Annotated in this window: 53 protein-coding genes, 1 tRNA gene and 1 pseudogene (2 of these 55 cut by a window edge); 21 read left to right on the plus strand and 34 right to left on the minus strand. The window is 71.2% G+C overall.

The genetic code is table 11. The annotated features are described in order from the left end of the window. Window positions 1-435, plus strand: partial view of a DUF1684 domain-containing protein gene (locus HSO01S_RS10755; RefSeq protein ID WP_066041219.1) — the 3' portion only. The gene continues 234 nt to the left of window position 1, outside the view; 435 of the gene's 669 nt are visible here — the last part of the coding sequence; its start codon lies off the left edge, out of view; it ends in the stop codon at window positions 433-435. A gap of 115 nt (window positions 436-550) precedes the next feature. Then, complete coding sequence (locus HSO01S_RS10760; protein WP_084361556.1) at window positions 551-2,233, plus strand: DEAD/DEAH box helicase; 1,683 nt, start codon at window positions 551-553, stop codon at window positions 2,231-2,233. A gap of 183 nt (window positions 2,234-2,416) precedes the next feature. Here HSO01S_RS10760 and HSO01S_RS10765 read toward each other — a convergent pair whose 3' ends face one another. Further along, window positions 2,417-3,025, minus strand: coding sequence for a YdeI/OmpD-associated family protein (locus HSO01S_RS10765; RefSeq protein ID WP_066041221.1), 609 nt, complete (start codon window positions 3,023-3,025; stop codon window positions 2,417-2,419). A gap of 8 nt (window positions 3,026-3,033) precedes the next feature. After that, window positions 3,034-3,573, minus strand: coding sequence for an NUDIX hydrolase family protein (locus HSO01S_RS10770; protein WP_066041223.1), 540 nt, complete (start codon window positions 3,571-3,573; stop codon window positions 3,034-3,036). An 80-nt stretch (window positions 3,574-3,653) separates the two neighbouring features. On the opposite strand from HSO01S_RS10770, the gene HSO01S_RS10775 reads away from it, so the two are divergent. Further along, complete coding sequence (locus tag HSO01S_RS10775; protein WP_066041225.1) at window positions 3,654-8,558, plus strand: ATP-dependent helicase; 4,905 nt, start codon at window positions 3,654-3,656, stop codon at window positions 8,556-8,558. Window positions 8,559-8,608: 50 nt separating this feature from the next. Continuing rightward, window positions 8,609-9,397 (plus strand): DNA-formamidopyrimidine glycosylase family protein, encoded by a 789-nt coding sequence (locus HSO01S_RS10780; protein ID WP_066041227.1) that lies wholly within the window; start codon window positions 8,609-8,611, stop codon window positions 9,395-9,397. Between the two features lie 55 nt (window positions 9,398-9,452). Here HSO01S_RS10780 and HSO01S_RS10785 read toward each other — a convergent pair whose 3' ends face one another. Beyond that, window positions 9,453-9,848, minus strand: a complete 396-nt coding sequence (locus HSO01S_RS10785; protein ID WP_066041230.1) for an MmcQ/YjbR family DNA-binding protein — start codon at window positions 9,846-9,848, stop codon at window positions 9,453-9,455. Between the two features lie 50 nt (window positions 9,849-9,898). On the opposite strand from HSO01S_RS10785, the gene HSO01S_RS10790 reads away from it, so the two are divergent. Continuing rightward, window positions 9,899-10,651 (plus strand): alpha/beta hydrolase, encoded by a 753-nt coding sequence (locus HSO01S_RS10790; protein ID WP_157079016.1) that lies wholly within the window; start codon window positions 9,899-9,901, stop codon window positions 10,649-10,651. Between the two features lie 19 nt (window positions 10,652-10,670). Next, window positions 10,671-11,171, plus strand: a complete 501-nt coding sequence (gene ybaK, locus HSO01S_RS10795) for a Cys-tRNA(Pro) deacylase (RefSeq protein ID WP_066041234.1) — start codon at window positions 10,671-10,673, stop codon at window positions 11,169-11,171. Window positions 11,172-11,262: 91 nt separating this feature from the next. Here the strand turns inward: ybaK and HSO01S_RS10800 are convergent, their stop codons facing one another. The 3 genes from HSO01S_RS10800 to HSO01S_RS10810 all read right to left on the minus strand — a co-directional run bounded on the left by HSO01S_RS10800 (window position 11,263) and on the right by HSO01S_RS10810 (window position 13,359). Continuing rightward, on the minus strand, window positions 11,263-12,171 hold the full coding sequence (locus HSO01S_RS10800; RefSeq protein ID WP_066041236.1) for a hypothetical protein: 909 nt from the start codon (window positions 12,169-12,171) through the stop codon (window positions 11,263-11,265). A 182-nt stretch (window positions 12,172-12,353) separates the two neighbouring features. After that, window positions 12,354-13,145 carry a YqjF family protein gene (locus tag HSO01S_RS10805; protein ID WP_245635976.1) on the minus strand — a complete coding sequence of 264 codons (792 nt, stop codon included), beginning with the start codon at window positions 13,143-13,145 and terminating at the stop codon, window positions 12,354-12,356. 1 nt (window position 13,146) lies between these two features. Next, entirely contained in the window at window positions 13,147-13,359 is a 213-nt protein-coding gene (locus HSO01S_RS10810; protein WP_066041238.1) for a hypothetical protein, read from the minus strand. A 109-nt stretch (window positions 13,360-13,468) separates the two neighbouring features. On the opposite strand from HSO01S_RS10810, the gene HSO01S_RS10815 reads away from it, so the two are divergent. Continuing rightward, entirely contained in the window at window positions 13,469-14,275 is an 807-nt protein-coding gene (locus HSO01S_RS10815) for a thymidylate synthase (RefSeq protein ID WP_066041240.1), read from the plus strand. Further along, a complete protein-coding gene (locus tag HSO01S_RS10820) occupies window positions 14,272-14,847 on the plus strand; it encodes a dihydrofolate reductase (protein WP_066041242.1) in 576 nt (191 codons plus the stop codon). The genes HSO01S_RS10815 and HSO01S_RS10820 overlap by 4 nt, the downstream gene beginning before the upstream one ends. Here HSO01S_RS10820 and HSO01S_RS10825 read toward each other — a convergent pair. Then, on the minus strand, window positions 14,838-15,095 hold the full coding sequence (locus tag HSO01S_RS10825) for a hypothetical protein (protein WP_245635977.1): 258 nt from the start codon (window positions 15,093-15,095) through the stop codon (window positions 14,838-14,840). The genes HSO01S_RS10820 and HSO01S_RS10825 overlap by 10 nt on opposite strands. 140 nt (window positions 15,096-15,235) lie before the next feature. Here HSO01S_RS10825 and HSO01S_RS10830 point away from each other — a divergent pair, with 140 nt between their 5' ends. Further along, entirely contained in the window at window positions 15,236-15,586 is a 351-nt protein-coding gene (locus HSO01S_RS10830; protein WP_066041246.1) for a nuclear transport factor 2 family protein, read from the plus strand. A gap of 34 nt (window positions 15,587-15,620) precedes the next feature. Here the strand turns inward: HSO01S_RS10830 and msrA are convergent, their stop codons facing one another. From msrA to HSO01S_RS10845, 4 genes are all read right to left on the minus strand, one after another. Next, complete coding sequence (msrA, locus tag HSO01S_RS10835; RefSeq protein ID WP_066041248.1) at window positions 15,621-16,136, minus strand: peptide-methionine (S)-S-oxide reductase MsrA; 516 nt, start codon at window positions 16,134-16,136, stop codon at window positions 15,621-15,623. Then, window positions 16,133-16,639, minus strand: coding sequence for a peptide-methionine (R)-S-oxide reductase MsrB (gene msrB / locus HSO01S_RS10840; protein WP_066041251.1), 507 nt, complete (start codon window positions 16,637-16,639; stop codon window positions 16,133-16,135). Before msrB ends, msrA begins: the two co-directional genes overlap by 4 nt. A 153-nt stretch (window positions 16,640-16,792) precedes the next feature. Further along, on the minus strand, window positions 16,793-16,951 hold the full coding sequence (locus HSO01S_RS18745; protein WP_157079017.1) for a hypothetical protein: 159 nt from the start codon (window positions 16,949-16,951) through the stop codon (window positions 16,793-16,795). A gap of 75 nt (window positions 16,952-17,026) precedes the next feature. After that, the gene (locus tag HSO01S_RS10845) at window positions 17,027-17,443 is read right to left on the minus strand and encodes a carboxymuconolactone decarboxylase family protein (protein ID WP_066041253.1); all 417 of its coding nucleotides are present in this window, start codon (window positions 17,441-17,443) and stop codon (window positions 17,027-17,029) included. A gap of 76 nt (window positions 17,444-17,519) precedes the next feature. Between HSO01S_RS10845 and HSO01S_RS10850 the strand changes: the two genes are divergently transcribed. From HSO01S_RS10850 to HSO01S_RS10860, 3 genes are all read left to right on the plus strand, one after another. Continuing rightward, window positions 17,520-18,095, plus strand: coding sequence for a helix-turn-helix domain-containing protein (locus HSO01S_RS10850; protein WP_066041256.1), 576 nt, complete (start codon window positions 17,520-17,522; stop codon window positions 18,093-18,095). Further along, on the plus strand, window positions 18,092-18,694 hold the full coding sequence (locus tag HSO01S_RS10855; protein ID WP_066041258.1) for a hypothetical protein: 603 nt from the start codon (window positions 18,092-18,094) through the stop codon (window positions 18,692-18,694). The genes HSO01S_RS10850 and HSO01S_RS10855 overlap by 4 nt, the downstream gene beginning before the upstream one ends. A 123-nt stretch (window positions 18,695-18,817) precedes the next feature. Next, window positions 18,818-19,468 (plus strand): MmyB family transcriptional regulator, encoded by a 651-nt coding sequence (locus HSO01S_RS10860; protein ID WP_157079018.1) that lies wholly within the window; start codon window positions 18,818-18,820, stop codon window positions 19,466-19,468. On the opposite strand, the gene HSO01S_RS10865 is transcribed toward HSO01S_RS10860, so the two are convergent. The 15 genes from HSO01S_RS10865 to HSO01S_RS10935 form a co-directional block, all read right to left on the minus strand. Then, the gene (locus HSO01S_RS10865) at window positions 19,465-20,322 is read right to left on the minus strand and encodes a helix-turn-helix domain-containing protein (RefSeq protein ID WP_066041262.1); all 858 of its coding nucleotides are present in this window, start codon (window positions 20,320-20,322) and stop codon (window positions 19,465-19,467) included. The genes HSO01S_RS10860 and HSO01S_RS10865 overlap by 4 nt on opposite strands. A gap of 600 nt (window positions 20,323-20,922) precedes the next feature. Then, window positions 20,923-24,387 carry a TIM-barrel domain-containing protein gene (locus HSO01S_RS10870; RefSeq protein ID WP_084361599.1) on the minus strand — a complete coding sequence of 1,155 codons (3,465 nt, stop codon included), beginning with the start codon at window positions 24,385-24,387 and terminating at the stop codon, window positions 20,923-20,925. 165 nt (window positions 24,388-24,552) lie between these two features. Beyond that, a complete protein-coding gene (locus HSO01S_RS10875; RefSeq protein ID WP_084361558.1) occupies window positions 24,553-25,776 on the minus strand; it encodes an acyl-CoA dehydrogenase family protein in 1,224 nt (407 codons plus the stop codon). A 52-nt stretch (window positions 25,777-25,828) separates the two neighbouring features. After that, window positions 25,829-26,938 (minus strand): CaiB/BaiF CoA transferase family protein, encoded by a 1,110-nt coding sequence (locus HSO01S_RS10880; protein ID WP_066041264.1) that lies wholly within the window; start codon window positions 26,936-26,938, stop codon window positions 25,829-25,831. Further along, window positions 26,935-28,389 (minus strand): aldehyde dehydrogenase family protein, encoded by a 1,455-nt coding sequence (locus HSO01S_RS10885; protein WP_066041265.1) that lies wholly within the window; start codon window positions 28,387-28,389, stop codon window positions 26,935-26,937. Before HSO01S_RS10885 ends, HSO01S_RS10880 begins: the two co-directional genes overlap by 4 nt. Window positions 28,390-28,465: 76 nt before the next feature. After that, a complete protein-coding gene (locus HSO01S_RS10890; protein WP_066041267.1) occupies window positions 28,466-29,917 on the minus strand; it encodes an aldehyde dehydrogenase family protein in 1,452 nt (483 codons plus the stop codon). Next, window positions 29,914-30,702: a sugar isomerase domain-containing protein gene (locus HSO01S_RS10895; protein ID WP_066041268.1), complete on the minus strand. Its 789-nt coding sequence runs from the start codon at window positions 30,700-30,702 to the stop codon at window positions 29,914-29,916. Before HSO01S_RS10895 ends, HSO01S_RS10890 begins: the two co-directional genes overlap by 4 nt. A gap of 83 nt (window positions 30,703-30,785) precedes the next feature. After that, the gene (locus HSO01S_RS10900) at window positions 30,786-31,556 is read right to left on the minus strand and encodes a phosphorylase family protein (protein WP_066041271.1); all 771 of its coding nucleotides are present in this window, start codon (window positions 31,554-31,556) and stop codon (window positions 30,786-30,788) included. After that, the gene (locus tag HSO01S_RS10905; RefSeq protein ID WP_066041272.1) at window positions 31,556-32,575 is read right to left on the minus strand and encodes a carbohydrate kinase family protein; all 1,020 of its coding nucleotides are present in this window, start codon (window positions 32,573-32,575) and stop codon (window positions 31,556-31,558) included. The genes HSO01S_RS10900 and HSO01S_RS10905 overlap by 1 nt, the downstream gene beginning before the upstream one ends. Continuing rightward, window positions 32,572-33,177, minus strand: coding sequence for a cysteine hydrolase family protein (locus HSO01S_RS10910; protein WP_066041273.1), 606 nt, complete (start codon window positions 33,175-33,177; stop codon window positions 32,572-32,574). The genes HSO01S_RS10905 and HSO01S_RS10910 overlap by 4 nt, the downstream gene beginning before the upstream one ends. A 19-nt stretch (window positions 33,178-33,196) precedes the next feature. Then, window positions 33,197-34,099 (minus strand): ABC transporter permease, encoded by a 903-nt coding sequence (locus tag HSO01S_RS10915; protein ID WP_066041274.1) that lies wholly within the window; start codon window positions 34,097-34,099, stop codon window positions 33,197-33,199. Next, the gene (locus HSO01S_RS10920) at window positions 34,096-35,223 is read right to left on the minus strand and encodes an ABC transporter permease (RefSeq protein WP_066041275.1); all 1,128 of its coding nucleotides are present in this window, start codon (window positions 35,221-35,223) and stop codon (window positions 34,096-34,098) included. The genes HSO01S_RS10915 and HSO01S_RS10920 overlap by 4 nt, the downstream gene beginning before the upstream one ends. Further along, window positions 35,220-36,779: an ABC transporter ATP-binding protein gene (locus tag HSO01S_RS10925; RefSeq protein WP_245635978.1), complete on the minus strand. Its 1,560-nt coding sequence runs from the start codon at window positions 36,777-36,779 to the stop codon at window positions 35,220-35,222. Before HSO01S_RS10925 ends, HSO01S_RS10920 begins: the two co-directional genes overlap by 4 nt. 74 nt (window positions 36,780-36,853) lie before the next feature. Then, a complete protein-coding gene (locus HSO01S_RS10930; protein WP_066041276.1) occupies window positions 36,854-37,930 on the minus strand; it encodes a BMP family lipoprotein in 1,077 nt (358 codons plus the stop codon). Further along, complete coding sequence (locus tag HSO01S_RS10935; protein WP_245635979.1) at window positions 37,854-38,717, minus strand: GntR family transcriptional regulator; 864 nt, start codon at window positions 38,715-38,717, stop codon at window positions 37,854-37,856. Before HSO01S_RS10935 ends, HSO01S_RS10930 begins: the two co-directional genes overlap by 77 nt. A gap of 288 nt (window positions 38,718-39,005) precedes the next feature. Here HSO01S_RS10935 and HSO01S_RS10940 point away from each other — a divergent pair, with 288 nt between their 5' ends. Next, window positions 39,006-39,536, plus strand: coding sequence for a GNAT family N-acetyltransferase (locus HSO01S_RS10940; RefSeq protein WP_066041281.1), 531 nt, complete (start codon window positions 39,006-39,008; stop codon window positions 39,534-39,536). A gap of 34 nt (window positions 39,537-39,570) precedes the next feature. On the opposite strand, the gene HSO01S_RS10945 is transcribed toward HSO01S_RS10940, so the two are convergent. Next, window positions 39,571-39,660, minus strand: a tRNA-Ser gene (locus HSO01S_RS10945). Window positions 39,661-39,745: 85 nt separating this feature from the next. On the opposite strand from HSO01S_RS10945, the gene HSO01S_RS10950 reads away from it, so the two are divergent. Then, window positions 39,746-40,579, plus strand: a complete 834-nt coding sequence (locus HSO01S_RS10950; protein ID WP_084361560.1) for a glycosyltransferase family 2 protein — start codon at window positions 39,746-39,748, stop codon at window positions 40,577-40,579. Here the strand turns inward: HSO01S_RS10950 and HSO01S_RS10955 are convergent. Continuing rightward, entirely contained in the window at window positions 40,510-41,433 is a 924-nt protein-coding gene (locus tag HSO01S_RS10955) for an alpha/beta fold hydrolase (protein ID WP_066041282.1), read from the minus strand. The genes HSO01S_RS10950 and HSO01S_RS10955 overlap by 70 nt on opposite strands. A gap of 65 nt (window positions 41,434-41,498) precedes the next feature. On the opposite strand from HSO01S_RS10955, the gene HSO01S_RS10960 reads away from it, so the two are divergent. Together HSO01S_RS10960 and HSO01S_RS10965 are read left to right on the plus strand one after the other, a co-directional pair. Next, window positions 41,499-42,209, plus strand: coding sequence for a potassium channel family protein (locus HSO01S_RS10960; RefSeq protein WP_084361561.1), 711 nt, complete (start codon window positions 41,499-41,501; stop codon window positions 42,207-42,209). Window positions 42,210-42,397: 188 nt separating this feature from the next. Continuing rightward, complete coding sequence (locus HSO01S_RS10965) at window positions 42,398-43,342, plus strand: phosphodiesterase (RefSeq protein ID WP_066041285.1); 945 nt, start codon at window positions 42,398-42,400, stop codon at window positions 43,340-43,342. On the opposite strand, the gene HSO01S_RS10970 is transcribed toward HSO01S_RS10965, so the two are convergent. Further along, entirely contained in the window at window positions 43,278-44,939 is a 1,662-nt protein-coding gene (locus HSO01S_RS10970; RefSeq protein ID WP_373280210.1) for a stealth family protein, read from the minus strand. The two genes, HSO01S_RS10965 and HSO01S_RS10970, sit on opposite strands and share 65 nt — an antisense overlap. A gap of 282 nt (window positions 44,940-45,221) precedes the next feature. Here HSO01S_RS10970 and HSO01S_RS10975 point away from each other — a divergent pair, with 282 nt between their 5' ends. From HSO01S_RS10975 to radA, 4 genes are all read left to right on the plus strand, one after another. Continuing rightward, complete coding sequence (locus HSO01S_RS10975; protein ID WP_066041286.1) at window positions 45,222-46,001, plus strand: hypothetical protein; 780 nt, start codon at window positions 45,222-45,224, stop codon at window positions 45,999-46,001. Window positions 46,002-46,059: 58 nt separating this feature from the next. Next, the gene (locus HSO01S_RS10980; RefSeq protein WP_066041288.1) at window positions 46,060-47,571 is read left to right on the plus strand and encodes a GAF domain-containing sensor histidine kinase; all 1,512 of its coding nucleotides are present in this window, start codon (window positions 46,060-46,062) and stop codon (window positions 47,569-47,571) included. Further along, entirely contained in the window at window positions 47,568-48,227 is a 660-nt protein-coding gene (locus HSO01S_RS10985) for a response regulator (RefSeq protein ID WP_066041290.1), read from the plus strand. Before HSO01S_RS10980 ends, HSO01S_RS10985 begins: the two co-directional genes overlap by 4 nt. 82 nt (window positions 48,228-48,309) lie before the next feature. After that, the gene (radA, locus tag HSO01S_RS10990) at window positions 48,310-49,644 is read left to right on the plus strand and encodes a DNA repair protein RadA (protein ID WP_066041292.1); all 1,335 of its coding nucleotides are present in this window, start codon (window positions 48,310-48,312) and stop codon (window positions 49,642-49,644) included. A 131-nt stretch (window positions 49,645-49,775) separates the two neighbouring features. On the opposite strand, the gene HSO01S_RS10995 is transcribed toward radA, so the two are convergent. From HSO01S_RS10995 to exaC, 4 genes and pseudogenes are all read right to left on the minus strand, one after another. Continuing rightward, complete coding sequence (locus tag HSO01S_RS10995; protein ID WP_066041294.1) at window positions 49,776-51,341, minus strand: carboxylesterase/lipase family protein; 1,566 nt, start codon at window positions 51,339-51,341, stop codon at window positions 49,776-49,778. A gap of 29 nt (window positions 51,342-51,370) precedes the next feature. Continuing rightward, entirely contained in the window at window positions 51,371-52,072 is a 702-nt protein-coding gene (locus tag HSO01S_RS11000; protein WP_066041296.1) for a hypothetical protein, read from the minus strand. 140 nt (window positions 52,073-52,212) lie between these two features. Beyond that, window positions 52,213-52,593: pseudogene (locus HSO01S_RS11005) on the minus strand (DUF779 domain-containing protein); the annotation flags it as partial. Then, window positions 52,593-54,179 carry an acetaldehyde dehydrogenase ExaC gene (gene exaC / locus HSO01S_RS11010; RefSeq protein ID WP_084361564.1) on the minus strand — a complete coding sequence of 529 codons (1,587 nt, stop codon included), beginning with the start codon at window positions 54,177-54,179 and terminating at the stop codon, window positions 52,593-52,595. The pseudogene HSO01S_RS11005 and the gene exaC, both read right to left, overlap by 1 nt. Window positions 54,180-54,285: 106 nt before the next feature. On the opposite strand from exaC, the gene HSO01S_RS11015 reads away from it, so the two are divergent. After that, window positions 54,286-55,221: a helix-turn-helix domain-containing protein gene (locus HSO01S_RS11015; RefSeq protein ID WP_066041300.1), complete on the plus strand. Its 936-nt coding sequence runs from the start codon at window positions 54,286-54,288 to the stop codon at window positions 55,219-55,221. Window positions 55,222-55,363: 142 nt separating this feature from the next. Here HSO01S_RS11015 and HSO01S_RS11020 read toward each other — a convergent pair whose 3' ends face one another. Further along, window positions 55,364-56,132, minus strand: the 3' portion of a protein-coding gene (locus HSO01S_RS11020; protein ID WP_218003796.1) for an MFS transporter. It continues 512 nt past the right edge of the window; only the last 769 of its 1,281 coding nucleotides appear in the window; its start codon lies off the right edge, out of view; its stop codon occupies window positions 55,364-55,366.

Consider the following 56,132-nt stretch of genomic DNA (forward strand, 5'->3'; position numbering starts at 1 on the left):
GAGGTCGAGATCGAGCCGGTCGAGGACGACGATCCCCGGCCGCGCAGCTTCGACTTCGAGACCGGCACCGACGGCGTCGTCCCCTTCACCCTGCTCGGCATCGCGCACCTCGAGGGCGTCGGCACGCTCGACGTGTGGCGGCTGGCGAGCTACGGCGGGGGCCTCTTCATCCCGGTGAAGGATGCGCTGGCCGGCAAGCCCGGCGGCACGTACGGCGGCGGCCGCTACCTGGTCGACACGATCAAGGGCGCGAGCCTCGACGAGACCGTCATCCTCGGCGTGCAGTCGCGCTCGGCGCTCGTGCTCGACTTCAACTTCGCGTACAACCCCTCCTGTGCCTACGACCCCGCCTGGGCCTGCCCGCTCGCCCAGCCGGGCAACCGAGTGAGCGTCGAGATCCCGGTCGGAGAGAGCTATCAGGGAGAGATGCACTAGACTGGGGTCACTCGAGGGTTCGATTGAGAACCCCGTGCGTCGAAAGAACGCTCCCTCTTCTCTGGCGAAGGCACTGGCTGCCTCACCATTTGCAGATACTTCTTGCGGCGAACGGATGCACCGTCGGTGCGTTCGCCTCCATATCCGAGTGGGATCGCGTCATCACGCTTCGCTCGGTCGGTTGCCCGAAAGGCAGACACCTTTGTCCAACACCCCCTCATCCTTCAGCGCGCTCGGCGTGCCTGCTCCCCTGGTCGCCTCGCTCACCGCGAGCGGCATCACGGAGCCGTTTCCGATCCAGGTCGACACCCTCCCCGACACCTTGAACGGCCGCGACGTGCTCGGCCGCGGCAAGACCGGCTCGGGCAAGACCCTGGCCTTCTCCATCCCGATGGTCGCGCGCCTGGCCGGCGCCCTCTCCGGCGGCAAGCGCCGCCCCGGCCGCCCGGTCGGCCTGGTGCTCGCCCCCACCCGCGAGCTCGCGACGCAGATCGACGCGGTCCTCGCGCCGATGGCCAAGGCCTACAACATGACCACCACCACGATCTTCGGCGGTGTCTCGCAGGGCCGTCAGGTCACCGCACTCAAGGCCGGCGTCGACATCGTCGTGGCCTGCCCCGGCCGCCTCGAAGACCTGATGAAGCAGGGCTTCGTCTCGCTCGACGCCGTCGAGATCACCGTGCTCGACGAGGCCGACCACATGGCCGACCTGGGCTTCCTGCCCGTCGTCACGCGCATCCTCGACAAGACGCCGCAGTCGGGTCAGCGGATGCTGTTCTCGGCCACGCTGGACAACGGCGTCGACAAGCTCGTGCGCAAGTTCCTCCACAACGAGGTGCTGCACTCGGTCGACGAGGCGAACTCGCCCGTCGCCGCGATGACCCACCACGTGTTCGAGACCGAGTCGGTCGAGTCGAAGCGGGTCCTCGTCGAGAAGCTCGCCTCGGGCAGCGGACGCCGCATCCTCTTCATGCGCACCAAGCACCACGCCAAGAAGCTCGCGAAGCAGCTGACGGATGCCGGGATCCCCTCGGTCGACCTGCACGGCAACCTCTCGCAGGTGGCCCGTGACCGCAACCTCGCTGCGTTCAGCGCCGGCGACGTCAAGGTGCTCGTGGCGACCGACGTCGCGGCCCGCGGCGTGCACGTCGACGACATCGAGCTCGTGATCCACGTCGACCCGCCGGCGGAGCACAAGGCGTACCTGCACCGCTCGGGCCGTACCGCGCGTGCCGGTTCGGCCGGTGACGTGGTGACGATCATGCTCCCCGCCCAGCGGAAGGACGTGAAGGATCTGCTCCGCAAGGCCGCGATCACCGTCACCCCCGAGGTCGTGAACGCCGACTCCGCGTCGGTCAACGCCCTCGTCGGCGACGTGGCCGCCTACGTCAAGCCGGCCCCCCGCACCGTCAACCAGCTCCCGGCCTCCGGCCAGCGCCGCACCGGCAGCGACGGCGTCGGCCGTGGCGGCGGACAGTCGCAGGGCGCGAACGCTCAGCGCAAGCGTGCTCGTCGCGGCGGCCAGGGCGAGCCCGTGGGCGCCGGCAGCGGCTCCTCGAACGGTCGCGGCGGATCGTCGGGTCGCGGCTCACGCGGCAACGGCGGCGCTCCCGCCGGCGGCAGCCGTTCCTTCTACAGCACCTCGACCGACCGTCCTGCGGGCGGCGAGGGCGGCAACCGCCGCGGCGGCCAGGGTACGTCCGGTTCGGGCGCCTCGGGATCGGGTCAGGGCGGCGCTCGTCGTTCCGCGGCCTCGTTCTCGGCCGGTTCCGACGGCGGGCGTCGCCGCTCGCGCTAGTCGCGGGCCGCGCGCGAACGCGCATCCGCAGTTCATCGAACGGCCCGTCTCCTCGTGATGCGGGCCGTTCGGCATTCCTCCCTGATGCCGAGAAGTCACCTTCACGTCTAAACGGGCGGTTTTGGACGTAAAAGTGACTTCTCGGCGAGGTGGGGGGCGGGGCGGACCAGGGGCGGCGCGAGGTCAGGGGGTGGGGCGGGGCGGCTTCTGGGGGTAGACGGTCTCGTGACGAGCGAGCATGTCGACGAACTGCGCCACGAGCCGCGTTTTCGTCTCCGGGCGCTTCGCGTTGTGGACGCGGAAGAGGATCGCGTACCGGTTCTGACTGCTCAGCGTCGCGAAGAAGGCCGCCGCCTCGGGCGACGCCTCGAGCGCCGCGGCCAGCTCGGGCGTGACCTCGATGGTGCGCTGGGAGGCGTAGGCCGCATCCCACCGGCCGTCGGCCTTCGCCAGCTCGATCTCGCGGTGACCGCCCTCGCGCATCCGCCCCGCCTCGATCAGAGCGGCGACCTTGTCGCGGTTCACCTGCGACCAGAGGCTCTTGGGTCGCCGTGCCGTGAAGGTCTGCAGGAAGAAGTCGTCGTCGAGCGAGCGGCGGATCGCGTCGATCCAGCCGTGGCAGAGCGCGACGTCGAGCGCCTCGGCGTGCGAGACGGTGCGATGGGCGCTGCCCTTCTTCGCGATCCGCAGCTGCACGCCGGTCAGACCATCGGATGCGGCCGCGTTCTCGATCAACCAGGCCTCCCAGCCGGCGGCGTCGTCGAACTGGAACTGCGGGTAGAGATCGGCCATCGCCCGGCCTAGTGCAGGCGTCCCACTGAGGCCAGGGCCGAGCGGAGGAGGCCGCCACGACCGCCCTCCATCTCCTCGGCGATGGAATCGGCGGCCGCTTCCTGCGGCGTCATCCAGGTGAGCTCGAGCGCATCCTGCCGCGGCTCGCAGGTGCCTGTCACGGGCACGACGTAGGCGAGGGAGACCGCGTGCTGACGCTCGTCGTAGTAGGGCGAGACGCCCGGCAGCGGGAAGTACTCGGCCACCTGGAACGGGATGGGGCTGGCCGGCAGCTGCGGGAAGGCCATCGGCCCGAGGTCTTTCTCGAGGTGGCGGAACAGGGCGTCGCGGAGGGTCTCGCCGTACATGACCCGGCCCGAGACCAGGGTGCGCGTGATCGTGCCGCTCGAACCGACGCGGAGGAGCACGCCGACCTCGACGACCTGCCCGAGCCCGTCGACCCGCACGGGGACCGCTTCGACATAGAGCAGCGGGAGACGGCGCCGCACGTCCGCGAGCTCGGAATCGCTCAGCCAGCCGGAGTTGGGGTCAGGGGTGCGCACGCTCATAGTCCATTCTTACTCGACCTCTCCCGGGAGTTCGCGCAGGCGCGGTGCCGTTGTCGGAGGCATGGGTGAGGATTGGGAACATGAGCGACGTGCTCCAGAGCTTCTCCCCCGCGACCCGCGAGTGGTTCCTGGGTGCCTTCTCCGCGCCCACCGCGGCGCAGGAGGGCGCCTGGGAGGCGGTGTCCACGGGCGCCCACGCGCTCGTCGTCGCGCCGACGGGCTCGGGCAAGACGCTCGCCGCGTTCCTCTGGGCGCTCGACCGGCTCGCCACCACCGTCACCGACGGCGAGCCGCGCAAGACCTCAGTGCTCTACGTCTCGCCACTGAAGGCGCTGGCCGTCGATGTCGAGCGCAACCTCCGTTCGCCGCTCGTCGGCATCACGCAGACGGCGAAGCGCCTCGGCGAGTCCCCGCCGGTCATCACGGTCGGCGTGCGGTCGGGCGACACCCCGGCGAACGAGCGCCGCTCGCTGGCGAAGACGCCGCCCGACATCCTCATCACGACGCCCGAGTCGCTCTTCCTCATGCTCACGTCCTCGGCGCGCGAGTCCCTCTCCGAGGTCACGACGGTGATCATCGACGAGGTGCACGCCGTCGCCGCCACGAAGCGCGGGGCGCACCTGGCCGTGAGTCTCGACCGGCTCGACACGCTGCTCGCCGAACCGGCGCAGCGCATCGGGCTGTCGGCGACCGTGCGACCACGGGAAGAGGTGGCGCGCTTCCTCGCCGGCGGTCGACCGGTCAGCATCGTCGCGCCGCCGTCGACGAAGAAGTTCGACCTGAAGGTCGTCGTTCCGGTGGAGGACATGACGCAGATCCCGCCGACCGAGGCGAACTCGCTCGAGGGCTCGGCCGCGGGGGCGGATGCGCCGGAGCAGGGCTCGATCTGGCCGCACGTCGAAGACCACATCGTCGACCAGATCCTCGGGCACCGCTCCTCGATCGTGTTCGCGAACTCCCGGCGGCTGGCCGAGCGGCTGACGGCCCGGCTGAACGAGATCTTCGCCGAGCGGATGGCGACGGCGGGCGAGGGCCCTGCCGGCGATGCATCCACCGACGGCTCTGGGGGTGGTGCCGGCGAGGCCGGCATCCGCGAGCTGGTGAGTGCCGCATCCACTCGCCCGCCGGCCCAGTCGATGGGGCAGGCGGGCCAGACCGAGGGCGCCGAGCTCCTGCTCGCCCGCGCGCATCACGGCTCGGTCAGCAAGGAACAGCGGGCGATCATCGAGGACGACCTGAAGACAGGGCGTCTGCGATGCGTGGTCGCGACCTCGAGCCTCGAGCTCGGCATCGACATGGGTGCGGTCGACCTGGTCGTGCAGGTCGAGGCGCCTCCGTCGGTCGCGAGCGGCCTGCAGCGCGTCGGCCGAGCTGGCCACCAGGTGGGTGAGGTCTCGAAGGGCCTGCTCTACCCCAAGCACCGGGCCGACCTGCTGCACTCGGCGGTCGTGTCGATGCGGATGACGGAGGGCCTGATCGAGACGCTGTCGATCCCGGCCAACCCGCTCGACATCCTCGCCCAGCAGACCGTCGCGGCGTGCGCGCTCGAACCGATCGACGTCGAGGAGTGGTTCGACGTGGTGCGGCGGAGCGCCTCGTTCACCAACATGCCCCGCTCGGCATACGACGCGACGCTCGACCTCCTGTCGGGCCTCTACCCGTCCGACGAGTTCGCCGAGCTGCGACCGCGCCTGGTCTGGGACCGGGACGCCGGGACCCTCACCGGGCGCCCGGGCGCTCAGCGGCTGGCGGTGACCAGCGGTGGCACGATCCCCGACCGAGGCCTGTTCGGTGTCTTCATGGTGGGCGGGGAGTCGAAGGATGCGGACCCGTCGACCGGTTCGGCGCGCTCCGGGCCCGGGCGCCGGGTGGGCGAACTCGACGAGGAGATGGTCTACGAGTCGCGGGTCGGCGACGTCTTCGCGCTCGGGGCGACCAGCTGGCGCATCCACGAGATCACCCACGACCAGGTGCTGGTCACGCCCGCATTCGGCCAGCCCGGCCGCCTCCCCTTCTGGCGCGGCGAGGGCCTCGGTCGCCCGGCCGAACTCGGTGCCGCCATCGGGGCGTTCACGCGCGAAGTCGCTGCGTCCTCGGCGGAGGAGGCGCTCGAAACCGCCTCGTCCGCGGGCCTTGACGAGTGGGCCGCCGCCAACCTGGTGGCCTTCGTCGCCGAGCAGCGCGAGTCGACCGGGCAGGTGCCGAGCGACTCCACCTTCGTGGTCGAGCGGTTCCGCGACGAGCTCGGCGACTGGCGCGTCATCCTGCACTCCCCTTATGGCATGCCTGTGCACTCGCCGTGGGCGCTGGCGATCAACGCCCGCGTGCGCGAGCGCTTCGGGGTCGACGCCAACGCCGTCGCGAGCGACGACGGCATCGTGCTGCGGCTGCCCGACACCGAGAGCGAGCCGCCCTCGGCCGACCTGTTCCTCTTCGACCCGGTCGAGCTCGAGCAGATCGTGACCGAGGAGGTCGGCGGCTCGGCACTGTTCGCCTCGCGGTTCCGCGAGAACGCTGCCCGGGCACTCCTCCTGCCGCGCCAGAACCCGGGCAAGCGGTCGCCGCTCTGGCAACAGCGGCAGCGCTCGGCGCAGCTGCTCGAGGTGGCGCGCAAGTACCCGTCGTTCCCGATCATCCTCGAGACGGTGCGCGAGTGCCTGCAAGACGTCTACGACCTGCCGGCGCTGCTCGCGATCGCCCGCGACCTCGAGGCCCGGCGCATCCGCGTCGTCGAGATCGAGTCGGCCCAGGCCTCGCCCTTCGCCCGATCGCTGCTCTTCGGCTACGTCGCCTCCTTCGTCTACGAGGGTGACAGCCCGCTCGCCGAGCGGCGCGCGGCGGCGCTGGCCCTCGACCCGACCCTGCTCTCCGAGCTGCTGGGCCGGGCCGAGCTCCGCGAGCTCCTCGACCCGGGCGTCATCATCGACACCCAGCGCGAGCTGCAGCGGCTGGCTCCGGATCGCAAGGCGCGCAATCTCGAAGGCGTCGCCGACCTCCTGCGCATGCTCGGGCCGCTGACCACCGAGGAGGTGACGGAGCGCTCGCTCGAGTTCGACGTCGACGCCGCCCTCACCGAGCTGGTGGCCGCGCGGCGCGCCCTGCGGGTCAGCTTCGCAGGTCGCGAATGGTGGGCCTCGATCGAAGACGCCGGGCGGCTCCGCGACGCGCTCGGCGTGCCCATTCCCTTCGGCGTACCGGACGCGTTCATCGCGCCGGTCGAGCATCCGGTGATCGATCTGGTGAGCCGCTACGGCCGAACACACGGCCCGTTCCTCGCGAGCGAGGTCGCCGAGCGCTTCGGGCTCGGCATCGCGGTGGTGACGGATGCGCTCCGCCGGCTGGCGTCGGACAGGCGGGTCGTCGAGGGCGAGTTCCGCCCGAGCGGGCTGGCGGTCGACACGGCCCTGTTGGGGCAAGCGAGCGGAACCGAGTGGTGCGACGCCGAGGTGCTGCGGCGGCTCCGCAGCCGGTCGCTGGCCGCGCTGCGGCACGAGGTCGAGCCGGTGCAGACCCCGACGCTCGCCCGCTTCCTGCCGTCATGGCAGCACGTGGGCGGGTCGCTCCGGGGGGTCGACGGGGTGCTGACCGTGATCGAGCAGCTGGCCGGCGTTCCTGTGCCGGCCTCCGCGTGGGAGAACCTCGTGTTCCCGGCACGGGTGCGCGACTACAGCCCCGCGATGCTCGACGAGCTGACGGCGTCGGGCGAGGTCGTCTGGTCGGGGCGAGGGAGCCTGCCCGGGAGCGACGGGTGGGTGGCGTTCCACACGCTCGACACCCTGCCGGTCTCGGCGGTGCCCCCGGAGCCCTTCGACGACACCGAGCTGCACAGGGCGGTGCTGGCGGCGCTGTCGCGGGGCGGCGCCTACTTCTTCCGGGCGCTGGCCGACGAGGTGACGGCGTCGTTGGCGGTGGGGGCCGGGAGTGTGGATGCGGCGGCGGAGGCCGAGGCCGCTGCCGCCGGCGCGTCCGTGCGTGGCGGCGCGGGCGCAGTGGGCTCGCGCGGCGCGGGTGCCGGCGGAGCTACCGGTGGGGGCACGGGAAGCTCGGGCCGCGGTGCGGGCACGGGCGGGGGCTCGGGCAGCAGGCCGCCATCCACTGTGTTCGCCGGCCCGCCGGATGACGCGGCGATCGTGAGCGCGCTGTGGGATCTGGTGTGGGCCGGGCTCGTGACGAACGACACCGTGGCGCCGCTCCGTACCCTGACCGGGTCGGGCAAGGCGGCTCATGCAACCAAGCGCGCCGCACCCCGGTCGCGGATGTACCGGGGCCGGGCGTTCGCGCGGCAGTCGATGCAGACCCGGGTCGGTCCGCCGACGGCCGGCGGGCGATGGTCGCTGCTGCCCGATCCGGTCGACGACCCGACGCTGAGGGCGCACGCGATCGCCGAGATGCTGCTCGACCGGTACGGGGTGGTCACACGGGGTTCTGTCGTCAACGAGCGCATCCCGGGCAGCTTCGCCCTCGTCTACCGCGTGCTCAGCCAGTTCGAGGAGACCGGGCGGTGCCGCCGCGGGTACTTCGTCGAGACTCTTGGTGCCGCGCAGTTCGCGACCGGGGGCACGGTCGACCGGTTGCGCGGGTTCGCTCCGGATGCGGTGGGTCGCGACAGCGGGCGCGACCGGCCACCCGAGGCCCTCACCCTGGCCGCCACCGACCCGGCGAACCCGTACGGCGCCGCTCTGCCCTGGCCGGCGGTCGAGGGGCACAAGCCGGGCCGGAAGGCGGGCGCGCTCGTCTGCCTCGTCGACGGAGAGCTCGCTCTCTATCTCGAGCGGGGCGGCAAGTCGGCCCTCGTGTTCACCGACGACGAGGCCGTACTGGCGGTGGCAGCCCGGTCGGTGGCGGGCGCCGTCACGGCGGGCCGCGTCGACAAGATCGCGGTCGAGAAGGTCAACGGCGACTTCGTGCTCGGAACCCCGGTCGGGACCGCGCTCGAAGCCGCCGGGTTCACCGCGACGCCGAGGGGGTTGAGGCTCCGTGCGTAGGGCGTCGGTGTCAGTGTCGGAGTCGGTGCCCGTCGCTCGAGGGGGTCGTGATGCCTGAGGGCGATACCGTCTACCGCACCGCGGTGCACCTCGATCAGGCGCTCCGGGGCCGGGCGCTGACGGTCAGCGACGTGCGGGTGCCGAAGTACGCCTCCGTCGACCTGCGCGGCGAGGTGGTCGACGAGGTCGTCGCCGTCGGGAAGCACCTGCTCACCCGGGTGGGCGCCTGGTCGATCCACACCCACCTCAAGATGGAGGGCTCGTGGCACATCTACCGGCACGGCACGCCCTGGCGCCGTCCCGCCCACCAGGCGCGGATCATCCTGGAGAACGCCGACTGGGTCACTGTCGGGTTCGATCTGGGCACGGTCGAGATCTTCGAGCGCGCCCGGGAGGAGGAGGCGGTCGGGCACCTCGGCCCCGATCTGCTCGGCCCGGACTGGGCCGATGGCGGTGCGGCCGAGGCGGTGCGCCGCCTCTCGGCCGATGGCGCGCGCGAGATCGACGTCGCCCTGCTCGACCAGCGCAATCTGGCCGGGCTCGGCAACGTCTACGCCAACGAGCTCTGCTTCCTGCGCGGTGTGCTGCCCCAGCGGCCGGTCGACGAGGTGCGCGATCTGCCGGCCGTCGTCGCGCTCGCCCATCGTCTGATCACGGCGAACCGCGACCGCGTCGAGCGCACGACGACCGGGGATCTCCGTCCCGGCAAGCAGACCTGGGTCTACGGGCGCGAGGGCAAGCCGTGCCGGCGGTGTGGCACGAAGATCAAGCACGGGATGCTGGGCGCGAACGAACTCGCGCTCCGGGACACCTACTGGTGCCCGCACTGCCAGACCTGACATCTGCGGAGTCGCGGCATCCGTAGGTCAGCTCCCATTGGTCGGCATCCGTGAGTCAGGATGACGAAGGGCTCGTCACGCCGGCGTCGAGCGCCGCCAGCTGCCGTTTCAGCGCGACCTGCCGGTAGGACGTGTCGACGAGCTCGGCGACGAAGGCCCAGTCGGTGCCGTCGTCGAGATCGATCGCCAGCCAGCCCGACGGCCCGAAGTAGGGCGGCACGAAGACCCCGTCGAGTTCGAGCAGCGCGGGGTGCTCGAACGGATCGGGTTTGAAGACGAGCGAGTACGGCCGATCCATCATCGCTCCGGCGAGCGCGAAGATCTTCTTGCCCGCCCGGAAGCTTGGGCGCCCCCACGACTCGACCTCGACGCACTCCGGGTACCCTGCGCAGAGCTCGCGCAGGCGGGCGACCACGGCGTCGTCCGGTTCGAAGAGCTTCGGATGCTCCATGCAGGAATGGTAGACCCGGTGGCCTCGTGCCGCGATGGTAGTTTCGGCTGGTGAGCGAAACGTCATCCCGTGCGTCCGAATCCTCCCTTCAGATCGACGACGAAGCCGTCGTGTGGTCCGTCGCCCAGGAGGAGCGCTCCGAGCGGCTCGCCGAGCAGCCGCTCGTGATCGTCATGCACGGCCGCGGTTCGCACGAGAACGATCTCGCCGCCCTCTTCCCCCTGCTGCCCGAGGGCGTCGTCTACGCCTCCCTGCGTGCACCGCTCCCCGGCGCTCCCTGGGGCATGGGCGGCTGGACCTGGTTCCCGCTCGAGGCCGACGGACCCACGCCCGCCGCGGCCGAAGCGGCGGCATCCGCGGTGCTCGAGTGGGTCGACCGGACCGAGCAGGAATACGGGGCTCCCCCGGCGATCGCGGCCCTCGGCTTCTCGCAGGGCGGGATGATGTCGATCGAACTGCACCGGGCCAAGCCCTACCGCTTCGCCGCAGCCGTGAACCTCTCGGGCACGGCGCTGCGCGGCGAGCGCGCGGGCGACGACGACCTGGCGCGTCGCAAGCCGCCGCTGTTCTGGGGCTACGACCTCGAGGATCCGATCATCCCGGCCATCGGGATCGAGCGGACCGAGGTGTTCGCGCCCGCCCACTTCAGCGTGACCGAGCGGCGGTACGACGGGATCGCACACTCCATCTCGCCGGAGGAGCTCGGCGACGTGAGCCGGTTCCTGCAGGAGGTGCTGCCGCTAGAGGTCTCGGCGCAGATTCCGGCTGAGACGCCGGCCGAGATTCCTGCCGACGAGGACTGAGTCGGCGGAGCGACGGGCCATGGCGAAGAAGAAGACCGCCCAGGGCGGGCCGACCACGGCGGCGACGCAGGCGCTCGTGAAGTCCGGCATCCGGTTCGTGCCGCACGCGTATCAGCACGACGCGGCCTCGACCGATTTCGGGGCCGAAGCGGCCCGCGAGCTCGGCGTCGACCCCGCGCGGGTCTTCAAGACGCTGATGGTGGAGACGGATGCGGGGCTCGGGATCGGGATCGTCTCGGTGCGCGACCAGCTCGACCTGAAGGCGCTGGCCGGCGAGCTCGGTGCGAAGAAGGCTGCAATGGCCGACCGCGCCGTCGCGGAGCGGAAGAGCGGGTACGTCGTCGGAGGGATCAGCCCGGTCGGGCAGAAGACCCGGCTCGACACCGTACTGGATGACGCGGCGCGGGAGTTCGAGACGATCTTCGTGTCGGGCGGGCGTCGTGGCTTCGACATCGAGCTGGCGCCGGCCGACCTGCTCGCAGCCGTGGGAGGCCGGATGGCGCGGATCCGGCGGAGTTAGGCCGTCCCGGCAGGAGGCGCAGGCGGGATGCCTCGGGTCGCCGGGACGTCCGCCTACATCAGGTGGTCGTCAGGCGGTGGCCAGTCGGTGATCAGGCGCGGTCGTCGCCGTGCTCGATGATGCCGGCGCCGCGGAGGGTTCCGGCCGCGAGAGCTCCCGACCAGCGGGAGAGGAACGCGGCGCCGGCGGTGTCGTTCGTCGAGTCGACGGGCGCGGTGAGCACCTCGTACGGCGTCTCGGGGATGCCGTCAGCCGGGCGCACATCGACGTGGGCCACGTCGTAGCCCTCGCGGTGCAACCAGTCGGCCATGGCGTAGTCGCTGCGCGAGTCGCCCACGGTGCGCCACCGGGTAGGCAGCGGACCGGTCGCGGCAATGAGCTCCAGAGCCCGCTCGGCGCCCAGGTCTTTACCGACCCGGACCGACTCGATGTCGGTGGAGATGATGGTCGGATCGATCCTGACGGAGATCGTGCCGGAGGCATCGGGAGCCGCTTCAGTTCTCCACACCGTGCCGATCTCGAGAGTTGTGCACAGATCGAGGACCGCGCGGTCGAACTCGGGCTGAACGGCGAGATAGTGATCGGAGTCGACCTCCGTTCGCTGCTCCACCGAGATCATGGTGCGCTTCGTGTGGTCGAAGAACATCGAATCGGCGAACCGTTCGTCGATCAGGCGCTCTACGCCCTCGCGGAGCGCGGAAGGGAGAACGAGCGTGTCGTCCACCGTCAGTTCCCCGACGCCGTCGGGGGTGATGCGGAACCAGACCGCCCCCTTCTCGCAGACGCCGTACACCCGGGCCTCGGCGCGGAGCCCGCCCGCGACGAGGGGGCCGACGACCTCACCCCGGAGGAACTCGTCCGAGCGGCCGGTGTTGAAGACCACGGGAATGCCCGCGTTGGCCAGCTTCACGAGATCGGACGCGATCGAGGGGATGGCGATGGTGCGGGTGATGGGACTGGCGATGGGCCCGTCCACGTCGAGCAGGAGTCCGAGGTTCACGGCGTCAGAATCTGCGGCGCCAGGGTTTGCGGCTTCGGGGTTCGCGGCATCAGAGGTCACGGCTCAATTATGTCCGCCTCGCGCGAGTGCGGCCGCGGGTCGGGACGTCGGCGGCTCAGGACGAGAAGGCCCGGTCACGAGTCGCGAGGGCCGTCGGTCGAGAGTGCCGGCAGTGAGACGGGTCAGGACGGGAGGGCGCGACCGAAGGCCGTGTGGATGCCGGGCGAGAAGAGCACGGAGTCGGGAGCCCGGGATGCCAGCTGAGGGAAGCCGGCCGCCGCGAGGAGTTCGTCGTCGAGGAAGTCGAGCTCGGCGTCGACCACCTGCCAGGGGGCGTGCTCGTTCGGGATGAAGCGGGTGCGTCCGCCGCGGGCGATGTGGAGGCCCCAGCGGGCGGTGAGGAAGACGGCGAGCTCGTCGGTGGAGCGGTCGACCGTGCCGGGGCGGGCGTCGATGCGGGAGTGCGGTCCGGGGCGGCCTCCGAAGCCCAGGTCGCCTCGACGCTCGGAACGGTAGCTGATGACGCCGTCGGCATTCGTGCTGATCGACATGCGCGCCCAGCGGTAGGGCAGGCCGAAGAGGACGTGCGCGGCGGAGACCGCGGCGAGCCGAGAGGATTCGAGGGAGGAGAACACGACACCGCGACGGCCGGTCTCGTCGACCGAGTAGAGGCGCACGTTGATCTCGGGGAAGGTGCCCGCGTACGGGATCGGGCCGAGGGCGCGGAAGCCGGGAGCGGTCGCGTGGGCGAGGCGGAACGGGATGAGTCCCACCCACGCCGAGCCGTCGAAGATGTCCGGCCGGGTTCCGGGCGGGAGGTGCGGGGCGACCTCGGCGGGATCCACGCGCCAGTGGAGGAAGGTGAGCGACTGCCAGTCCTGCTCGTGCAGGATGCCGGGCATCACCGGCGCCGTGCGGGAGAGCGGCGCAGCGGCGGTGAGACCGGCGCCCGGGACGGCCTCGGGAGGATTCACGTCAGTCGTCGGCGTCGATGCCGATGACCGAGACGTCGACACCGGGCGAGAGGAGGATGGAGGCACGCTTGAACCGGCCCTCGCCGACATTGACCTCGAGCCAGGTCGGGGTGGCCTTCTCGACGGCGGACCGGATGTCTTCCTTGACCTCGTCGATGTCGCGACCGGAGATCGAGTACTGCTTTCCCCCGTAGAGGATGTTGATCCGCTTCATCGGTGCCCTTCTGTCTTCAGCTTCAGGGTACTGGGCCGGGGGCCGGAACGCCGCCCCGAAACCACGTCCGACCGCCCGGACGCCCGCTCCATGGCCTACGCTCGAACCGATGAGCACGATCGCGACGCCGTACGAAGACCTCCTCCGCGACACCCTCGCGAACGGAACCCCGAAGAGCGACCGCACGGGCACCGGCACCCGCAGCGTCTTCGGCCGCCAGCTGCGGTTCGACCTCTCCGAGGGCTTCCCGCTCATCACGACCAAGCGCGTGCACTTCAAGTCGATCGCCTACGAGCTGCTCTGGTTCCTCCGCGGTGAGAGCAACGTCGGCTGGCTGCAGGAGAACGGCGTCTCGATCTGGGACGAGTGGGCCGACGGCGACGGCGAGCTCGGCCCGGTCTACGGCGTGCAGTGGCGCTCCTGGCCCACCCGCGACGGCGAGACGATCGACCAGATCTCCCAGGTGATCGAGACGATCAAGACCGACCCCGACTCCCGCCGGATGATCGTGTCGGCCTGGAACGTCGCCGAGATCCCGCAGATGGCGCTCGCCCCGTGCCACGCGCTCTTCCAGTTCTACGTGGCCGATGGCAAGCTCTCCTGCCAGCTCTACCAGCGGAGCGCCGACCTCTTCCTCGGGGTGCCGTTCAACATCGCCAGCTACGCCCTGCTCACGCACCTGATTGCGGCGCAGACCGGCCTCGAGGTCGGCGACTTCGTCTGGACCGGCGGTGACTGCCACATCTACGACAACCACGTCGCCCAGGTCGAGGAGCAGCTGAGCCGCGAGCCCTTCGCGCTCCCCACCCTTGAGATCACGCAGCCCCGCGCGAGCGTCTTCGACTACGAGTACGACGACCTCGCGATCGTCGGCTACGAGCACCACCCCGCCATCCGCGCCGCCGTCGCCGTATGAGCGAACGCCCCGAGCGTGAGGACGGGCCGGACGTCTCGCTCATCTGGGCCCAGGCGCACGACGGCGTGATCGGAGACGGTGGCGGCATCCCCTGGCATCTCCCCGAAGACCTCGCCCACTTCCGCGAGCTGACCACGGGAGCCACGGTCGTGATGGGCCGGAAGACCTGGGATTCGCTGCCCGAGCGGTTCCGCCCACTCCCTGGCCGCGCCAACGTCGTCGTCACCCGCCAGGATGACTGGACGGCCGAGGGCGCCGAACGGGCCGGCTCCGTCGACGAGGCCCTCCATCGCCACGCGAGTACGGCAATCTGGGTCATCGGCGGCGGGGAGATCTACCGCCAGGCTCTGCCCCACGCGCAACGCGTCGAGATCACCGACGTCGATCTCGACGTGGCCGGCGACACCCGCGCACCCGGCCTCGACACCGGAACAGGCACAGGCACCGACACCGACACCGACACCGACACCGCACGACCCTTCCACACCCTGCGGACGACGGACTGGCTCGAGTCGAGCACAGGCATCCGATACCGCTTCAGGACCCTGACGCGGGACGCACCTCAGTCGTAGACGTGCGCCACGGTCCAGTGCTGGCCGCCGTGGCCCCGCACCAGGTCGAAGACCCGGCTCTCGCCCGCCTCGTTGGTCGCCTGGAACCGCCAGGCCACGAAATCCGGCGCATGGGTCGACCAATACAGGCCCTCGGGCTCGGTCGGGCGATCGGTGACCCGCCACCGCTCGCTGCGCCAGCGCATGCGCACGGGAAGGTCGTCGGCGAACCACAGGGTCGCCGCATCCGTCAGATCGATGATGCTCACGGGGCCTCCAGACATTCGAATATGTGTTCGAATGTCCACTATGCGCCACCGGAGCGCGACACGCCAAGCAGGGCGAACCGAATGCGCACACGCGTCATCCAGACCTTGCCGACCGGCGGCACGAGACCCACACTGGTCGCATGACCGAGGGAATCGCCGCCTGGATCGACCGCTACCGACGGGCTTGGGAGTCGAACGAGCCCGACGACATCCGCGCCCTCTTCACCGAGGACGCGATCTACCACCCGGCCCCGGCGGAGGAGCCGTGGACGGGCCACGACGGGATCGTCGAGGGATGGCTCCGAGCGAAGGACGAGCCGGGTGACACCACGTTCACCTGGTCGCCCGTCGTCGACACCCCCGAGCTCGGGATCGTGCGCGCGGTCTCGACCTACCGAAGCGGCAACGTCTACGACAACCTCTGGGTCGTCGAGCGCGCTCCGGACGGCCGAGCCACGGACTTCACCGACTGGTGGGTCGAACGGCCCTGAACGACAGGGTCGAACGACCCCGAGCCGTCGGGAACTACTCCGCCGCGACCTGCTCGCGACGCGGCAGCTTCCAGCCCGGCCGCACGTAGTGGCAGGTGTAGCCGTTCGGGTAGCGCTCCAGGTAGTCCTGGTGCTCCGGCTCGGCCTCCCAGAAGTCACCCGCAGGGGCGACCTCGGTGACGACGGCTCCGGGCCAGAGACCCGAGGCGTCGACGTCGGCGATCGTGTCGATCGCCTCCTGGTGCTGGGCTTCGTCGGTGTAGTAGATCCCCGAGCGGTAGCTCGTTCCGATGTCGTTGCCCTGGCGGTTCTTGGTCGACGGGTCGTGGATCTGGAAGAAGAACTCCAGCAGATCGCGGTAGCTCGTCACGGCGGGGTCGTAGCTGATCTCGATCGCCTCGGCGTGGCTGCCGTGGTTACGGTAGGTGGCGTTGAGGGTGTCCCCGCCGGTGTAGCCGACACGGGTGTCGAGCACTCCGGGACGACGGCGGATCAGTTCCTCCATGCCCCAGAAACAGCCTCCGGCCAGAATGGCCTTCTCGGTGGTCATCGTGCGTTCTCCTCAGTCGAAGCGGTGGATGCGGTGGTTGCGGATGCGATGGTCCCGACGCCCGCGAACAGCGCGCGGTAGTCGCCATACCCCTCGGCCTCGAGATCGTCGAGGGCGACGAAGCGCAGGGCGGCGGAGTTGATGCAGTAGCGCAGGCCGCCGGCCTCGCGCGGGCCGTCCGGGAAGACGTGTCCGAGGTGGCTGTCACCGGATGCGCTGCGCACCTCGGTGCGGGCCATCCCCCAGGTGCGGTCGGTCTTCTCCACCACGTTGCGGCGGTCGATCGGCACGGTGAAGCTCGGCCAGCCGGATCCGCTGTCGTACTTGTCGGTGGACGCGAACAACGGCTCGCCGGTCACGACGTCGACGTAGATGCCGTCGCGGTGGTCGTCCCAGAAGGCATTGCGGAACGCGGGCTCCGTCACGTCGTCCTGGGTCACGCGGTACTGCTGGCGGGTGAGGCGGGCGAGCGCCTCCGGGGTCTTTCGGTACTCCTGTGTCACGAGAACTCCTCGGTCTGTGCACCGCTGGCTGCTGCGGTCATAGAAGAGAACAAGCGTTCTCCACCATTTGGTCCCGCACACAGCCAGATCTCAGGAAGCGCCGATCTCTGCAAGCGCAGATCTCAGCAAGTGCCACCCGGCCTCACCCGAGCGTCAGGCGTTTCTTCTGATGAACCGCAGCAGCGCCGCGATGATCGCGACGATCAGGATCACGATGCCGATCCAGAGCAGGAACTTCGCCGCTTCGACGAAGAGTCCGATGAACAGGAGGATGAGTCCGACGATGAAGGCGCCGATTGCTAAACCGATCATGAGGCCATGATGGCACCGCGCTCCCGTTTCCGCTCTAGACGTCCGTCGCAGACCTCAGCCCCGGCCGGCGCCGCGTCAGCTGACCGCGCCGCCGTCGTGCACGTCGACCGTCGGCTCGAGGCCCGTGGCGCCGACGACCGACTTCCAGGCGTCGAAGCCGATCTGGAAGGCGACGACCCCGGCCTCGGGAAGCGCGATCTCGATCGCCTCGAGGATCTCCTGCGCGCTCAGCCCGAGATCCAGGGCGACCCGGATGTGGCTCTCGATCTGGCCCTTCGGGGCCTTGAGCACGGTGAGGCTCGTGATGAAGATGAGCTCCTTCACCGTACGGTCGAGCAGCCGCGGCTTGAGATAGGCCGCGGTGACGAGCTCGTTCGCGGCCTGCAGCACCTCGAAATCGTGGGCGGCCATCACCTTGTGGTAGTCGAGCACGTACCCGCGGGCGCGGGCCATGTCGTCGATGTAGTCCTGGGCTGCCTGGTCGGCGGTCATCGCGGTCCTTTCGAAGGGGCGGGCTCGGTTGCTTGTTATCGATAGTAGTATCGAATCCGATACCAGGAGGAGTGGCATGAGCATCCCGAGGTCTCTCAAGGAGGCCCGCGTCCGTGCGGGGTTGAGTCTCTCAGAGGCCGCCGAACGGAGCGGCCTCCAGCGCTCGAACATCGCGGCCGTCGAGAACGGACGCCGGGACCCGACCGCATCCACGATCGAGAGGATGGCGGAAGCTGCGCGAGTGAGGTTCATCACAGCGGAGAACGACGGCAGGACGACAGCGCGCGAGGCCTCGACGGCTCTCCAGAGCGCTCTGCGTGACGGCGACGTAAAACGCGCGTACCGCATCCTCGTCCAGCTGGCCGACGACCTCGCTGCGCCCGACGCGACCGGCCGGTTCCTCCTCGCGCTTGAGGCACCGGTGGCTGTGAGTCCAGAGTGGGATGCCGCGATCGCCGGCGTCACCGAATGGCGGCTTGAGCAGGCGCTCCTGCCGCTTCCCCGGTGGGTGGACGAGGAGCGCGGTGACGAGGACTGGTCGTGGACCCCGCAGATCTCCGCGGCGTCGGTGCCGACCCGTGAATCCCACGTGCCGAAGCCGTTGCGCCGACGCGGTGTCCTGATCGAAGCCGAGGAGCTCACCAGCGCATGAGTCCGGACATCCCCCGCGGCGCCCGCGCCGAGTTCACCAGGCCCGAGATGATCGATGGGCTCCGCGAGCTCGTCGGACGGCTCAGAGCGGGCGGACATCCGTCGCGGATCCAGATCGTCGGTGGAGCCGCGATCGCTCTCACCATCAACGAATGGCGATCGGCGACGGCAGACATCGACGGACCGGTCACGCCGTCGGACATCGTCTTCGCGATCGCAGGCGACATCGCGGCCGAGCGCACGTGGCGTCGGGACTGGATGAACGACGCCGCCGCCCAGTTCCTCCCGGCCGGGTACGGTCGCGCAGCGGGCTGGCTGACGATCTACGATGCAGACGGCGTGATCGTTCAGGTGGCGGATGCGGAGACGCTTCTGGCGATGAAGGTGTTCGCCGCCCAGACCCGCGGTCGGCGTGAACTCGAAGATCTCGAGGCGCTGATCCCATTCGTCGGCCTCGGCACAGTCGATGAGATCGAGGCTCTCTACGAGTCCTTCTATCCGGGTGACGAGTTCACGGAACGGACGGCGCGGCTGCTCCAGGCGGTGCTTGATCTGCAGGCGCCGCCACCGCCGACTCCGTCGCGCCCCGAACTCGGGTAGACGCGCACCTGCTCGAGAGCCCCACCGGGCGAGTCGGAGTGGCGCTGCCCACTACCTAGCTCGGTGTCCCTGGAGGGGACAGGGGCGGCGCGGGACGGGCCGAGCTCCCCTACGGTGGAGGGCATGAGCGAGGATCAGGACGCTGTGGACGGGTCGGCACAGGGGTTCGTCGCGCTCGTCACGGCACCCGTGGTGGTGTACGACCGGCACCTCGACGTCGTCGCGGCCAACGAGCTCGCGGGCGCGGTCTCCGCGTCGTTCACGATCGGCGTGAACCTCGCCCGCTTCACCTTCCTCAACCCGATGGTCGAGGAGACCACCGAGGAGTGGGCCGCCACCGCGACCATGACGGTCTCGGCGCTCCACCGTTCGTTGACCCGGTACGGCGAGGATCAGAGGTTCCGCGAGCTGGTCGGCGAGCTGATCACGCACAGCCCGGCCTTCACCGAGCGCTGGGCCGAGGCTCTAGGCTCGAAGGTGGATGCGGCGGGCTCGACGCCGGTGTCCGTGCGCGAGCCGGCCCGCGCATCCGGACCCCAGACCGGCGTCTCGGTGTTCACCAACCCGCTGGTCGGGGTGCTCCGGCTGCGGTTCGAGCACCTGCGGCGCATCGACACTGATGAGGATGCGCGCGAGCGCGAACACGAGCCGGAGCGCGAACACGAAGGAGCGTCGGAGGACACCGGCACCTACCTGCTCTGGGCCCCCGCCGATGCGGAGTCGGCCGAGCGTCTGACCCGGCTGCAGGCCCTCATCGAAAAGACCACGGTCTAGTCCATCGCACGCCCGGTCGCGGATGCGGGAAGGCCCGCACGCGACCCAGCCTGCACGCGTGCCGCGAGATACGCCATCGCGGCCTTCGCGGGCGATCCCGGCTCGCCCCAGAAGGTGACGAGGATGTGGGTGCTCCCCGGCACCTCGAGGTTCTGCCAGTGGAACTCGACCCAGCCGATCGGGTCGATGAAGTGGCGCGACACCCCCGTCTTCTGCAGCGCGGTGTCGTGGCGGGCCCAGATCGCGGGGAAATCGGGATCCTTCATCGACAGGGTGCCGACGATCTGCTGCAGCCTCGGGTCGTCCGGATCCCCGCGCAGCCTGAGCTCCGCCACGACGCGACGGGCAGTCGCCGCCCAGTCGAGCGCGTGCTTCCGCCCGGCCTCCGAGAAGATCTGGTACACGATGTTCGCACCCGGCTCCATGTAGCCGGGGCCGAGCGCCCGGGCGAGCGGGTTCGAGACGAGGATGTCCTGGTTGCGGTTCATCACGAAGGCCGGGGTGTGCGACCAGTGGCCGAGCAGGGCGAGCACCGAGTCGTCGACGGTCGACGTGTCCTCGAACGGGTTGACCAAGCCGCCCTGGGCGAGGCGGCGGAGGTAGTCGGTGGATTCCGCATCCAGCAGCAGGGCCCGCGCCAGCGCGCTCACGACCTGGTTCGACGGCTGGCGGTCGCGGCCCTGCTCGAGGCGGAGGTAGTACTGCGGGCTGATCTGCGCGAGCCGCGCGACCTCCTCGCGGCGCAGCCCGTCGACCCGCCGCGACGGCTCGCGCTCGATGCCCACGTCCTCGGGCTGCACGACAGCCCGGCGCGCTCGCAGGTACTCGCCCACCTCATTGCGCTGCTCGCTCACCGCGCACCGAACTCGCGGCGGGGTGGCGCGGGGTGGCTCACCGGGGGCGGCGGATGCGCGACGGTCACGGGATGCGCGGATGGAGCGGACACGAGGGTGGTCGGTCCTTCCGAGTCGGGTTCGGAGGTGCGGTTCGCACCATGGTGCCACAGATCGCCGGTCGTTTGAAGAGCGGTGCAGTCATCCGATGTCTTTGGCCGCAAAGAAGCGCAGAACCGCCCGCGACCGGGTGAAGGCCCGGGTGAAACCGGGGGTGAAACCGGGCAAACGGCCCCTGATCGGGGGTCGGACCGATTTACGGTTGTCTCAGGCCGCCGAACTGATCCCCATCTCTGAGGCGGCCGACCCGGAAGCGAGAGCTTCGAGAGGCCCTGATCCCACCCAGGTCAGGGCCTCTCCTCGTTCTCTCCCGGAACCTGCGCCGGCCCAGCTCCTGCCGGCCAGAAGTCAGCGCCGGAAGTCAGCGCAGGCCCAGTCCCTGCCGGCCGGAACCCGATTCCGGCCGGAGGACGGCGAACGGGGTGCGGTCCCGCCCGAAGGCGGGTCCGCACCCCGTCACGACCGGCCGGCGCGGAGCCGGCTGTCGTCAGGCGCTAGGCGCTAGGCCGCGCGGCGACGCCGCCAGAGCAGCAGGCCGCCGAGAGCCAGCAGCACCGCACCCACTCCCGCGATCAGCGCAGCCGCCGAACCGGTGGATGCGAGGTCACCGCCCTGCGACGAGGTCGAGCCCGATCCGCCGGCCGAGTCCGAACCCGACCCGGGGGTCGGGGACGGGGCCGCGTCGGTCGGGGACGGCGTCGGGGTCGGCGTCGTCTCCGGCGGCGTGACGCCCGCATCCGCGGAGCTGAAGCTCACCGTCGTGGGCGTGCTCACCGACCGCGAGGCGACCGGAACACTGAGCGTCCGCGACGCGGCGTCGTAGCTCCACGAACCGGCAGCCACGGCCGTACCGTCGACGGTGACCGTGCGCGGCTCGTCGACGTCGCGGAACGTGGTCGTCCATGCCCGGTCGGTGACCTGACCGTCGAACGAGCCGTCGGCCGGAGCCACGGTCAGCGTGCCGCCCGCCTCCTGCTCGGTGTAGCCGATCGCCGTGGTCGCCGACTGGAGCGCTGCGCCCGCGGCACCGTTGTCCTCGTAGAGGTCGAAGGTGCCGTCGGCGCCGCCCGTCACCGTCAGGGTGACGTCGGTGAGCGGGTTCTGGCTGTCGTTGGTGACGTTGTTCGTGCGCGTCGGCACGATGCCGCCCGACTTGACGAACACGGGCATCCGGTTGAGGTCGGTCGTGACGTCGGCCGTCGTACCGCCCGGGTGGGTCTCACCGGTGAAGTAGTCCGTCCAGTCGCTGCCCGACGGGAACCACACGGTGGTCGTCGCGGTCTCGCCCGGCGAGGTCACCGGCGCGACGAGCACGTCGGAGCCGTAGAGGTACTCCCGGCCGGCCATCGCGTACGCCTCCTGATCGCCCGGGTAGGCGAGGTAGAGCGGCCGCACGATGGGCGCACCCGTCGCCGTGGCCTCGGCCGCGAGCGAGTAGGTGAGCGGAACCAGGTTCTCGCGCAGGTTGAGGAACGACGTCGCCGAGGCATCCGTCACCGCGTCGTACTGCCAGGGCAGCCGGTCGCTGTGGTTGCTGTGCAGCCGGTCGATCGGCTGGAACGCACCGAACTGCACCCACCGGGCGTAGAGGTCGCCGGGCAGCTGGGTGCTGCCGGGCTCCATGCCGGGCTTCTGGTCGCCGCCGAAGTGGCCGCCGATGTCGTGGCTGATCGCCGCGAGACCGGTCGCCGCCGACTCACCGGGGGTGTAGCCCACCTGGCCCTGCAGCATCTGCCACGTGGATCGGGTGTCACCGGTGAAGTGCAGCGTGGTGCGCTTGTCTGCCCAGGGGCCGGTCGGAACCGCCTGCGGGTTGCCGTAGCCGCCCGCCGTCAGCGAGCCGTAGGCCCGCGAGAACGCGAAGCCGCGGCCGTTCAGCGCATCCGCCGTGTAGTCGGCGTACTGGTTGTTGATGAACGCGTCGGGGGTGACGCCGTTCGCCGAGTACTTCGACTGCTCGTTGCAGCACCAGTCGAGCCAGTAGATGTCCGTGCCGTCGGCCTGGAACTCGCCGTGCAGGTCGAAGTAGGCCTTCAGCTGCGCCGGGTCGGACCAGTCGAACAGGAACTTGTCCGTGTCGGTGCTGGGCGTCAGCGCGTTGTTCGAGGTCGCCTGGGCGGCCGCGAACTTCGGGTCGGTCGACTGGATGGTCGGGTGGATGTTCAGCGTGTTGTGGATGCCCTCGGACTCCAGCTCGGCGAGCAGGCCCGACATGTCGGGGAACCGCGAGGTGTCGACCTCCCAGCCGTTCCACTTGTCCGGCGACTTGAAGTCGGTGTCGATGGCCATCACGTCGACGGGAACGCCCTCTGAGCGGAACTTGGGGACGATCTGGTCGGTGAACTCGGACGAGGTGCGGTCGTAGTACTCGGAGTACCAGACGCCGTACGCCCACTGCGGCAGCAGCATCGTGGGACCGGTGAGCTGCGCGAGATCCTTCAACCCCGTGTCGTAGTCGTCGCCGTAGCCGAAGACGTAGCCGTCGTGATACGGCAGGCCGCCGTGGTCGCCGCGCGGGGTGACGGCCTGGGTGGCCGGGTCGTAGAGGCTGGATGCGGTGTCGTCGACGAGCGACCAGCCGTCCTGGTAGAGCAGGCCCGGGTTGGTGATCGGCGAGCCGTTCACCTGGTCGAGGTCACGACGGTAGCCGCCGAGGGCGGCGTGCGGAGCGAGCAGCGGGGCGTCGCTCGAGGCGAGCGCGACCGTGTCGATGTTCAGCTGGCAGCTGTCGGTGTCGGGGCAGGCGACGGTCACGTCGTTCTCCCCCGCGGTGAGGTTCACTGGCACCGAGACGGTGCGCCAGTAGTCCCAGCCGCTCGTGACCGGGAGCGTCGCCGCGACGGCGTCGCCGGCGGCCTGCACCGAGATGCCGCGATCCATGGCGCCGCCGTTGGCGTAGCGCACCTGCAGCGCGTACTGACCGTCGGCCGGCACGTCGGTGACGTGCGTGGTGACGGAGGCACCCTGGCCGAGGCCCGCGAGGAAGGCCTCGCCCGAGGCGCCGTTGTGGTCGCCTGCGGCGGTGGCGCCACCCGCGAGGGCACCGGTCTCGGCCTCGCAGAGCGTGCCGAAGGCGCAGTCGGCGACGACGGCCTCCGTCGACGGAGCAGGGTAGGCAGTGCCGGCGGTGACGAGCGCGAGGCTGTCGAGGTTGATCTGGCCCGAGTCGGCGGCGGTGCGCTGGATGACGACGCGGTGCTGACCCGGGGTCAGGGCGAGCGCGGTCGAGGTGAGCGCCCAGGTGTCCCAGTTCGCGGTGGGGGCAAGCTGGATGGTCTGCGCGGACCCGCCGTCGACGGTCACCGTGAGGGTGCGGGTCGTGACCTGACCGTCGCCGCCCTGGCTGTTCGCGTAGCGGAGCGCGAGGTCGTAGGCGCCTGATGCGGCCACGGTCGTGTCGAAGGAGACCGAGTTGCCGGTGGCTTCGAAGCCCGCGGCGAAACCGGGGCCGGTGGCACCGGAGTGGTTGGTGGCGAGCGCGAGGCCGTTCAGCGTGAGATCTTCGGCCTCGCAGAGCACGCCGGTGTCGCAGGCGGCGACCGCGACCGACTGCCAGGGCGAGCCGGTCACGACCTGGCCCGAGTCGGCGGTGAGGCTCACCGAGATGTTCTGCGGCGTGAAGTCGCCCGAACCCTCGCGGTAGCGGATGCTCATCTGGCCGGTGTCGATGGTGAGCCAGCCGTCGGCGACGCTCGTGTCGTAGTCGACCGGGGCGAAGTCGCCGCGCCCGACGACGTTGAAGGTCGAGTCGTCGGTGAACACGCCGTCGTCGGCGTACTCGGTGCGGATGAGGGTGGGCGAGAGCACCTGGAACCGGGCGTCGCCCGAGGTGACGGTCTGCGAGGCCAGGTCGCCGGGCGGCGCGGCCATCGCGGGAAGCGCTGTGATCCCGGCGGTGCCGAGCACGGCCCCCGGAATCAGCAGTGCGGCTACCAGTCGGCGTCGAGGCCGTCTGGAATCTGCCATGAGCAATCTCCTTCGTTTGCATTCGGGCGCGTCGTAGCGCTCGCAATCGTGAGTCTTGTCAACAGCGGTCGACATTGCAAATCGACACCTGATTGGGGGTGGGTCGGGTGCGTTTATCGCGTCAAGGGGTCCCGGGAACGGCTCGTCGGGGGCATGATCAGCGAGTCAGCTGAAGGCGGGCTCCCCGGTGAGGGCGCGACCGAGGATGAGGGTGTGGATCTCGTCGGTGCCCTCGTAGGTGCGGACGGCCTCGAGGTTGGCGGCGTGGCGCATGACCGGGAACTCGCTCGTCACGCCGTCACCACCAAGGATCGAGCGCGCGGCCGAGGCGATGGCGATCGCCTCGCGCACGTTGTTGAGCTTGCCGACGCTGATCTGCGCGGGGTCGAGGGCACCGCGATCCTTCAGCCGCCCGAGGTGCAGGGCGAGCAGGCAGCCCTTCTCGTACTCCAGCAGCATGTCGGCGAGCTTGTCCTGGATGAGCTGGAACCGCCCGATCGGCCCGCCGAACACCGAGCGGGTGCGGGCGCGCTCGAGCGCGGCTCCGAAGCAACTGCGAGCCGCCCCCATCACACCCCAGACGATGCCGTACCGCGCCTCGTTCAGGCACGAGAACGGCCCGCGGAGGCCGATCGCGCCGGGCAGCCGCGACGACTCGGGCACCCGCACCCCGTCGAGCACGATGTCGCACTGGATCGAAGCCCGCATCGCGAGCTTGCCGTCGATCGGCGTGGCCGTGAAGCCCGCGGTGTCGGTCGGCACGAGGAACCCGCGGACGCCCTCCTCGGTCTGCGCCCAGACCACCGCGACCCCGGCGATGCTGGCCAGACCGATCCACCGCTTGCTGCCGGAGATCACCCAGTCGTCGCCGTCGCGCACCGCCCGGGTGTCCATCGCCGCCGGGTCGCTGCCGCCGGTGGGCTCGGTGAGGGCGAAGCATCCGACGACCTCGCCGGTCGCCATCCGGGGCAGCCACTGGGTCTTCTGCTCCTCCGAGCCGAACTTCGCGATCGCGCTCATCGCGAGCGAGCCCTGCACCGAGACGAAGGTGCGCCAGCCGCTGTCGGCCGCCTCGAGTTCGAGACACGCCAGCCCGTAGCTGACCGCGCTCGCGCCCGCGCATCCGTAGCCCGAGATGTGCATGCCGAGGAACCCGGCCGCCCCGAGCTCGCGGATGAACTCGGTGCGGAAGTGCTTGTTCTCGAAGTCGTCCTCGATGGTGGGCAGGATGCGCTGCTGCGCGAAACGGCGGGCGCGCAGCTGCCAGTCGCGCTCCTCGGGCGAGAGCAGGGCGTCGAAGTCGAACACGGCCTCGAGGGCGTCGGCGCCTACGTAGCGGGCGTCGGATGCGGGGGCGTCGGATGCGGGGGCGGTCGGGTTCTCGGTCATCGTGTTCTTCCTGTCGGAGGTCGGGGTGAAGTGGCGGCGCGCAACAGGGCGCTCACAGCGGGCTCGACCCGAGCCCCGGCGGCCCGGAGCGATAGGTGGCCGGCGTCGCGCTCAGGCGGATGGGGTTGGCCGACTGCGCCGAGCCGTCGACCTCCACCACCGGCGCGAGCCCGAGGCGCTCGGCGAACGCGAAGGCCTGCGCGAGGTCGTTGATGGGTCCGGCGGGTACGTCGTGCGCCACCATCCGCTCGAACCAGTCGGTGGCGGATGCGGTGGCGAGCCGCGCGGTGATGATCGTGTTCAGCTCGTCCCGGTGGGCCACCCGGGCGGTGTTCGTGGCGAACCGGGGGTCGCCGGCGGCCGAGGGTTCGCCGATCGCCTCGGCGAAGGCGCGGAACTGCCGATCGGTGCCGACCGCCACCACGAGCGGTCGATCGGCGGTGGCGAACACCTCGTAGGGGGCGATGCTCGGGTGGGCGTTGCCGATGATCCCCGGCACCACGCCCGCGCCGAGGTACCCCGAGGCCTGGTTCACGAGCGCCGAGAGCAGGCTCGACAGCAGGTCGACCTCCACCCGCTGGCCGGCGCCGGTCCGCTCGCGGGCGAACAGGGCGGTGAGGATGCCGGTGGTCGCGTGCAACCCGGTGATCACGTCGACCACGGCGACGCCGGTCTTCGTCGGCTCGCCCGGGCGCGGACCGGTGATGCTCATCAGCCCGCCGACCGCCTGCACGAGCAGGTCGAATCCCGGCAGCGCGGCGCCCCCGGCCGACCCGAACCCGGTGATCGAGCAGTAGACCAGCCCGGGATTGCCCTCCCGAAGCGTCTCGTACCCGAGGCCGAGGCGATCCATGGTGCCGGCGCGGAAGTTCTCGACCACCACGTCGGCGTCCTCGACGAGCGAGCGGATGCGCGCAAGATCCGCCTCGTCGGTCAGATCGGCGACCACCGAGCGCTTGTTGCGGTTCACCGAGCCGAAGTAGGTGGAGCTGCCCCGCGCATCCACCGGCGGCGCCCAGGCGCGGGTCTCGTCACCGGTTCCCGGCCGCTCGATCTTCGTCACCGAGGCGCCGAAATCCGCCAGCATCATCGTGGCGTAGGGGCCGGCGAGCACGCGCGAGAAGTCGACGATCGACACCCCCTCCAGCGCCGCGCCGCTCATGAACCGCCCCGGAGGTAAACGGTGGTGCTGCGGGTGTAGAAGTCGCGGGCGGCCGCGCCCTGCTCCTGCGGGCCGAGTCCGCTGCCCTTGGCTCCTCCGAAGGGCACGTGCGGGTCGGCGCCCGCGGTCTCGGAGTTGACGTGCAGCATCCCCACCTCGATCCGCTCGATCGCGGAGAGCGCGGTGACCAGGCTGTCGGTGAACACGGCGCCCGAGAGCCCGAACTCGCCCTCGTTCGCCAGCCGGAAGGCCTCCTCGACGCTGCCTGCCCGGCGCACCGCGAGCACGGGGCCGAAGAGCTCCTCGTTCCAGAGCGACGTGTCGACGCCCGTGCAGTCGATCACCTCCGGTCGCACGAAGTGGCCGCGCTGCAGCCCGGCATCCAGCTCGAGGGCGCCCGAGGTGAGACGGGTGGCGCCGCCGGCCACGGCCTCGGCCACGCCGGCGTCGATCCGGGTGCGGGCGGCGGCGGAGACGACGGGCCCGAGGTCGATGCCCGGTGCGAGCGGGTCGCCGACGGCGAGCCCGTTGGCCCGGGCCGCGATCCGCGCCAGGAACTCGTCGGCGATCTCGTCCGCGACGATCAGCCGCGAGGTCGCCGTGCACTTCTGGCCGCTCGAGGCGAACGCCCCGGCACCGACCTGTGCGACGGCGAGTTCGAGGTCGGCGTCGGCGAGCACGATCGCGGCGTTCTTGCCGCCGAGCTCGGCCTGCACCGGGATGCCGCGGGCCGCGCCCGCCGCCGCGATCGACCGCCCGACCGGTGTAGAGCCCGTGAAGCTGATGGCGTCGATCCCGGAGTGCGCCACGAGGGCCCGGCCGAGGGCGGAGTCGCCGATCACGAGGTTGAGGACACCGGCCGGGAGGCCGGCGTCTTCGAGGGCCTCGGCCAGGCGCATGGCGAGCAGGGGTACCGGGTCGGCCGGCTTCCACACCACCGCGTTGCCGTAGACCAGCGCGGGCGCGATCTTCCAGGCCGGGATGGCGATGGGGAAGTTGAACGGCGTGATCAGGCCGACCGTGCCGAGCGGATGCCGGGTGACCAGGATGCGCTCCCCCGGTCGCGGCGACTCGAACAGCGAGCCCGCCTCGCGGTCGCCGGCGCGCCCGGCGTAGTCGAGGATCTGCGCGGCCCGGCGCACCTCGCCGATCCCCTCGGCCAGGGTCTTGCCCTCTTCGCGGGCGAGTTCGGCGCCGCGCTTCTCCGCCGCATCCCGGAGCAGCGAACCCGCCCGCTGCAGGATCGCGCCGCGTTCGTGCATCGGCGTCGCGGCCCAGGCCGGCTGGGCCCCGCGGGCCGCGGTGACGGCCCGGTCGAGGTCTGCGGCGGTGGCCCCGTCCCCCGCTGCCACGAGCACGTCCGGGTGCGCGGGGTCCGCGCTCTGCACGAGGCCTCCCCCGCCGGGGGCCCATCGACCCGCGATGTACTGCTCGAGCTCGATGGTCGTCATCGTCCACTCCCTTGGTTCTGAATCGTAGCCGCGCCCTCAGGTGGCGGCTCAGTAGGGCCGGCCCTGTAGCGGCGGCTCAGTAACGCCGGCGCAAGCGGATGTGCCGTTGCTGCATGAACCCGCGCAGGCCCTCCGGCCCGAGTTCGCGCCCGAAGCCCGACATCTTCCAGCCGCCGAACGGCGCCTGCAGCTCGGTGATGTCGTTCACGTTCACGCCGACGCCGCCCGCCTCGATCCGCTCGGCCACGGCCCAGGCCCGGTCGAGGTCACCGCCGAAGACGTAGGCCGCGAGTCCGGCCTGCGAGTCGTTCGCGATCGCCGCGATCTCGTCGACCCCGGCGTCCGCGCGATAGCGGTGCACGGCGACGACCGGGCCGAAGGTCTCCTCCGTCATCGACGCGGCGCCGAGCGGCACGCCGTCGAGCACGGTGGGCTCGAAGAACGTGCCCGCGTCGTAGTCACCGCCGGTCAGCCGGCCGCCTCCCGAGGCCACCCGGGCCCCGCGCGACACCGCGTCGGCGATGTGCCGCTCGGCGGTCTCGATCACCGCGCGGGTCGTGGTCGGGCCTCCGGTCACGCCGGTCTCCACGCCGTGCCCGATCCGGATCGCCGCTGCCTCGGCCGCGACGGCCTCGACGAACTCCGTCGCCACCGAGTCGGCGACCAGGATGCGGTTGACCGCGATGCAGATCTGTCCCGCGTTCGAGAACGAGCGCCGGGCCGCTGCCGACGCCGCCTCGGCGATGTCGGCATCCGGAAGCACCACGAAGGGGCTCTGGCCGCCGAGCTCGAGCGAGACGCGCTTCATCGTGCCGGCGGCCGAGCGCATGATGGCCTGGCCGGTGCGGGTCGAGGCGGTCGCCGTGATCATGCCGATGCCCGGATGCTCCGACAATCGCTCCCCCGCCTCGATGCCGCCCGGGAGGTCGGCGAGCACGCCCGCCGGAACCCCGGCGTCGTGCAGGCACTGCACGACGAGCGCCACGGCGAGCGGCGACTCCAGGGGCGGTTTGACGATGATCGCGTTCCCGGCGGCGAGCGCCGGGGCGACCTTCCAGGCGTAGAGGTCGACCGGGTAGTTCCACGGCACCACCGCGCCCACGACCCCGATCGGCAGCCACTCCACGAGCGAGCGGATGTCGGCACGCTGCACGGCCCGGATGCTGCCGGTGACCCGCATCCCCTCTTCGGCGTAGTAGTGGAACACCTCGGCGGCGAAGGCGGTCTCCTTGACGCTGTCGGGAACGGGCTTGCCCTGTTCGCGCGTGAGCAGGAGGGCGATGTCGTCGATGCGTTCGGTGATCAGGTCGGCGGCGCGGTGCAGGATGCGGGCGCGGTCGGCCGAGGGCAGGGCCGCCCAGGCCGGCTGCGCGGCGCGCGCCGCTGCCACCGCGTCGTCGACGTCGGCGGCGAGGGCGAGGGCCGAGCGGCCCACCGGCTCGCCGGTGGCGGGGTCGCGCACGTCGATCGTGCCGGCCTCCTGCGCTCGGCGCCAGGTGCCGCCGAGGTACAGCTCGCGGTCGCTCATTTCACCACCGGTGCCGAGAACTCGCGCGAACGCAACCGGCGCCAGAGCTCGGCGTAGTTGCGATCGTTCTGCTGGTGCGCTTCGGTCGTGCGGTTGGAGTTGGTGTTCACCATGATCATCGGCTTCACTCCGCGTGCCACGAGGTCGGCCGAGGTCGAGGCGTTGATCGCGTGCGAGACCGCCACGGCGACCGAGGTCGAGGTGGGGCCGACCGGGTACTCGAGTCCGTCGATGAACTGCGAGGCATCCTCGAGCGGGATGCCCGTGTCGATCGTGACGTCGGCGATCTCGAACAGGCGCTTGCCGCTGGAGTGCCGGCTCGCCACCTGCGAGGAATGCGGCACGCTCGTGACGCCGATCACCTTGAGGCCCCGCTCCTGGAACTCCACGGCCATGTCGAGGATGACGGGGTTGATGCCCGAGTGGCTGAACAGGATGAGCGCGTCGCCGTCCTTCAGCTGGTGCGAGCGCAGGATCGCCTTGCCGTAGCCCTCCTGGGTGTGCAGGAAGCGGTACTGCGCGGTTCCCTGGTCGCCCAGCACGTGGTGCATGAGGGCGATCGACGACTCGACGATCGGCCGGAAACCGGTGACCCCGCCGGTGCGGGGGAACGACTCGAGCGCGGCGAAACCGCCGTGGCCGGTGCCGAAGGTGAAGACGAGGCCGTCGCCGGCGATCGTGTCGGCGCAGATGGCGCCGGCCGCGGCGATGTTCTCGGCCTGGGTGTCGCGCACCCAGGCCATCTTGGCGATCACGTCGTCGAGATAGGTCTGTGCGATGGTCATGGTGACTCCTTGCGTGGGCTTCGGATGTGTCGGGGTGGGTGCCGGTGGCAGTGCTGATGCCGGGGTCGGGCTGGATGCCGGGGTCAGGCCGGCGTGGCAGCGGGCTCGTCGGCGCGGGCGGAGGCGGCGAGCGCGGCGAAGCCGGCCCGCAGCAGGGCGCCCTCGGCGGCCACGCGCTCCTCGTGCGGCATCTTCTCGTTCGTGACGCCCGAGACGCTGGCGAGGCAGAGCGAGCCCGCGGCGACGCCGAGCGCCCGGGCGGCCACGAGCAGCGCGCTGGTCTCCATGTCGGCGGCCACCACTCCGGCCGCGGCGAGCGCCGCATACCGGTCCGCCACCGGTTCGGTGCCGTGACCGGTCTCGAACATCTCGGTGTAGAAACCGTCGAAGGTGGCGTAGATGCCCGAGCGCGTCGGCCGGCCCGAGTCGGCCGCTGCCTGTTCGAGGTGCCGGGTGAGAGCGAAGTCGGGCACCGCGGGGAAGGCCAGGGGAAGGTAGCTGGCCGAGGTCGACTCGCCGCGCACGGCGCCGTGCGCCACCACGAGCTCGCCGAGGGTGGTCTCGCCCACGGTCATCACGGTGCCCAGGCGCACGAAGCGCTTCACGCCGAGGCCGGCGAGCTCGTGCAGGACGACGGTTGCGATCGGGGCGCCCATGCCGAAGGCGCTCACGGTGATGCGCTCGCCCTGGTGGTAGCCGGTCGCGGTGGTGAGACCGCGGTCCTCGTTCAGGATGACGGCGTCATCCAGCAGCTCGGCAGCCAGCAGCACGCGGCCCCGGTCGCCCACCAGCACGGCCGACCGGCCGACGTCCTCCGGCCCGCAGCGCAGGTACCAGGCGTTGTTGCTCGACATCAGTGTTTCTCCTTCAGGTGCGCCGGCCCTTCGGCCGGTTGAGAGGCGTCGGCCGGACGGCCGGGTGCTGTGGGGGCGGTTGCTGTGGGGTCGGCCACCGGTGGGCCGGTCGCTGTGCGGCGGCGGAGCAGTTCGCCCGCCGCGGTGGAGGCACCGGCGACCAGCCGGCCGACCTCCTCGTCGTCCAGGGACGCGAGTGCGGAATGCGGGCCGACGGCATCCGACAAGAACCCCACCAGGGCTCCCACGAACGTGTCCCCCGCCCCGGTCGTGTCCTCGGCCTCGACGGGTTCGACCGCGATGGAGCCGGGCCGGGCGGCGCCGTCGGGGCTCGCGAACGACCAGGCCACGCCATCCGCCCCCCGCGTCTCGACGACGAGCGCTCCGGGGCGCACGAGTGATTCGGGTGGGCGGCGATCGAGGGTGACGTAGGGGCGCTCCCCGCGGCTGAAGCTCACGACGTCGGCGCGGGCCAGGATGCGGGCCACCATCTCGGGCGTGTACGCGTCGTCGTCGTGCTTGACGGCCCAGACCAGTCGTGCCGAGTCGGGCAGGGCGTCGAGGATCTGCTCGGTGATCCGCCTCGGGGCGACGGTCAGCAGCAGCCAGTCGCCCTCGGTGACGATCTCGCGCTGCTCGTCTGTCAGCGCATCCGGATGGCAGTCGCCCGGGTCGAAGAGGCAGATGGTGCCGCCGGAGCCGATCTCGATCATCGTCGCCGCCGGGCTGCGGGTGCCCGAGCGCGCCACTCCCCTGATGCCGGCGCAGCGTGCGACCGACTCGGCCCAGCGACGACCGGGCAGGTCGTCGGCGACCCAGCTGATCGCCTCCACGGCCGCCGGTGTCCCGGCGATCGCGCTCACGATGTGCGCGATGCCGCCGACCCCGGGCTCGGCCGAGACCAGGGCGCGCTCGAGGATGCTCGTGGCGTCGACCCCCCGGAACTCCGACACCGAGGTGCTCGAGTCCAGACTCGCGTACCCGACCACGGTGACCCGCACGGGCGCCGTCCCGGTCACAGGGTCGCCCGCGCTTCCTCGAAGCTCGGCACACGGCCGATGTAGCGCTCGATGTCCTCCAGGCTCGCCTCGGCGAGGTGCGGGCGGTTGGAGTTGGTGGTCTCGCGGGGCACCCACACCTCGAAGCCGCCCGCGAAGGCATCCTGGGCCGACGCACGGATGCAGACGTTGGTCTTCACGCCCACCAGCACCACCCGGCGGATGCCCTGCTCGCGCAGGAGCAGGTCGAGGTCGGTGGCGTAGAAGGCCGAGAACCGGCGCTTGGGCACCTCGACCTCGCGGCCCGAGGCGATCGGCTCGAAGCCCGGCGCGTACGCGGCGTCGTCGGCGCCGATCTCGTGGTGCCGCGGGAGCTTCCGGAACTCGAAGTCCTCCAGGCCCGGGTAGTGCCGCTCCACCGCGTGCACCACCAGGGTGCCGTGGGCGCGGGCGGTCTCCAGCAGCTCCCGGATCGGGCCGAGCACCTCGGGGGCCGCCGGGTAGTAGTTGGGCTGGCCCTCCTCGAAGAAGGAGGCGATCACGTCGACCAGCACGAGGGCGGTGGGCACGTCGTCGCCGTGCTCGGCGGGAACCAGGAGGCCGGGGGTCTCGTCGGCGGTCATGTCAGAACCTCTCGTCATGTCAGCTCAGCTTCCGGGCCGAGCGGGAGTACTCGCGGATGCCGGTCAGCGCCAGCACCACCACGACGGCGATGTAGGGCAGGGTCGAGATGATGTCGGCCGAGAAGCCGCCCACCGTCTGCAGCCGGATCTGCAGGGCGTCGAAGAAGCCGAACAGCACGCAGGCGAGCGCCGTGGGCAGCGGGCGGGAGCGGCCGAAGTAGAAGGCCGCCAGGGCCACGTAGCCGCGCCCCGCCGTCATGTTCTCGTTGAACAGGCCGACGGTGCCGAGGCTGAGGGCCACACCTCCCAGGGCGGCGAGCGCGCCGGCGATGATGCCGGCACCGTCACGGATGTCCAGCGTGCGGAGCCCGAGCGAGCTGCTCGCGGTCTCCGACGCACCGGTGGCGCGCAGCCGCACGCCCCAGCGCGAGTTCTTCAAGAGCCACGCCAGCACGGGCACGAGCACGATGCAGAGCCAGAACAGCGGGTCCTTCCCGGAGATCAGGGCGCCCAGCACCGGCACGTCCGCCACCCCGGGGATGTCGAGCCTCGGCAGCCGCTCGAGCCCCTCGATCTGCAGCGTGCCCGAGACGCCGAAGCCGGCGCGCAGCACGTAGCCGATCACGCCGAACACCACGATGTTGAAGCCGAGCCCCACGATGATCTCGTTGCCCTTGAGCCGCGTGATCAGGAGGCTCATCAACCCGCCCGTGACGGCGCCGGCGAACAGCCCGGCGAGGGCGCCCAGGGCCCAGTTGCCCGTGGCGCCGCTCACGACGGCGCCGAACAGCGCGCCGGTAAGCATGTGCGCCTCGAGGCCGATGTTCACCACGCCGGCCCGGCGGTGGATGGCGCCGCCGAGCGCGGCCAGCACCAGCGGCACCGAGAGGGTGAGGGCGGAGGCGATGATCGCGTCGATCACGGGCGTCTCCTCTCCGAGCGCGCGGCCCAGCGTTTCGAGAGTCGGGGGAAGGCGAAGACCGCGACGGCGAAGATCATCACGGTGCCCTCGAGGATGTCGATCAGCTGCACGGGCAGGTTGATGAACAGCTGCACGGTGGCGCCGGCGGCGTTGAGCGCTCCGAAGAGGATGGCGCCGACCAGGATGCCGATGGGGTTGAACCGCGCCAGCAGGGCGATGGCGATGCCGGTGAAGCCGAAGCTGGCGGAGAAGCCCTCGGAGTAGCGGTGCACGATGCCGAGCGCGTGCGATCCGCCGCCGAGCCCGCCGATCAGGCCGGCTCCGAGGAGCGCCGTCAGCAGCACGGTGCGCACCCGGAGACCCTGAGCCGTCGAGAAGCGCGGCGCGCTGCCCACGGCCCGGAATTCGAAGCCCAGGGTGGAGCGGCGCATCCACACCGCGTAGCCGATCAGCAGCAGCAGGCCGATGATGAGCGCCCAGCTGGTCTGGCCGGGGGGCGCCAGGGCGGGCAACTCGGCGTTCTCGGCCACGTAGGCCGTGGCGGAGTTGGCCTGGCCGCGCTCCTGGAAGAAGGATTGCACGGCCCAGCCGGCCAGGCCCGCCACGATGAAGTTGAACATCAGCGTGGTGACGACCTCGTCGACCGACCAGACGGCACGCAGCACCGCGGGCACGGCGGCCACCAGTCCGCCGGCGAGGGTGGCGCCGAGCAGCGGCAGGATGACCGCGACGACGGGCGGGAAGCCGCCCATGTTCGCGCCGATGACCGCGGCGGTGAGGCCGCCGAGCACGAAGCTGCCCTCGACGCCCACCGTGAACACCCCCGCGCGGTACGCGAAGGCGGCGGCGATGGCCGTGAAGAGGATAGGGGTGGTCGCGGCCAGGGTGGCGTTGATGCGGCTCGGGGTGCCGAAGGCCTCGGTGGCGAGGCGGCCGTACACGGCGATCGGGTCGTTGCCGGTGGCCAGCAGCACGACGGCGCCGACCAGCAGCGCGATCACCACGGGGAGGCCGGCGTGCCGGGCCACCCGTCCGGTCGCGATCAGGATGCGCTGCAGCGGCGGGTCGCCGGCCGGCGTGGGATCGGGCTCGACGGGCGCCGACTGGGTCGGGGCGGAGGTCATACGGTCTCGCCTCCTCGGGGGGATCGGGGGTGTCCCGGTGTGGGGTCGTCCGGGACGTCGGCATCCGGGTTGTCGTCCTCCGGGCTGTGGTTGCCGAGCATGAGTGCGCCGATCTCGGAGCGGCTCGCCTCGCCCGGCAGCATCCCGGCCACCTGGCCGCGATGCAGCACCACGATGCGGTCGGAGAGCTCACGCAACTCGTCGAGCTCCTCGCTGAAGAGCACGATCGCGGCCCCCTCGTCGCGCGCGCGGCGCAGTAGCTCGTGGATGTAGCCGATGCCGCGCACATCCACGCCGCGGGTGGGCTGGCTCGCCACGAGCACGCGCGGGTTGCCGATGGTCTCGCGGCCGAGCACCACGCGCTGCTGGTTGCCGCCGGAGAGGGAGGATGCCGGGTCCGACGACGATCCGTAGCGCACGGCCGCCCGGTCGAGCACCTCCTTCACCCGCTCGGCCACGCGTCGCGGGCCGAGCCAGCCGCCGCGCGCGAGGCCGTGCAGCGCCGGGGTCGCGATCGAGTTGTCGGCGAGTGAGAGGCCGAGGGCGAGGCCCTCGTGCTTGCGGTCGGCGCTCACGTAGCCGAGGCCCGCGAGCCGTCGCTTGCGGATGCTCGCCCGGCCGATCGAGGCGCCGTCGAGCCGGATGTCTCCCGAGGCCGCCCCGCGGATGCCGATGAGCACCTCGGCCAGTTCCTCCTGGCCGTTGCCGGCCACCGCCGCCACACCGAGGATCTCGCCGGAGCGCACCTCGAAGCTCACGTCGTCCAGCCGCAGCACGGCCCGGTCGTCCTTGGCGCTCACGCCCTCGACCACCAGCACCGTCTCACCCGGGTCGCCGCGCGACACCGAGCGCTCGGCGACCTCGGAGTCGCCCACGATCAGGGCGGCGAGCCCCTCGCGGTCGATCTCGCCGCGGGCGATCTCGGTGATCGTCCGGCCCGAGCGCAGCACGGTGATGTGGTCGGCCACGCCCACCACCTCGTCGAGCTTGTGGCTGATGAAGATGACGGTGCGGCCGGCGTCGCGCAACGACGACAGCAGGCGCAGGAGCTCCTCGGCCTGAGCCGGGGCCAGCACGGCCGTCGGCTCGTCGAGGATCAGCACGTCGGCACCGCGGTAGACCAGGCGCAGGATCTCGACCTGCTGCTGGATCGCGATCGAGGTCAGTGCCGCTCCGGCTTTCCAGTCGATGTCGACGCCCACCGAGGCGCTCAGCTCCTCCGCGCGCCGCAGGGCCGTGGCCCAGTCGATCCGGCCGAAGCGCACGGGCTCCTCGCCCAGCACCAGGTTCTCCAGCAGCGAGAGCTCCGGGATGATCGCGAGCTCCTGCTGCACCAGCCCGATCCGGCGGGCGATCGCAGCCCGGGGGCTGGTCAGCGCGATCTCCTCGTCGTCGATCACCACGTGACCGGAGTCGGGCTGGTCGAGGCCGTAGAGGATGCGCATGAGCGTGCTCTTGCCCGCTCCGTTCTCGCCCACGACGGCGTGCACCGTGCCGGGTCGCACGCTCAGCGTCACGTCGACGTTGGCCCGGACGGGACCGAAGGATCGGCTCACGCCCCGGGCGCCGATCCGGCAGCGGATGGCTGCCGGACCGGAACCGGGAACGCTCGCGGTGCTCGTGCTGCTCACTAGTTGCCGCTGTAGTAGTCGGGGTAGCCCTGCTCGACGACGTTCCAGACCTTGATGTCGCCGTCGATGATCTTCTGCTTCAGGGCGTCGACCTTGTCGATCGTGGCCTGGCCGATGGCATCCTTCGTGTACTGGAAGTCGCTGAGGCCGACGCCGTCCTCGGCGAGGCCGAGGTTGATCGTGGTGCCGCCGGGGAAGCTCCCGTCGGCGTACGACTTCAGCACGGTCTCCACGGCGACGTCGGTCTTCTTGAGCATGCTGGTGAGCACGGAGCCGGGGGCGACCCCGTCCTGGTTCGCGTCGACGCCGATGGCGTAGTGGCCCGCATCCTTCGCGGCCTGGATGACACCGGCGCCCGTACCGCCCGCTACCGCGTAGACGATGTCGGCGCCCTGCTCGAACATCGACTGCGCGAGCTGCTGGCCCTTGGTGGGGTCGGCGAAGTCGTTCGAGTAGGCGGTCAGCACCTTCACCGAGGGATCGGTGTCGCGGGCGCCCTGGATGAAGCCGACGAGGAACTTGTCGATGCCGGTCGACTGCGTGCCGCCGATGACGCCGATCACCTTGTCGGCGTTGATCTTCGGGTCGCTGGTGTTGACCGTCTGCAGGGCGGCGAGCGCGCCGGCGAGGTAGGAGCCCTCCTGCTCCTGGAAGAGCACCGAGGCAACGTTGTCGCCCGCGGCTTCGGCGTTCACGAGCACCCAGTCGGTGTTCGGGTAGTCGGCGGCCACGGTGGGCAGCACCTCTGCGTGCGAGTACTCGAGGTCGACGACGACGCCGAGACCTTCGTCACCGGCGCGGCGCAGGATCTGCTCGCCCTGGCCCACCACGTCGTCGGACTCGATCGGCGTGCCCTCGAGCCCGTTGTCGGTCAGTCCCTGCTGGAAGCCCTTGTAGGCGAGGTCGTTGTACGACTCGTCGCCGAGACCGCCCTGGGCCACCACGAGTGCGGCCGAGCCGAGCGCCGCGTCGCCGCCGGCGCTGCCTGACGGGGAGTCGCTACTCGTTCCCGAGCAGGCGCTGAGCAGCAGCAAGGCCGCCGCCGGTACGAGTGCCAGTGCGTGGCGTTTCTTCATGATGTCCTCCGGGTGATGTGGGTGCGAACGTGATGTGGTACAGGTATTGCGTCCCTAGGTACCGGGCTCGGACGACCTCGACGAGGCGGCCTGTGGTGTCACGCGAAGCGCGGACGATCTCGATGAGGGCGATGCCCTCCTCCACCCCGAGCAGGTCGGCGTCGACGGCATCCGCGTTGATGGCACGCAGCGACTCCTCGCCCGAGTCCAGGTGCACGCCGTTCTCGCGAAGGGCGCCGTAGAAGGAGAAGTCGGGCCGTGCCGCGGCGGGCTCGGTGAGGCCGATCCGCTCGGCGACGTCGGCGGGCACGAAGGTGCGGTGGATGCCGACCGGGGCGTCGCCCACGGTGCGGAGCCGCTCCACCCGCACGAGCGGCTGCAGCGCGCCCTCGGCACCGACCGGCTCGTCGTCGAAGGCGGAGGCCGGCCGCTCGGGCGAGTCGGCGCCGATCAGGTCGAAGGAGAGCAGCGTGCTCCCGGGAGCGAGCCCGAGGCCGTGGACGTGCTCGGAGAAGCTGGTGAGCTCGGGCAGCTGACGCTGCATCGGCCGGGCGTTCACGAAGGTGCCCTTGCCCTGGCGTCGGGTGACGACGCCGCGCTCGACGAGGGTGTCGAAGGCCTTGATCACCGTGGCGCGGCTGAGGTGGTTCTCGCTGGCGAGCACCGTCTCGCTCGGCAGGATGTCGCCGGGCTTCAGCCGCTCGAGGGCGATGAAGTCCTGCACCGCGTTGGCCAGCTGCACGTACAACGGCTGCTCGCCCCGCCCGTGCTCCAGGTCTACTCGCATGCTGCACGTCCTCTGCACCTGGTCATGGGGGCTCCTTCAACCGCTCAACCGCTTGTCCGGTCAAGTGAACAGTAAACGACCCCGCGGCGTCAATGGGTCACGGAAACCTGCATTTAACGGCCCGTAACACGCTGGTTACATGCGCGGCTCCTCCAGCCGACCCGTCGTGCGCTCGCGCTCATCGTCATCCGCTCGATGAGCGACCTCGGCCTTTGAGCCGATCCCGACCCCAGCCGTCGCAGCCCGACATCGCTACGGTGGGGGCGTCGGGGTGCGATGCTCGTATTCATGGAGTGGCCGGTCATCGAAGTGCTGGAGTCGGAGCGGCTGACGCTCGAGCCGGTGTCCGTCGATCACGCTTCGGCGATGGTCGACGTGCTCTCCGACGCCCGCCTGTACGAGTTCACCGGCGGCGAGCCGCCATCGCTCGACGTCCTCGCCGCGCGCTACCGCCGTCAGGTGCGGGGGCCCGCCGACGGCTCGGGCGCCTGGTTCAACTGGATGCTGCGGGAGCGCGCAGCCGGCACGCTCGTCGGCTTCGTCCAGGCCACCGTGCACACCGGCGACCGCGGCCCTCTGGCCGAGATCGCATGGCTCATCGATCCGGCCCACCAGCGGCAGGGCTTCGCAGCCGAAGCCACGGCGGCGATGGTCGCCTGGCTGCGCTCGCGTGGCGTGACCGCGTTCGCCGCCCTCATCCACCCCGACCACACCGTGTCGCAGCGCGTAGCGCACCGCCTCGACCTCCGCCCGACGCCGCAACTCGACGACGGCGAGGTCCGTTGGGAGTCGCCCCCCGGAAACGACGAAACCCCCTGAAGGCCCGGATTCACGGGGCTGCAGGGGGTTTCTGTGGCGGTACCGGTGGGATTTGAACCCACGGTGGAGTCTCCCCCACACAACTTTTCGAGAGTTGCACCTTCGGCCGCTCGGACACGGTACCGGGGACGAGTGTACGCGAGCGCGCGCGGTCTCGCCAATCGAGGCCGAGCGGATGCGTCGGGTGCGGTACTCGATAGCATCTCGGCATGGCAATCTCGATCTCGGTCGTCATCCCGGCGCGAGACGACGCCGCGTTCCTCCGCCGTGCCCTCGACGCCCTCGCCGCCCAGGAGCGCCCGGCCGACGAGGTCATCGTCGTCGACAACGGCAGCTCGGACGACACCGCCGACGTGGCCCGCTCCTTCGGCGCTCGCGTCATCGACGAACCGGTGCAGGGCATCCTTCGGGCGACCGCCGCGGGGTTCGACGCCGCCCGGGGCGACGTGCTCGCCCGCATCGACGCCGACTCGGTTCCGGGGCCCGACTGGCTGCGGCGCGTCGAGACCGTGTTCCTCCGGCCCGACGCTCCGACCGGGTACACGGGGCCGGGGCTGTTCTACGACATCGGGGCCGCCGGCGCGTGGGCCGGGCAGACCTTCTATCTCGGCGGCTACGTGACGTGGATGACGCTCTTCCTCGGCCACGCGCCCCTCTTCGGCTCGAACATGGCCCTGCAGGCGGCGGCCTGGCGACGCATCCGGAGCAGCATCCATCGCACGGATCGCCGGGTGCACGACGACCTCGACATCGCGTACCACCTGCTGCCGGACATGACGGTCGAGTACGACCCGACCCTGGCGATGCCGATCTCGGGGCGGCCGTTCCACAGCGCGAGCGGGTTCTTCCGGCGGATCGGGTGGGCGTTCCGCACCATCGCGGTGAACATCCCGGGGCAGTGGCCGTGGCAGCGCTGGTCGCGACGGCGCGCGGCACGTCAGGCACGCCAGACCCCGCAGGCCCGCCAGACCCTTCAGACCCCCGGCGGAAGCGGCGGAGACGCCTTCGAGAACAGCGCCAGCAGATCGGCCGAGAGCTCGTAAGGAGCGTCCTCGCACGGGCTGTGTCCCGTGCGGTACACGTGCATCGACGCCCCGATCGCCTCGGCGAAGCGCGCGTGACGCGCGAGCGGCCAGAGGTCGTGCTCGCCCACCGCGACGGCCTTGGGGAACGGCTGAGCGGCCAGCTCGGCCTCGAGGTCGGGCGAATCCATCATGATCCGCATCATGTCCCGGTGTGCGTCTCGCCGGGTGAGGCGGAAGCGGTCGCGCACGAACGCGATCCGCCCGGGCTTCACCCGCAGCACGTTCGCCTGCACGCCCCAGCGCATCAGGTTCGCCGCGGCCCCGGGGGTCGCGAGGGCCGAGAAGCGGCCGATCCGGCTCACGCCCGCGAAGCTCCGGCCCGGGTCGGGCGGGGTGCCGAGCAGGGTGAGGCTCGCCACGAGCTCCGGATGCCGCGTGGCCACGACCGATGCGACCACCCCCGCGAACGAGTAGCCGAGCAGATGCACGGGTGTGGTCCCGGCCCGAACGAACGCGAGCATGTCGTCCACGAACAGCTCGAGCGTGTACCGCGCGGCGGGCGGATCGAGGTTCCACGGCCCGGCCGCGAACGACTCGTACTGCCCGGCCAGGTCGTAACTCTCGACGAGGAATCCGGCCGCGGCGAGCTCGGGCATCACGAAATGGAAGTCCTCCTTCGACCCCGTCGCCCCCGCGACCAGCACGACCCGGGGATCCGCCCGGTCGCCGAGCGACACCGTCGCCAGCCCTCCACTCGGAGCGTGGAAGATCGAGGTGACCGCACCCTCCGGCGGCGTCACCCAGTCGATGTCTTGGAGTCCCTCGTCACGGCTGACCGCCAGCTCGCGGGACTCCGGCGCCCGGTCCAACACGCCCCCACCATATCGTCCGGCCCGGCGGCGGGCCGTGACATCCTGGTGCGGTCGGAAGGGGGACGGTGGAAGAGGATCCGCGCCGCGTGCGCTACGAGACCGCCACGAGCATCCCGCTCGTCACCCTGTCGATCGTGTTCATCGCCGCCTACTCCGTTCAGGTGCTCGACACGCACCTGCCGGCCGAGGCGCGCCTCGCCCTGACGATCGTGATCATCGTGATCTGGGTCGTGTTCGCCGTCGACTACCTAATCCGACTGCTGCTCTCGCCGAACCGAAGGGCCTACTTCAAGGCCACCCTCCGCGAGCTGCTCTCGGTCGTGATCCCGGTGTTCCGTCCGTTCCTCCTGCTCAGCCATCTCAAGCAGATCCCGTTCTTCCGGTCGCGGAGCGGCGCATCCGTGCGCACGACCGTCGTCATCCACGCAGCCTTGTTCGTCATCCTCTTCGTCTACTCGATCTCGCTGGCGGTGCTCGCGGTCGAACGGGATGCACCGGGTGCGACCATCACGAACTTCGGCGATGCGATCTGGTGGGCCTGCGTCACGGTCGCGACGGTGGGCTACGGCGACGTCTACCCGGTGACCGCGTTCGGCCGGCTGCTCGCCGTCATCCTGATGGCCGGGGGCGTCGCGATCGTGGGCATCGCGACGGCGACCATCGTCTCGTACCTCGGCGAGCGCATCTCGCACCGCCGGCACGAGGACCCGTCGGCCGAGCGGCACGACCAGATGGAGGCCGAGCGGCGCGACCAGGCCGTCGCCGAGCCGGCATGACCAGGCAGTCGCCGAGCAACGCGACCGGTCCGTGGCCGAGCCGGCCGACCCGTCGCCAGAACGTCACCAGAACTGAGCGACTCGCGGGCGTAAGTTCGCCTTCCGTTCAGATTCGCGTGCTTGAGTCGTCTCAGCACCACGGACGGGCGGCGACCCCGGCGCCCGCACCTCATCCGAATGGAAGTCCTGTGACTATCAGAACGGCCGAGTACCCGAGGCCGAACCATTTCCTCCTGCACCTGAGCGACACGCATCTGCTCGCGGGGGGCCGCAAACTCTACGGCAGCGTTGACAGCGAGACCCACCTGCGCCAGGTCTTCGACGAGCTCGAGGCCTCGGGAGGCCGCCCGGAGGCGATCGTGTTCACCGGCGATCTCGCCGACAAGGGCGAACCGGATGCCTACGCCCGGCTCCGCGCGATCGTCGAGCCGGCCGCCGCGCGGCTCGGTGCCCAGGTGATCTGGGTGATGGGCAACCACGACGACCGGGCCTCGTTCCGTGAGGGGTTGCTGGGCGAGATGGCCACCGACCGAGCGGTCGACCGGGTCTACGACGTCAACGGGCTGCGGGTCATCACGCTCGACTCCACCGTGCCGGGACACCACCACGGCGAGGTCACCGGCGACCAGCTCGACTGGCTGGCCGAGGAGCTCGCCTTCCCCGCCCCGCACGGCACCATCCTCGCCATGCATCACCCGCCCGTGCCGAGCGTGCTCGACCTCGCCGTCGCCGTGGAGCTCCGCGACCAGCGCGGCCTCGCCGAGGTGCTCGAGGGCTCGGACGTGCGCTCGATCATCGCCGGGCACCTGCACTACTCGACCACGGCGACCTTCGCGGGCATCCCCGTCTCGGTGGCCTCGGCCACCTGCTACACGCAGGACCTCTTCGTCGAGGCGGGCGGCACCAAGCCCCGCGCCGGGGCGCAGGCGTTCAACCTGGTGCACGTCTACGAGAACACGGTGCTGCACTCGGTGGTGCCGGTGGGCACCTACCCGACGCTCGACTACGTGTCGGCCGAGGAGACCCGCCGCCGCCTGCTCGCGCAGGGCGTCGTCATCGCCGACGCGGTCAGCTCGCGGGTATCGCCAGAGCCGCCGATGACGATGCCGATCCTTCTGCCGTCGGGGGTGTGATCGACGCCCGGCCCTCGGGTCCGGTGTCGACCCCGTCGGCCACCGTCTTCTCCCACGGGGCGGGGAACGGGAAGTAGCGTTCCAGGAACGAGATCACGGCGCTCGTGCGCGTCTCGACGCTGATCTCGGGCTTCGAGCCGTCGTTCAGGCAGAACATGTCCATCGACCGCTTCTTCAGCAGCGTGTCCATCTCCTTCAGCGAGGTGGCCAGCGTGGTCTCGATGTACTTGACCCGCGCATCCGTCTGCACCACTGCACGCCCGGTCATCAGACCGTAGTAGTGGTACAGCGAGTTGGTGACCGAGATGTCGGTCGCCGATCGGAACGGGCTCGCCGTGGTGCGGGCGAACTCGGCCGAGAACTCGCGTTCCATCTCGAAGAGCACGCTCTTCCGGAGCGGTGCGGCGCAGTGCTCGAGGTGCCGGGTGGTGATGCGCCCGAAGCGCTGCTGCAGCAGTTCGCGGTTGACCCGGGCCGCGTTCTCGAAGCCGCTGCGGTGCACGGCGTTCTGCCCGAGCCCGATGCGGGTCTCGGCCTCGACGAACTTCGAGATGCCGCCGGGCGAGAAGAACAGGTCCGGCCGCACGGGGCGCCCGAAGAACATGTCGTCGTTGGAGTAGAGGAAGTGCTCCGAGATGCCCGGGATGCGGTGCAGCTGCGCCTCGACGGCGTGCGAATTGTGCGTCGGCAGGTCGCTCAGGTCCTTGAAGAACTTCTCGCTCGGCATGATCGTGACCCGGGGGTCGTCGGCGAGCCACGCCGGGCGCGGGGAATCGGTCGCGATGAAGATGCGGCGCACCCAGGGCGCGAACATGTACACGCTCCGGAGCGCGTACTTCAGCTCGTCGATCTGCCGGTAGCGGGCCTCGGAGTCGTCACCGTCGCCGACGACGTAGCTCGCCATGCGCTTGGCGCGGGCGCGCTGGAACTCGATGGCGGTGCCGTCGACCCAGGAGAAGACCAGGTCGATGTCGAAGTCGACGTCGCTCGCGAGCTGGTCGAACATGCCCTCGATCGTCTTCCAGGTGCGGCCGTAGAGGTCGACGGTCGTCTCGACCACCTCGTCGACCGGGATGGTGACCCGGGTGAGCGAGTTCTCGACCGGCGTCTCGACCACGTCGCCGTTGCGGCGCCAGAACTCGAGCTGCACGGCCATGCCGGCCCCGTAGCGCAGGCGGCCGATCGGCTCGATGCGCGGCCGGTACAGGCGCATGACGCGCGCCTTCGGGTCGCGGGCGAGCTTGCCGTCGGCGACGAGCAGCGCCGGGGCGCCGGGGGCTTTGGAGTAGAAGGGCTCGCCGGCCATGCTCTCGAGCAGGGCGGCGCGGGCGCGCTTGCGGTGCTTCCAGTGCACCGCGAGCACGGGCCGGTCGTCGTTGCCGCGCACGAGCAGGAAGGGCACGTTCGCCGCGTCGAAGGCGTCGGCGATGAAGAGGAGGTCTTCGATCATCGACTCACGCGGTGTCGCGTGGCCGTTGAGAAGGGTCAGCTGGCCTTTGCGGAGGACGAGGTCGTTGCGATCGAGAGCGATCGGATGCGTCGTCGCCGAACGGAGGACCGTTTCGAGGTGGGGGGCTCCTGGTACGTCATTGGTCAAAGTCGCCTCCTTGTCGATGGTGCGGGTGCGTGATGCCCTCGAGGGGCGCGTGCGGGGGATCTCCTGCCGTCGTCGCCAGTCGCCCTACTTTACGCCCTCTCCCTGGGACTCCGTCCGGGGTTCGTCCGGGGTTCGGAACGGGGTTCGTCCGGGGTTCGGAACGGGGTTCGGAACGGGGCGGGACCTTCGTCCTGGTGGGGCCGAGAGGGTCCAGTGTTAGCCTTGCCTAAGCCGGGCATGTAACAACGCGCTTGCCCTTGTCCTGAAGGGGCCCACTTCCCGATGAGCTACATCCGTTCGAAAGCCTTCGACGAGACCGGCTACGTCGTTCTCGACTCCTATGACCAGGCCGCGGATCCCGCGGAGTGGCGGGATCTCGAGTACGTCGACTGGAAGTCCTCCGGCGACACCCGCTTCGCGCCCCTCGCGAGCGCGTTCGGCGAGATGGAGTGCAACGGGTTCTGGAATCACACCCCGCCCCGCACCGACAAGGACGGCGTCTGGGTGCAGGCGAACGTCGAGAAGGCGCCCATCCTCAAGGCCCGCGCCGAGGAGCCCGGTGCCAACATCGGCCGCTGCCGTGTGATCGAGCTGCAGCCGAACACGTACTCCGAGGCGCTCTACAACCTCCACCAGGACGACAACAACCGCCTGAACCCGGATGGCACGGGCTGGATCGTGCGCGGCTTCTTCAACCTCTCGGACGACCCGGAGTCGTTCCTGATCCTCCGCGAAGACCGCTTCGACCCCGACACCGAGGTGCGCATCGCCCTCGCCGCGGGCACCCAGGTGATCGTCGACACGCAGCGCTTCTGGCACGCGGTCTGGCAGAAGGGGCCCGAGCCCCGCTACTGCCTCATCACCTCGTGGGAGTCCGGTCCCGAGCTCGACGCCTACATCGACGCCAAGCACGGCGACCCGCACTACGCGACGGTGCCGCTCGACCCCGGCTTCGTCGACCACGCGCAGGCCGAGGTGCGCCGTCGGCTCGCCGAGCGTGCCGCCATCCTCGCCGCCAAGGGCAAGGCCGGGTTCGGCGGCTCGCGCGACCCCGAGGCCTGAGCTCCTGGGCGCCGGCGCTGACGGGCGACCGGGCGTGAGGCTGGGCGCGGGTCCGGGCGTGAGTGCGGCGACCGGCGACTCCGCCGCTGAGCGCCAGCGCGCGCTGTTGCGGGCGACCCAGCTCGTCTCGCGCCAGATCGAGCTGCCCGTGCTGCTGCAGGGGATCGTGGATGCGGCCGTCGAGCTCGTCGACGCCCGGTACGGCGCGATCGGCGTGATCGCGCCGCACGGCGGCCTCGAGCGGTTCATCGCGGTCGGCCTGACGCCGGAGGAACGGGCCGCGATCGGCCCACTGCCGGAGGGCCACGGGCTGCTCGGGGCGCTGATCGAGGATCCGCGGCCGATCCGGCTCGACCGTCTCTCCGACGACCCGCGCTCCTCGGGCTTCCCGGCGGGGCATCCGGCGATGGACGGCTTCCTCGGCGTGCCGGTGCGCGTCGGCGACCAGGTCTTCGGCAACCTCTACCTCACCGAGAAGCGCCAGGGCCCGTTCACCGAGGAGGACACCGAGCTGGTCGGGGCCCTCGCCGCGACCGCCGGTGCCGCGATCGAGAACGCGCGCCTGCTGGCGGATGCACGGATGCGGGAGGCCTGGATGACGGCGTCGGCCGAGATCGCCGAGGCCATCCTGTCGCACGCCCGCGGGGACGCGTTGCGGCTGCTCGCCGAGCGGGTGGCGCAGGTGGCGGAGGCGGAGCGGGTCGAGGTCGTCGCGGTCGCGGATGAGGTCGGCCCGGTCGAGGCTGCTCGCGAACCGGGCGCGCGCGGAGGCGCCGTGCTCGCGGTGCCGCTCACCGCATCCGGAACCGGCCGCGACGAGCTCGTGATCACCCGGGCGCCCGGCAGCCCCGCCTTCACCGCCGAGGAGGAGGCCATCGCCCGCGACCTCGCGGCCCGCGCCGGCGTCGCCCTCGAACTGGCGCGGGCGCGCGAGGTGCAGCAGCGTGCGCTCCTGATCGAAGACCGCGGGCGCATCTCGCGCGACCTGCACGACCACGTGGTGCAGCAGCTGTTCGGCACCGGGATGCAGCTGCAGAGCCTGGTGCGCCGGCTCGGCACGGGCGACACGGAGGACGCGGCCGACACCGTCTCGAACGCGGTGGGGCGGATCGACGAGTCGATCGCGCAGATCCGCACGGTGATCTTCGCCCTGGAGTCGTCGGGGGCGACGGAGACCGCGAGCGTGCGGCGCCGCATCCTGGACCTCGTCGAGGAGGCCTCGGCCGGGCTGGTGCGCCGGCCGGGCGTGAGCTTCGCCGGGCCGGTCGACCTGGTCGTGACCGGGCCGCTCGCCGACGACGTGGCCGCCGTGGTGCGCGAGGGGATCACGAACGTCGTGAAACACGCCTCGGCCAGCCGGGTCTCGGTCGTGCTCTCGGCCGCCGAGGGCCGGGTCACGGTGGTGGTTCGGGATGACGGCATCGGCATCCCCGAGGAAGGCAGGAGGAGCGGATTGCGGAACCTCGAACGACGGGCGCTCGACAACGGCGGAGGGTTCAGGATCGTCTCGGCACCTGGTGAGACGACCGTGACCTGGACGGCGCCCTACCCCGAGGGGCCCGTGCTGTGAGCGACTCCCCCGCCCCGATCCGGCTGTTCCTGGTCGACGACCACGAGATCGTGCGCCGCGGCGTCGCCGAGCTGCTCGGCGCCGAACCCGACCTCGAGGTCGTCGGCGAGGCCGGCACCGTGGCCGACGCGCTCGCCCGGATCGCGGCCACGCAGCCCGATGTGGCCCTACTCGACGTGCGGTTGCCGGACGGCAGCGGGATCGACCTCTGCCGGGACGTGCTCTCGCGCTTCCCCGGCGTGCGCTGCCTGATGCTCACGGCCTACGACGACGACGACGCGCTGTTCTCGGCGGTCGTCGCCGGTGCATCCGGGTACGTGCTGAAAGACGTCAGGGGCACGCGGCTCGCCGACGCCGTGCGGGCCGTGGCCGCGGGCCGTTCGCTGATCGACCCCGCCCTGGGGCGCCGGGTGACCGAGCGGATGCGCGCGGGCGGCGACCCCGCGTCGGAGGATCCGCGGCTCGGGTCGCTGGGGCTGCGGGAGCGGCAGATCCTCTCGCTGATCGCCGACGGACTGACGAACCGGCGGATCGGCGAGGAGCTCGGGCTGGCCGAGAAGACCGTGAAGAACTACGTCTCGTCGCTCTTGGCGAAGCTGGGGCTCGAGCGGCGCACGCAGGCGGCGGTGTTCGCGCTGAAGGACAAGCGGCCGTAGGTTCGGGGCCTGTGTCGGGGCCTTTTCGCGTCGTGGGGGCAGTCCGGGGCCGGATGTCGGGGGCCGGCCCTATCGTGAGGGGATGGCCACGAAATCCACGAACGCGTACCGCTGCACCGAGTGCGGCTGGCAGACGGCGAAGTGGGTGGGCCGCTGCGGCGAGTGCCAGTCGTGGGGCACCGTGGTCTCGGCGGCCGAGAACGAGGGCATCACTCGAGCGGTGCGGGCAACCGTGCTCGACTCGGCGCGGATCGCGAGGCCGATCACCGAGATCTCCTCCGACGTCGCCGCCCACTGGGCGACCGGCATCGGCGAGTTCGACCGCGTGCTCGGCGGCGGGCTGGTGCCGGGCGCAGCCATCCTGCTCTCGGGCGAGCCCGGGGTCGGCAAGTCGACGCTCCTGCTCGAGGTCGCCGCGAAGGCCGCCGAGGAGCACCTCCGGGTGCTCTACGTCTCGGCCGAGGAGTCGGTCTCGCAGGTCAAGCTGCGCGCCGAGCGCACGCACTCGCTCTCCCCCACGCTGATGCTGGCCGCCGAGACCGATCTCGCGACCGTGCTCGGCCAGATCGACGCCGTGCAGCCGCACCTGGTCATCGTCGACTCGGTGCAGACGGTGTCGTCGGCCTCGCTCGACTCGGCCGCGGGCTCGCCGACGCAGGTGCGCGAGGTCGCGTCCTCGCTCATCCGGGTCGCGAAGGAGCGGTCGCTGCCCGTGCTGCTCGTCGGGCACGTGACGAAGGACGGCTCGATCGCGGGGCCCCGCGTGCTCGAGCACCTGGTCGACGTCGTCTGCCAGTTCGAGGGCGACCGGCAGACCTCGCTGCGGTTCGTGCGGGCGCTCAAGAACCGGTTCGGGCCGACGGATGAGGTCGGCTGCTTCGAGATGACCTCGGACGGGATCTCGGAGGTGCCCGACCCGAGCGGCCTGTTCCTCTCCCGTGGCAGCGACGCCGTCTCGGGCACCTGCGTGACCGTGGCGCTCGAGGGTCGGCGCGCCCTCCCGGTCGAGGTGCAGGCGCTCGTGGTGTCGACGCCGTCGCCGAACCCCCGGCGGGTGACGAACGGGGTCGACTCCTCACGGGTGGCGATGATCCTGGCGGTGCTCGAGCGCCGGGCGCGCATCAAGCTCAGCGAGCAGGACGTGTACGTCTCGACGGTCGGCGGGGTTAAGCTCACCGAGCCCGGGGCCGACCTGGCGATCGCGCTCGCGCTGGCCTCGGCGGCCAACGACCGGCCGCTGCCGCACGACCTCGCGGCCTTCGGCGAGATATCGCTGGCGGGCGAGGTGCGTCCCGTCTCCTCGTCCCGGGTGCGGGCCTCGGAGGCCCGCCGCCTCGGTTTCACGACGATCCTCGACGACGAGTCCCGCCAGCTCGTCCGGGCCCTCGGCCGCGCCTTCGCCGACCCCGCCCGCTAGCGCCCCGCCCCGAAGGTCCTCGACCCGTCACTTGTTGTCGCTAAACGGGGTGGATAGCGACAACAACTGACGGGTCGAGGACCTTGGGTGAGCGGGCGGGACGGACGGCGCGCCCGGGCGGCGGGCGCGGGTCAGATGTGGGGGACGAAGGACTGCCAGGCGCGACGGCGGGAGGCACGCGGGTCGGACTCGACCCGGTCGGCGACGTCGATGATCAGGGTCTCGCGCGTGGCCTCGTCGTAGGCGGGCCAGAGCGAGGCGTCGACGCGGCCGTCGTGGGCGAAGGCGAGCCAGTGCGCGCGCATCCGCCGGCTGGTGCGGAGGAAGTCGCGCCGCCCGCCGAGCGAGGTCATCGTGCGGCCGAACCACCCGTCCATCCGGTCGAACACCGCGTAGAGGTCGAGCCCGTGGGTCGCGTCGAAGCCGGCCAGCCGCACGAGCCGCGGCGCGATGTCGAACCGGTAGAAGTGCACCGGGGCGAACCGCGAGTGCCGCTCGGCGACCTTCACGGTCGGGTACCAGAACGCGTAGTCGCCGCCGAAGTCGGCCGCCGGCCGCTTCGCCGGGATCCCCGGGTACTCGGCCGTGATCGCCTTCCGAGCCCCCTTCTTGGTGCGCGCGAAGATGGCCCGGATGCGCTTCGGCGTCGTCGCGAGGATGTCGAGCCGCCCGGTGAACAGCGACCCCTCCCGGTCGTTGGTGCCGATGATCAGCGGCACCCGCGCCGCGCGCCCCTCCTTGAACGCGTCGAGCGGGCGCTCGGGCAGCAGCTCGCCGTCGATGACCGGTGAGAGTGCGATGGTGCCGGGATGCGCATCCGGGGTTCGGAGGGTCAGCGTCACGGCCGCACTCACCAGCGCCTCGGCGTCGGCACCGGCCAGCAGCGCGCCGGCGACGTCGTCCGAGGTGGAGTCGACGCCGTCGGTGTCGATCGACTCGGAGAGCAGCTCGACGAACTCCTCGGCCCAGACCGCGGTGACGTCGGGCGGGTAGATCGCGTTCGCGGGCGAGCTCTGCGCGATCGCCCGGTCGAACAGTCCGTGGGCCGAGGGCGTCGCCATGAGCGTGGTCACCGCGTTGCCGCCCGCCGACTCGCCGAACACGGTCACGTTGCCGGGGTCTCCCCCGAACGCCTCGATGTTCTCGCGCACCCAGCGCAACGCCGCCACCTGGTCGCGGAGCCCCAGGTTCGACTCGATCGGCCGCTCGGCCGTGCTGTACCGGGTGAAGTCGAGGTAGCCGAGGGCACCGAGCCGGTAGTTGAAGCTCACGTAGACGACGTCGCCCTCGCGCACGAAGGCTTCGCCGTTCTGCGGGTGCTCGGCCGAGGATCCGACGCTGTACGCCCCGCCGTGGATGAACACCATGACCGGCCGCAGACCGGCGGTTCCGGTGCCCGCGTTCCGCAGCACGTTGACCGTCAGGCAGTCCTCCGACATCGGCGTGCTGCGCGCCACCCCGATGAAGTTGCCGTCGCGCGACTGCATCGCGACGGGCCCGAACTCGCGCGCATCCCGAACCCCGGTCCAGGGCACGACAGGCCGCGGGGCGCGGAACCGCAGCTCCCCCACCGGCGGAGCGGCGAAGGGGATGCCCCGCCAGGCCACCATGCCGTCGCGCCCACCACCCAGGAGGATGCCACGCACGGTTCCACCGTCGACGGCGATCTCGAGAGGGTCGTCGGGCTGAGCGGTCACGTCCGAATGCTAGCCCGGACGGCTGGCGATCAGGAGAGGATGAACTGCTTCGTGTCGGCCGACGGGATGCCGGCCACCGAGACCGACAGGTGGTACGAGGCTCCGGCGGCCGGAACCGCGGGGCGGGCCGAGGACATGCAGGTGTCGGCGGCGGACCGCGTGCGGTCCCAGGCGAACGGCGTCGACGACACCGCGACGCCCGGCTCGAGCACGGCCTCGGTATCGGTCGGGTCGGTCTGGCAGTCGGTCGAGATCCAGTAGGTCTCCGAGCCGCTCGTGATCGTGTAGACCTGCTGCGAGGTGCCGGCGTTGAGCTTGCAGGCCTCGGATCCGGTGTTGGTGATCGTGAACGAGAGCTTGGGCATGACCCCGGCGGCATAGGTGTCGGCGTCGGTGACCGGAGCGATCGAGACGTTGCCCGCCGCGCACGCGGCGACCTCGCCGGGCGGGGTCTGTGACGCGCTGTCGACCGTGCCCGGTGCGGCCGACGGGTCTGCAGCGCCCGCGGCCGCATCCGCCCCACCGGCGGCGCCGCCGGCAGTGCCGTCGGCGGCGCCCGCCGACGAGGTCGGCCCGGCCACGGGAGTCTCGCCCTGGGCACCCGACCCGGGCCTCACGATGATGAGCACGACGATCGCGATGATGGCCACGAGAACGCCGAGCACGATCAGGCGCCGGCGCAGGTAGACCTTCTTCGGCTGGGGGCCCACAGGATGCCTGATGGTCGACATGCTCACAGGCTAGCGACCGAGCGCGCAGATCAGCCGTCGCCACCGCCGTGAGTCGCGAGCCTGGGTGCCACCAGACCGGGTGTCGCGAGACCGGACCCAACAAGCCCTGCCGCACCAGACGCACCGATCCTCGGCGCACCGAGCCCGAACGCCTCGAGCTCCGCGTCATCCAGCAACCGCGACCGGATGAGGAACCGCTTCCCCTCCGGCGCCTCGATCGAGAACCCGCTCCCCCGCCCGTCCACGATGTCGATCGTGAGGAAAGTGTGCTTCCAGTACTCGAACTGCGACCGCGACATGTACACCTCGACCGGGTCGATGCCCTCGACCTCGAGCGCGCCCAGCAGCACGTCCGAGCCGCCGGTGCGGAACATCCCGACCGGGTAGCACATGGGCGACGACCCGTCGCAGCATCCACCCGACTGGTGGAACATCAGGGGCCCGTTGGTGGCGGCGAGGTGGCGCAGCATGTCGGCTGCGGCCTCCGTCACCGCCACCCGCGGAAGGACGGCCTCGGGCATCAGAAGAAGCCCATCGGCCCGTCGGCGTACGAGACGAGGAGGTTCTTCGTCTGCTGGTAGTGATCGAGCATCATGCGGTGGTTCTCCCGCCCGATGCCCGACTGCTTGTAGCCGCCGAAGGCCGCGTGCGCCGGGTACTGGTGGTAGGTGTTCGACCACACCCGCCCGGCCTGGATGGCACGGCCCGCCCGGTACAGCTGCGATCCGTTGCGTGACCAGACCCCGGCGCCGAGCCCGTACAGGGTGTCGTTCGCGATCGAGATGGCGTCGTCGTAGTCGTCGAAGCTCGTGAGGGCGAGCACCGGGCCGAAGATCTCCTCCTGGAAGATCCGCATGTCGTTGCGGCCCTCGAACACGGTCGGCTGCACGTAGAAGCCGCCGCTCAGCTCGCCGCCGAGATCGGCCCGCTCGCCGCCGGTGAGCAGCTTGGCGCCCTCTTGCTTGCCGATGTCCATGTAGCTCAGGATCTTCTCGAGCTGGTCGTTGCTCGCCTGCGCGCCGATCATCGTCGAGAGGTCGAGCGGGTTGCCCTGCTTGACCTTCGCGACCCGGTCGAGCCCGTCGGCCACGAAGCCGTCGTAGATCGACCGCTGCACGAGCGCCCGCGACGGGCAGGTGCAGACCTCGCCCTGGTTGAGGGCGAAGAAGGTGAAGCCCTCGAGCGCCTTGTCGTAGAACGAGTCCTTCTCGTCGGCGACGTCGGCGAAGAAGACGTTCGGGCTCTTGCCGCCGAGCTCGAGCGTGACCGGGATGAGGTTCTCGCTGGCGTACTGCATGATCAGGCGGCCGGTGGTGGTCTCGCCGGTGAACGCGATCTTGCGGATGTTCGGGTGGCTCGCGAGCGGCGCACCGGCCTCGATGCCGAAGCCGTTGACGATGTTGAGCACTCCCGGGGGCAGCAGGTCCTCGATCAGTTCGAGCCAGACGTGGATGGAGGCCGGCGTCTGCTCGGCCGGCTTCAACACGATGCAGTTGCCGGCGGCGAGCGCGGGAGCGAGCTTCCAGACGGCCATCAGGATGGGGAAGTTCCACGGGATGATCTGCCCGACGACCCCGAGCGGCTCGTGGAAGTGGTAGGCCACGGTGTCGTGGTCGAGCTCGGAGATCCCGCCCTCCTGGGCGCGGATGCAGCCCGCGAAGTACCGGAAGTGGTCGATCGCGAGCGGGATGTCGGCGGCGAGCGTCTCGCGCACCGGCTTGCCGTTCTCCCAGGTCTCGGCGACGGCGAGCAGCTCGAGGTTCTGCTCCATGCGGTCGGCGATCTTGTTCAGGATGACGGCGCGTTCGGCGACGCTCGTCTTACCCCAGGCGTCGAAGGCCTTCCAACCGGCTTCGACGGCCGCGTCGACGTCGGCGGCGGTGCCGCGGGCGATCTCGGTGAAGACCTGGCCGGTGATGGGCGTGGGGTTCTGGAAGTACTGCCCGTTCGCCGGCGGCACGTAGCGGCCTCCGATGTAGTTGTCGTAGCGGGGTTTGAAGGTGACGATCGAGCCCTCGGTGCCGGGGTTCGCGTACACGGTGGGGGCAGAGGAGGCGGGCGCTGCCGGCTGGGCGGCCTCGGCCTCGGGGCGGTCGATGATGGTCATGAGTGCTCCTTGTCGACGACGGTGTCGGTTGCTGCGACGCTACGCCGATGGGGGTTGCAGACGGTTGCGCGGGAATGCAGGGCCGCGCGGGGCGCTTGAAGGGCTCATGGACGAGACGGTGGTGAGGGATGCGGATGCGGATGCGGGCACCGCGACCGCCGATCCGCTCGGCGACCTGCTGGGCCGGCTGCGCTGGAGCGTGACCTCGACGGACGAGGCGACGCCGGGGCTCGGCGACCGCATCCGCTTCGCCGGTGACGAGGTCACCTTCCACCAGATCGTGGCCGGCTCGGCGCGGATCCAGCGCGTGGGCGAGGCCGCGATCGTCTCGGCGGGCGACTTCGTGCTGCTGCCCCGGGGCGGGCCGCACACCGTCACCGCGCTCGAACCGCTCGAACTGTTCAGCGGCACCTTGCGCGCCGAGCCCGGCCCGACCGCGCTGACCGGCCGCCTGCCCGACGTGCTCGTGGCCTGCCGCTTCGTCGTGCGCGAACCGCTCGTCGGCGCCCTGCTGGCCGGGATGCGCGAGGAGCGCCGGGCGGGCCTGGCCGGGCGGGCGGGCTCCGGTCCGGTGGTCACCGCCCTCGGCAACGCGGTCGCGGCGGCGGCCCTCCGGAGCTGGATCGAGAACGGCGGGGGTGACGGGTCGTCGTGGCGGGTGATGCTGCGCGACGAGAACATCGCGCGCGCGGTCGACGCCATCCACGCCGATCCGGGTGTGCGCTGGACCGTGGCGGGCCTGGCCCGGGTGGCCCGGTCGTCGCGCTCGAGCTTCGCCGAGCGGTTCAAGGCGGCCGTCGGCGCCCCTCCGCTGACCTACCTCGCGCGGGTGCGGATGGAGCGGGCGATGGAGCTGCTCGGCCGCGACGGCGCGAGCGTCGGGCAGACCGCCGCGGCGCTCGGCTACTGCTCGGACGTGGGGTTCAGCCGCGCCTTCCGCCGCTTCACCGGCTCGTCGCCGAGCGCCTGGCGGCGGGTGGCGGGAGCCGGGGCCGCCGCTACCGCCCCCGCCCCCGCGCTCAGCGGCGCCGCAGCGAGCTGAGCAGCACGCCGCGCCCGCGGTGCCGCCGGACCCGCGGTCATCGCCGCAGGCGCCCTGGTCGACCCCGCAGCCCGCATTGCCGGTGCCGCCGCGCGCGCCCTCCGCGACGCCGCGCCCACGGCTGGGGCCACCGCCCTCGCGCTCAGCGGCGCCGCAGCGCGCTGAGCAGGATGCCGCCCGCGAGGGCCGCCACCCCGCCCGCCGCCAGCGCCGCCGCGACCCCAACCCCATCGGTCAGCACGCCGCCGATCACCGCGCCGGCCGCGATCGCGACCTGGAACGCCGCGACCTGCAGGCCGCCGACGCTCTCCAGGCGCTCGGGCTCGGCCCGGGCCATCCAGGTCATCAGCGTGGTCGGGATGGCGCCGAACGCGACACCCCACAGCGCCACGGCCGCGATCGCGCCGGCCGGTGAGCCGCCCGCGGTCACGAAGATCAGCATCGCTGCCCCGAGCGCGACCGGGAAGATCAGCACGGCCGCGCCGATCCGGCGGTCGGCCAGCGGGCCGGCCACGAGGTTGCCGGCGAACGCGGCGATCCCGTAGACGAGCAGCAGCGCGGCCAATCCGCTCGGGTCGAAGCCGCCGATGGCCTCCGCGGCGGGGCGGATGTAGGTGAAGCCGGTGAAGTGGCCACCCGCGATGAGGGCGGTCGCCACGAGCCCGAGGATGATGACCGGCGAGCGGAGCGTGGCCGCCAGCGGGCGGAAGCCCGGCGCCCCCGTCGGTGCGACCGGCGGCAGCAGGAGAGCCTGGGTGGCGAAGGCCGCGACCCCCACGAGCGCCGCGAGGCCGAACACCCAGCGCCAGCCCCAGAGCTCGCCGAGCCAGGTCCCGAGCGGGATGGCGGCGACGGTCGCGAGCGAGACGCCGGTGTTGACGACCGTCATGGCCCGGCCTAGTCGTGCAGGC

This window comes from Herbiconiux solani NBRC 106740 (assembly GCF_001571005.1).
Taxonomy (GTDB): Bacteria; Actinomycetota; Actinomycetes; order Actinomycetales; family Microbacteriaceae; genus Herbiconiux; species Herbiconiux solani.

Bases quoted from the DNA above. Each gene is read 5' to 3' on its own strand.
- HSO01S_RS10760 (WP_084361556.1), top strand. From the start codon at position 551: ATGCACCGTCGGTGCGTTCGCCTCCATATCCGAGTGGGATCGCGTCAT.
- HSO01S_RS10765 (WP_066041221.1), bottom strand. From the start codon at position 3,025: ATGGCCGATCTCTACCCGCAGTTCCAGTTCGACGACGCCGCCGGCTGG.
- HSO01S_RS10770 (WP_066041223.1), bottom strand. From the start codon at position 3,573: ATGAGCGTGCGCACCCCTGACCCCAACTCCGGCTGGCTGAGCGATTCC.
- HSO01S_RS10775 (WP_066041225.1), top strand. From the start codon at position 3,654: ATGAGCGACGTGCTCCAGAGCTTCTCCCCCGCGACCCGCGAGTGGTTC.
- HSO01S_RS10780 (WP_066041227.1), top strand. From the start codon at position 8,609: ATGCCTGAGGGCGATACCGTCTACCGCACCGCGGTGCACCTCGATCAG.
- HSO01S_RS10785 (WP_066041230.1), bottom strand. From the start codon at position 9,848: ATGGAGCATCCGAAGCTCTTCGAACCGGACGACGCCGTGGTCGCCCGC.
- ybaK (WP_066041234.1), top strand. From the start codon at position 10,671: ATGGCGAAGAAGAAGACCGCCCAGGGCGGGCCGACCACGGCGGCGACG.
- HSO01S_RS10810 (WP_066041238.1), bottom strand. From the start codon at position 13,359: ATGAAGCGGATCAACATCCTCTACGGGGGAAAGCAGTACTCGATCTCC.
- HSO01S_RS10815 (WP_066041240.1), top strand. From the start codon at position 13,469: ATGAGCACGATCGCGACGCCGTACGAAGACCTCCTCCGCGACACCCTC.
- HSO01S_RS10820 (WP_066041242.1), top strand. From the start codon at position 14,272: ATGAGCGAACGCCCCGAGCGTGAGGACGGGCCGGACGTCTCGCTCATC.
- HSO01S_RS10830 (WP_066041246.1), top strand. From the start codon at position 15,236: ATGACCGAGGGAATCGCCGCCTGGATCGACCGCTACCGACGGGCTTGG.
- msrA (WP_066041248.1), bottom strand. From the start codon at position 16,136: ATGACCACCGAGAAGGCCATTCTGGCCGGAGGCTGTTTCTGGGGCATG.
- HSO01S_RS18745 (WP_157079017.1), bottom strand. From the start codon at position 16,951: ATGATCGGTTTAGCAATCGGCGCCTTCATCGTCGGACTCATCCTCCTG.
- HSO01S_RS10845 (WP_066041253.1), bottom strand. From the start codon at position 17,443: ATGACCGCCGACCAGGCAGCCCAGGACTACATCGACGACATGGCCCGC.
- HSO01S_RS10850 (WP_066041256.1), top strand. From the start codon at position 17,520: ATGAGCATCCCGAGGTCTCTCAAGGAGGCCCGCGTCCGTGCGGGGTTG.
- HSO01S_RS10855 (WP_066041258.1), top strand. From the start codon at position 18,092: ATGAGTCCGGACATCCCCCGCGGCGCCCGCGCCGAGTTCACCAGGCCC.
- HSO01S_RS10860 (WP_157079018.1), top strand. From the start codon at position 18,818: ATGAGCGAGGATCAGGACGCTGTGGACGGGTCGGCACAGGGGTTCGTC.
- HSO01S_RS10870 (WP_084361599.1), bottom strand. From the start codon at position 24,387: ATGGCAGATTCCAGACGGCCTCGACGCCGACTGGTAGCCGCACTGCTG.
- HSO01S_RS10875 (WP_084361558.1), bottom strand. From the start codon at position 25,776: ATGACCGAGAACCCGACCGCCCCCGCATCCGACGCCCCCGCATCCGAC.
- HSO01S_RS10880 (WP_066041264.1), bottom strand. From the start codon at position 26,938: ATGAGCGGCGCGGCGCTGGAGGGGGTGTCGATCGTCGACTTCTCGCGC.
- HSO01S_RS10885 (WP_066041265.1), bottom strand. From the start codon at position 28,389: ATGACGACCATCGAGCTCGAGCAGTACATCGCGGGTCGATGGGCCCCC.
- HSO01S_RS10890 (WP_066041267.1), bottom strand. From the start codon at position 29,917: ATGAGCGACCGCGAGCTGTACCTCGGCGGCACCTGGCGCCGAGCGCAG.
- HSO01S_RS10895 (WP_066041268.1), bottom strand. From the start codon at position 30,702: ATGACCATCGCACAGACCTATCTCGACGACGTGATCGCCAAGATGGCC.
- HSO01S_RS10900 (WP_066041271.1), bottom strand. From the start codon at position 31,556: ATGTCGAGCAACAACGCCTGGTACCTGCGCTGCGGGCCGGAGGACGTC.
- HSO01S_RS10910 (WP_066041273.1), bottom strand. From the start codon at position 33,177: ATGACCGCCGACGAGACCCCCGGCCTCCTGGTTCCCGCCGAGCACGGC.
- HSO01S_RS10920 (WP_066041275.1), bottom strand. From the start codon at position 35,223: ATGACCTCCGCCCCGACCCAGTCGGCGCCCGTCGAGCCCGATCCCACG.
- HSO01S_RS10930 (WP_066041276.1), bottom strand. From the start codon at position 37,930: ATGAAGAAACGCCACGCACTGGCACTCGTACCGGCGGCGGCCTTGCTG.
- HSO01S_RS10935 (WP_245635979.1), bottom strand. From the start codon at position 38,717: ATGCGAGTAGACCTGGAGCACGGGCGGGGCGAGCAGCCGTTGTACGTG.
- HSO01S_RS10940 (WP_066041281.1), top strand. From the start codon at position 39,006: ATGGAGTGGCCGGTCATCGAAGTGCTGGAGTCGGAGCGGCTGACGCTC.
- HSO01S_RS10950 (WP_084361560.1), top strand. From the start codon at position 39,746: ATGGCAATCTCGATCTCGGTCGTCATCCCGGCGCGAGACGACGCCGCG.
- HSO01S_RS10975 (WP_066041286.1), top strand. From the start codon at position 45,222: ATGAGCTACATCCGTTCGAAAGCCTTCGACGAGACCGGCTACGTCGTT.
- radA (WP_066041292.1), top strand. From the start codon at position 48,310: ATGGCCACGAAATCCACGAACGCGTACCGCTGCACCGAGTGCGGCTGG.
- HSO01S_RS11000 (WP_066041296.1), bottom strand. From the start codon at position 52,072: ATGTCGACCATCAGGCATCCTGTGGGCCCCCAGCCGAAGAAGGTCTAC.
- exaC (WP_084361564.1), bottom strand. From the start codon at position 54,179: ATGACCATCATCGACCGCCCCGAGGCCGAGGCCGCCCAGCCGGCAGCG.
- HSO01S_RS11015 (WP_066041300.1), top strand. From the start codon at position 54,286: ATGGACGAGACGGTGGTGAGGGATGCGGATGCGGATGCGGGCACCGCG.